Here is a 56,162-nt window from a genome sequence, read left to right as displayed (position 1 = left end):
TGCCGGTGTCGGGCTGGGCCTGGACCTGCAGCGCGCGGATCTGGTCGTAGCGATCGAAGGCGAAGGCCTCGGTGGAGGCGGCGTCGCGCATCACGACCGGGCGCAGGAACATCATCAGGTTGTTCTTCTCGCGCGAGCGGGTCTCGTTCTTGAACAGGTTGCCCACGACCGGGATGTCGCCGGCCAGCGGCACCTTCTCGATCTTGTTGCCGTAGTTGTCGGACAGCAGGCCGCCCAGCATGACGAGGCCGCCGTCTTCCACCAGCACGCTCGATTCGAGCGAGCGCTTGTTGGTGGTGGGGCCGTTCGGGTCGGTCTGGCTGCCGGGCAGCACGGTCGAGATCTCCTGGAAGATCGTCATCTTCACCGTGCCGTTCTCGTTGATGGTCGGGCGCACGCGCAGCGTGAGGCCGACGTCCTTGCGTTCGACGGTGGTGAAGGGGTTGAGGCCGCCGGTGGTGGGGTTCGAGTAGGAACCGGTCGGGAAAGGCACGTTCTGGCCGATCACGATCTTGGCTTCCTCGTTGTCCAGCGTCAGCAGGTTCGGCGTGGACAGCACGTTGGTGTCGTTGTCGCTGGCGAAGAAGTTGGCGATGGCGCCCAGCACGTAGTGGCCGCCGATCTTGCCGCCGATGCCGATGTTGAAGCCCTGCGGCAGCGAGATGCCCTGCGGGTTGCGCGTGGCGATCGCCGTCGTGAGCGCCAGCAGGTTGGTGCCGGTCAGGCTCGAGTTGGTGCCGAGCACCGCGTTGTTGCCGAGCGCGCTCTGCCATTGCACGCCGAACTGCGCGGCCTTGGTCGCGTTCACTTCGACCACCAGCGCCTCGATCATGACCTGGGCACGGCGGCCGTCGAGCTTGTCGATCACGGCGCGCATCTGGCGGTACTGCGGTTCGGGCGCGGTGATGATCAGCGAGTTGGTCGACGGGTCGGCCTGGATCTGGCCGCCGGTGGAGGGCTGGTTGGCGTTGTTCAGCGGCGCGCTCGCCTGCGGGGAACTGCCGCCCTGCGAGTTGCTGTTGCCGAAGTTGACCGGCATCGCCGCCGACAGGTTGGGTTGCGACTGCGCCGCGGCCGCGCCGGCGGCACCACCGGCCGCGCCGGGCTGGCCCTGGTTGTTGGTCTGCGCCGCCGCCATGGCCGCGCGCAGCGTGGCCGCGAGCCGCACCGCGTCGGCGTTCTTCAGGTAGACCACGTAGATGTTGCCGGCCGCGCCATTGCTGCTGTCGATGGCGGGGCGGTCGAGCTTGTCGACCAGCGTGCGCACCAGCGCCGCGCGCGCCGGGTTGGCCGCGCGCAGGATCAGCGCGTTGCTGCGCGGATCGGCCATCAGCGTGGTGCGGAACGAGGCATCGGTGCCGCCGCCGGCCGCGGCCGCGCCGGGCTGGCCGGTGGCGCCGCCGCCGTCGACCAGGCGCTGGATCAGCGGCACCATGTCGGTGGCGATCGAATGCTTGAGCGGGATCACGTCGATGTCGGAGGCGTTGGGCACGTCGAGCGCCGCGATGATGCGCGAAAGGCGGCGCATGTTCTCGGCGTAGTCGGTGATCACGAGCGAGTTGTTGCCCGGGTTCACGTTGATGGTGTTGTTCGGCGGGATCAGCGGGCGCAGCACCGGCAGCAGGTTGTTCGGCGACTCGTAGTTGAGGCGGAAGATCTGCGTGATGATCTGGTTGCCCGCGACCGAGGCGGTGCCGCCCGTGGTGGTGGTGACGGTGCTGGTCTGCAGCTTGGCGTCGGCCTCGGGCACGATCTTGTAGAGGCCGTCGGCCTCGACCACCGCGAAGCCCTGCAGCCGCAGCGCGGAGGCGAACTGGTTGAAGGCGGCCGAGGGCGGGATCGCGCGGTCGGTCACGAGGTTCATCGTGCCCTTCACGCGCGGATCGACCACCACGTCGCGTCCCGTGACCACCGCCATGGTGCGCGCCACGGCCTCGATGTCGGCGTTGGCGAAGTTCAGCGTGATCGGCTCGCCGCGGCGCGGCGCTTCGCCCTGCGCGAAGGCGGGCACGAGCGCGAGCGGCGCGGCCTGCAGAAAGGTGGCGGCGATCAGCAGCCGGACCGCATGCGCGACCAGGCCACGGGAAGCGCGGGGGAAGGAGGACAGGGGCGTCGTCATGGTCAGGTCAACCCAGGGTGATGATCGAGCGCGCGTTGTCGCGCCGCCCGATGATGTTCAACAAGTTGGAGAGAGCGTCTTCGCTGCCCGGCGCGGCACTGGCCTCGCCGTTGAAGCGGAATGCGGTGCCGTTCCAGCTGCCGCTGCCGTTGAGCTCGAGGCTGCCCTGGCGCGTGCTCAGCAGCAGCGAGGGGCGGTTGCCGCCCTCGAGCGCGAGGCGGTAGCTGCCCATCGGCCGCAGGGTCGAGAGGCTGGAGGAAACGTCGGTGGCGTCGAGCGTGGCCTGGCCCGCGATGCGCAGCACCGGGCCGTCGGTGCGCAGCGAGAAGGCGCGCGTCGAGAGGTCGAGCGTGCCTTCGAGCTTGAGCGTGTTCCAGGGCGCGCCGAGGCCGCTGAGCATGGTGGCGGGCCAGCGCGAGCGGCCGTCGCCCCAGTCGATCTGCACGCCGCCGGCGCGCGGGCCGGCGCGCAGCTCGAGCGGCTGGGCGGCGCAGCAGGGCAGGTCGAGCGAGGCCGACACGCCGCCCCAGCTCGGCCGCAGGCGCCAGTTGAGCGTGCCGGGCAGAGAGACGGCTTCGCCGCCGCCCGCGCCGCTCGCGAACACCACGGCCGCGGCGCCGTTCCAGACCGTGCCGCGCGGATTGACCAGCAGCAGGCGGCCGTCGCTCCAGCTCGAGAGGCCGGCCGCGAGCCAGCGCGCGGGCGCGAACAGCACCAGCGCGACCAGCGCGCCGACGACGATGCCGAGCACCGCCCAGCGCCAGCCGCGGCGCGGCTTGGGGGAAGACAGCGGGGCGCGCGTCACCATGGCCGGGTGCACCGGTGGAGGGGGCGGCTCATCGTGCGGCCGGCAGCGTCATGACGAGGGTGCCCTCCCAGCGGATCTGCGGCGCCTCGGGGGCCTTGTCGCGCGCGGCGGCCTGCGCCGCGCCGGTGCCCAGGGTCGGCGGCGGGGTGGCGGCGACCGCGCGTGTGAGGTGCGCTTCGCGCGGCACCGCGTGGGCGTTGCCGCGCGCCTGCGCGAGCCATTGCGCGAGCGCATCGGCGGCGGTGGGGCGCAGCGTGACGGTGGCGACGTCGCCGGAGCCGCCGCCACCGGTCATCAGCTGGCCGCTGGCGCCGATGCCCTGGCGCACCGAGGTCTCGAGCGCGCGCAGCGCGTCGTCGCGCGCCAGCCGCGGTTGCGACTGCAGCGCCTTGGCGCGGTTCTGCAGGGTGGCCATCTGCTGCAGCTGCGCATCGAGCTTCGCGTGCTCGGCCGGCGCGGCCCAGAGGGTGCGCAGCGCGGGCGCGAGCGCGATCCACCACAGCAGGGCCAGCGCCACCAGCGAGACGGCGGCGATCACCATGCGGCGCTCGCGCATCGCGAGGACGGCCCAGCGGGCCTTGAGTTCTTCGGTGAATTTCATCGGGTGGCCTCGGCCTGTACCAGCAGCAGATCGCCTTCGGTGCGCACGCCGTAGCCGCGCGGCGCCATCGCGGACGTGAGCTGCGAGACCTCGGAGGGCTGCAGCCCGAGGCCGCGCAGCCGCAACTGGCCGGCCACGTAGTCGATGGCGCTCGGCACGCGGCCCGGCGGCAGGTTGCCGGCGAGCGCGCCGAGCATGGGTTCAAAGTCGCCGCTGGCCACGTCGCCCACGGCGAGCTGCAGCGCGGCGACTTCGCGCTGCATCTGCAGCGGCGCGTCGACCACCAGCTTGACGGTGGGGAAGGTCTGCGTGAGCACGCCCTTGACGGCCTCGCGCTTGGCCTCGAGCGCGCTGCGCTCCTTCCAGGCCCAGGCGTTGAGGCCGATCAGCTGCGTGAGCACCAGCACCACCGCGCCCCAGCGCGCGGCGCGCCATTCGGGCGCGTAGCGCAGGGTCTGAACCACGGAGGCGAATTTCTTGCCGGCGCGCGCGCGGCCCGTGACCGCGAGGTCGAACTGCGCGAGCTCCCAGCGCGAGCGCGCGGCCTGCAGCCAGCGCTGCGGCGCCTGCACGATCGGCACGCGCTGCTCGAGCAGCCGCTCGGCCGCCGCGGCCACGGCCGGTTCGGCCGAGATCACGGCGGTGTCGGCCGGCAGGCCGGCCGAGAGCGCGAGGCCGGCGCCCGCGAGCGGCAGCGAGACCACGCCGTCGGCGTCGCAGACCGTGAGCTGCGGGGCTTCGGGCTCGCCGGTGATCAGCAACTGCGGCGGGCCGTCGGCCGGCTGGGGCGCGAACTCGGGAACGATGCGGGTGACGCGCCGGCCGCTGGCCTCGAGCGCCTGCACCACCGAGCGCAGCCAGATGCGGTTGCAGGCCGCGACCCACACCGGATCGCCGGCGCGCGCCTCGGGTTCGAGCGCGAAGTGCAGCGCCTCGGGGTCGTCGAGCAGGTGTTCCTCGAGCAGGCCGTCGAGCACGGCGCGCAGCTTGGAGGCGCTGCCCATGCTGCCCTTGGGCAGCGTGACGCGGTGCCACGAGAGCGCGGTCGACGGCACGCCGAGCGTGACCTCGCTGCCCGAGGGCAGCAGCGCGAGCAGTGCGCGGCCATGGTCGCGCAGCACGATGCCGTCGTCGCCGGCCTGGGCCCAGTCGTACTCGCCCGCGGCGTCGGCCGGAGGCAGGGGAGCGATGAGCAGCAGCGGGGTCATGGGGGTGTGGGGAAAAGCCGGTGATTGTAGGTGGGCGTCTTACAAAGGCGCACTACGTTTTTCATAGCGTACCTGACAGATATGACGGGCGTTGGAAGGCTTTTATGCTCGGAAAAATGTAACGGGCCTCAGGGTTTGACCGAGGTGTAGGTGGCGCCGGTGCCACGCGTGCGCCAGATGGTCTTGACGGTGACGCCGTCGCGCTGCAGCAGCGAGCGCTCGTCGACCCAGGTGCGGTCGATGCGCAGGCGGCCGTAGACCTCGAAGAATTGCGTGCCGACGCTGTGCTGCTCGGCGTTGAACAGGATGCCGTCGGGCAGGCCGGCATTGGCGGCCGCGATGTCCTTGAAATACGAGCGCGTGCGCCGCTCCACGAGCTGGCGTGCGTCGGCGATGGTGAGCCGGGGCAGGCTGGCGGCGAGGACTTCGGCACTGGCGGTGTTGACGTTGATCGGCGTGCGGATCGGCAGCACCGTGACGTAGGGCTCGAGCGCCGCCGCGGTCGAGGGCGAGAGGCCGAGCCACACGAGCTGCGACACCTCCTGCGGCATCAGCGGCGCGCTGGCGCCGTCGTCGGCCGGCGCGCCGGCAGAGGCATCGGTGGTGGTGCCCAGCGTGCGCGCCAGCGAGGCGGTCATCGCATTGAGCTCCGCGCCCGGCAGGTTCAGCAGCCCGAACAGCTTGGTGAAGGCGGCGACCGCCGCCGGCACCGGCTTGTTCGCATTCACCAGCGTCAGCACGTTGAGCTTGGACTGCGCATCGACGATGCGGCCCGAGAGGAAGGCATCGGGCAGGCCCTCGAGCTGGTCGCTCGAGACGTTCTTGTCGGCCGCCAGGAAGCTGGTGAGCCGCGCTTCCTCGAGCGGCACGGCCCAGGGCTCGGCCAGGTTGTCGGAGCCGCCGGCGCGGCCGTCCTCGCGCAGGATCAGGCGCGACCAGTCGAGCGCGCCGACCAGCACCCAGGCCGCCTGCACGCGCGCGCGCTCGGCCGATTCGACCTCGGACGCGCGCCACTGCTGCCACAGCGCGGCGGCGGCGAAGGTGGCGACCAGCGTCACGGTGAGCATGGCGGCCAGCAGCGCGGCGCCGGCCTGCCGATGGCGGTGGTGGTGGCGTGGCGTCATGAGCGTTGCGATCCCACGGTGGGCCGCACCCAGTCGCGCGTGAGCGTGCCCGAGAGGCCGTCGCCCGGCGGCAGGGTGAGCACCAGCCGCACGCCGTCGGGCATGCTGACGATCGAGCCGATCGGGGCCTGCGGATTGGCCGGCGCGGCCTGCAACTCACCCGCGGGCACCCAGACGTCGTTGCGGAAGTAGTAGAGCTGCCAGTTCTGCACCGGGATCAGCACCGTGTCGCTGAAGCCGTTGGGGCCGCCGTAGCTGCCCTGCGCACCGCCGTTCTCCTGCGCCCACGAGGCCGCCTGGGTCCAGGCCTGCTGCCAGGCGCCGCGGGTGCTGAAGGGCGGCGATTGCCAGCGGCGCCAGCGCACGCCGTCGGGGCCGGCGCGCAGCGTCCAGGCCACCACCAGCACGCTGGGGTTGGCGGCGTCGCCGCCACTGCGCGTGAGGCGCAGCACGCGGCCGTCCCAGTCGATCGGGCGGGTCTGCGCGAGCGCGACCACCGCGTCGAGGTCGGCGCTCCATTGCGCCAGCGTGGTCTGCAGCGTGAGCACCGCGTCGGCGCGCAGCTGGTTCTGCGTGGTGGCGCGCGACATGCCGTCGAGCCCGCGCCAGCTGACCAGCGCGAGCAGCGCCATCACCGCGAGCGCGACCAGCAGCTCGATCAGCGTGAAGCCGCGCGTGGGCCGGGCGCGGGAGGGCGTGTGGTCCATCAGTAGCGCCCCACCACCGTCGACAGGCGCAGGATCGGCGCATCGACCGTGTCGCGCACCTGCACGTCGATGCGGTTGAAGTTGGGGTTCAGCGTGGCGGAGACGGTGGTCGTCACGTTGAAGCTCGTGCCGGCCTGGGCACAGATGGAGCCCGAGATGCCCACGCCCGGCATCTGGCGCGCGAGCCGGGCCTTGGCCAGTTCGTTCTCGGCGCACAGGTCGGCCAGCAGCAGGTCGGACTGGCGCTGCGCGTTGCGCGTGAGCGCCATCGTCGCTTCAGAGCCCGCGGCCAGCGCGAGCGCGACGATGCCGAGTGCGATCAGCACCTCGATCAGCGTGAAGCCGCGACGGCGCCGCGCGGCGGCCGCGGCGCGGGGGGCGCGCTGCCTCATGGATTGCTGACCGAGAAGGGACGCAGACCGTCGGTCGCGATGCGCAGGGTGCGCGCGGGCGGGCCGTCGGAGGACAGCAGCACCTGCTGGGGCGCGATGATCGGATCGGGGCCGAGCAGCAGCGTGGCGACCGGAATGCCGTTGGCGAAGAAGGCCTGCGCCGTCATGCCCTGCGAGGCCCAGCCATTGGGCAAGGTGCCGGGCGGCAGGCCGTCGAACACGAAGCTGCCGCCCTCGACCAGCCGCCAGCGCACCGCGATGCCGCTGGCGCGCGACTGGGCACGGGCCGATTCGAGCAGCGCGGCGAGGCGGTCGGCTTCGCGGTCGAGCCGGGCCTGGCCGCTGTCGCGCATCGCGAAGCTCACGCCGGCCGTGGCGATCGCGATGATCGCGATCACCACGATCAGCTCGATCAGCGTGAAGCCCGCGGCCCGGCGACCGGCGCGGCGTCTATTGCCAGCTGCCGATGTCGGCATTCTTGCCCTCGCCGCCGGCCTGTCCATCGGCGCCGAGCGAGAGCACGTCGATTTCGCCCTTGATGCCCGGGTTCATGTACTGGTAGGGATGACCCCAGGGGTCGTTCGGGAGCTTCTCGACGTAGGGCTTCCAGTTCGGCGCCGCCGGGCCGGTGGTCGGGCGCACCAGCAGCGCCTGCAGGCCTTGCTCGCCCGTGGGGTAGCGCTGGTTGTCGAGGCGGTAGAGCTTGAGGGCCTGCATCAGGTTGTTGATGTCGGTCTTGGCGGCTGTCACACGGGCGTCATCGGCCCGCTCGATCACGTTCGGCACGATCAGCGCGGCCAGCACGCCGATGATGACGAGCACCACCATCAGCTCGATCAGCGTGAAGCCGCGCTGGGCGGAACGGGTGGCGGCGCGAAGGAGTTTGGTCATGGATTTCGGTGACATGGTTCGGAAAGCGCGCTGCATGATAATCCGCGGCCATGACAAGTCCCTATACCGCCGCGCGCTGGCATGCGCCCCTCGCAACCACAGGCCTGTGGGCGCTCGCGGCCGGCGCGGCCGTGTTCTGGGGGCTGCGGCTGGCTTCGCCGGTGCAGACCGTGGCGGCCGCGGCTGCCGCCGGACGGCCCGCCGCGGCCGCCGACACCGACGCGGTGGCGCGGATCTTCGGCGTGCTGCCGGCCTCGAGCAATGCGCCGGTGGCACCTGAGGCGGCCAGCCGCTTCGCGCTCGCGGGCGTGGTGGCCGACCCCTCGAGCCAGGGCGCGGCGCTGATCGCCGTCGACGGCAAGCCGCCCCGGCCCTTCCGCGTGGGGGGGCGCGTCGGCGAAGGCTATGTGCTGCAGTCGGTCGGGCTGCGCTCGGCGACGCTGGGCACGCGGATGGACGCGCCGGCCGCCTTCACCTTGCAACTGCCGGTGAAGGCGCCGATCAACGTGAGCGTGCCGCCGCCGATCGGTACGGCGCCCGTGATGCAGGCGCCGGCGAATGTGGGGGGCCTGCCCGCGACCATGCCTGCGATGGCGCCCGCCGCCAGCGTGCTGCAGCCGGATGGGGGCGCGCCGATGCCGCAGCCCGGGCAGGGCGGGGCGACCGCGCAGTAGCCTTCGCGCCGTCGCGCGTTCGGCAGGAAGAAAAAAACCGGCATCGCGCCGGTTTTCTTTTTTTTGGGAGGCGCCGCCGTGGCGCCTTCGGGCCTTCGGATCAGGCCTGGAGGAACAGGCGGTACGCGGGGTTCGCGGTTTCTTCCACGTAGGGATAGCCCAGCGTCTCGAGGAAGGCATCGAAGGCCTCGCCGTCGCCGGCGGGCACCTGCAGACCGACCAGGATGCGGCCGTAATCCGCACCCTGGTTGCGGTAGTGGAACAGGCTGATGTTCCAGTTCGGCCGCATCAGGCTCAGGAACTTGAGCAGCGCGCCGGGGCGCTCGGGGAAGATGAAGCGCAGCAGTCGCTCGTCGTGCGCGAGGCCGGTGCGCCCGCCCACCAAGTGGCGCAGATGCTCCTTGGCGAGCTCGTCGTGCGTGAGGTCGAGCGCGTCGAAGCCGTGCTCGCCGAAGGCCTTGGCGATGACCGCCGACTCGCCGCGCGTCGAGGTCGTGAGGCCGACGAAGACATGGGCCTGGGCCGCGTCGCTGATGCGGTAGTTGAACTCGGTCACGTTGCGCAATCCGCCGCCCGGTGCGGCCGCGTTCGTGTCGGCGTCGCCGATCGGCATCTGGCCGACCAGCTCGCACAGGCGCCGGAAACTGCCGCGCTCCTCGGGGATCGTGACCGCGAACAGCGCTTCGCGCTCCTCGCCGACTTCCGCGCGTTCGGCCACGAAGCGCAGGCGGTCGAAGTTCATGTTCGCGCCGCTGAGGATCGCGGCGTAGGTCTCGCCGTGGCGGCCATGCTGCGCGACGTACTGCTTGATCGCCGCCACCGCCAGCGCGCCCGAGGGCTCGACGATGCTGCGCGTGTCGACGAACACGTCCTTGATCGCGGCGCAGACCGCATCGGTGTCGACCAGGACGTAGTCGTCGACGAGGTCGCTCGCGACGCGGAAGGTTTCCTCGCCCACCAGCTTGACCGCGGTGCCGTCGGCGAACAGGCCCACGTCGGTGAGCGTCACGCGCTCGCGCGCCGCGACCGATCGCATCATCGCGTCGGAGTCGTTCATCTGCACGCCGATCACCTTGATCTCGGGACGCACGGCCTTGATGTAGTTGGCCACGCCCGAGATCAGGCCGCCGCCGCCGATCGCGACGAAGACCGCATCGAGCCGGCCCTGGTGCTGCCGCAGGATCTCCATCGCGATCGTGCCCTGGCCCGCGATCACCTCGGGATCGTCGAAGGGATGGACGAAGGTCAGCTTCTGTTCGGCCTGCAGTTCGAGCGCACGCGTGTAGGCATCGGAATAGCTGTCGCCATGCAGCACGACCTCGCCGCCGAAGCCGCGCACCGCATCGATCTTGAGCTTGGGCGTGGTCACCGGCATCACCACCACCGCACGCGCGCCGAGCTTGCGCGCGCCGAGCGCCACGCCTTGCGCATGGTTGCCGGCCGATGCGCAGATCACGCCGTTCGCGAGTTGCTCGGCGCTCAGGTGCGCCATCTTGTTGTACGCCCCGCGCAATTTGAAGCTGAAGACGGGCTGCTGATCTTCGCGCTTGAGCAGCACGGTGTTGCCCAGACGCTCGCTGAGCGCGCGCGCTTTTTCGAGGGCCGATTCGACCGCCACGTCGTACACGCGGGCGTTGAGAATTTTTCGGAGATAGTCAGCAGGTGTCAGTGCCGACGGAGGTGCATGGCGCACGATTGTTCCTGGGGAGAATTTTGTTAACAACGAATGATAAGAGGCATCGGGATTGCATACGGGAGACGACATGGACACAAATGTCATAACTCTCTTTCCCAACGCGCCTGCCGCCAATGATTCCGGTTTTTTTGGACGCACCTATCCCGCAGTCCAACCGGCCGCCGAAAAGTTCAAAGACGGACAGAATCTGTTATCAATTTCTGTCAGTGATCTTTCCGAAAAGTTGATGCACGCCGAGGCGGCGCGCGTTCAACGTGGGGAGATCGGACGGCCCACCTGGCAGGTGATGGGCAACAGATTGCGCGCGCATGTCCTTCCATTGCTGGGGGACTTGCCCGCGCAGGCCTTCACCACGCGCGATGCGCAGCGGCTCATCGATCGGCTCGGCGACGAGGGCTTCACGAGCACGACGATCGCGCAGTACCTCGTGCTGCTGCGCAAGGTCGTGATGCATGGCGTGCACATCGGCGTGCTGCGCGAAGCGCCGCTGTTTCCGAAGGTGAAGGTGCGCAGCCGGCCGCGCGGCAGCTTCAGCGTGGCCGAGTACCGCGCGCTGATCGCCGCGGCGCGCAGGCTGCGTGGACGGTCGCATCCCGTGCTCGATGCACTCGCGCCGGGCGAGCGCTTCTGGATCGCGCGCGAACTGCTGGTGATGCCCGACGAGATGCCGTGGCTGATCCGCTGGATGGTCAACACCTTCGTGCGGCCGAGCGACATCAAGCTCATGAAGCACAAGCACATCGAGGTCGTGCGCGCGAAGCATGTCTACCTGCGCATGAACCTGCCGGAGACGAAGCGCCACAGCCAGCCCATCGTGAGCCTGCAGCCCGCGGTGCGCGTCTACGAACGGCTGGTTGCCCATCGTGCGCGGCACGGCTTCGATGGCGCGGACGACTACATCTTCCTGCCGCAGCTCAAGAACCGCGAGCACGCGCTCGCGGTGCTCAACTTCCTCTTTCACTGGGTGCTCGAGGTCGAGGGCATCGAGAAAGGGCCGCTGGGGCAGGATCGCACGCTCTACTGCCTGCGCCATACCGCCATAACGTTGCGTTTGCTGTATGGCCAGGGCATCGACATGCTGACCCTGGCGCGCAATGCGCGAACGAGCGTCAACATGGTCGAGCGCTTCTATGCGTCGGTGCTCAATGGGGAGATGAATGTGGGGCTGCTGCAAAGCAGGCGGGGGCGAACGGTGTAAGAGGGATGCAATGAACGCGCCGGTCCTCGAGGCTCGAGGCCGGTGCCGCAGGCGCGGGAAGGGCGGGTTCGGGAAAAGGAAGAGCGTCGATGGAACGCTCGGCACATACGACCAAAAAGCCGCCCGGCGCGAACCGGGCGGCTTGGCATGAGAAGGATTCGATCTGGCGAGAGCCAGCATCGGAATCGGCTTCTTTCAGGTCAGCTTAGAACGCGTGGCGGATGCCGATGTCGTAGCCAGTGGCCGTGCGCGGAGCCCAGCCGATGTTCTTGGTGGCATCCAGGTAAGCCGGGGAACCGCCCGCGGTTGCGCCCATCACGCCGGGGTTGTTCTGGCCGTCCTTGATGCGGATGCGAGCCACCGTGGCGTACAGCGCCGTGCGCTTCGACAGGTTGTGCACGTAGCCGATCGCGAGCTTGTTCGCCGAGGCATCGCGGTTGCCGCCGAAGAGCGCTTCCGTGACGCTGAGCGGTGCGCCGTTCTTGAACTTGACGGTCGAGTACGAAGCGCGAATCAGGCCCGGGCCGACCGGCACCGTCACGCCCAGCAGGTAGCCGTTGTACTTGTCGCTCTGCGAGGTGGTGGCGAAGTAGGGGACCGACTGCAGCGTGAGGGGATTCACGAAGCTCGAGCTCGCGCCCGTTTCGTTCTTGTCCTTCACGCGGGACATCTCGCCGAAGAGCTTGACCGGACCGAAGTCGTACGAAGCGCCGAGGTTGAAGGTGCTGATCTTGCGATCCTGCGAGCCGGTGATGAGCGACAGGTTGCTGAGGGTCACGCTGTCGGCCGCGGTGCTCTGCCCGTAGGCGGCAGCCACGTCGATCGGGCCGTTGGCGTAGCCGAAGCGACCACCGACGTAGCGACCCTTGGTCGACGGGCTTTCGGGCAGGCCGCTCGACTTCACGTTCTCGTGCAGCGCGTACTGGACCTGGCCGTAGAAGCCGCCCAGGTTCGGGGGCAGGAAGTAGCCGATGCTGTTGCTGGCGCGGTAGTAGTTGTCGGTCTTGTCCACGGCAGAGCCGGGGCCGGACGAGGTCGACAGGTTGCTGTTGATTGTGGCGATGAGGTTGGTGCCGACGCCATTGGTGCCGAACGGATCGAACACGGTGTCGTTCCAGAACGTCGAGGTGTAGTCGCGACCCAGGCGGACTTCACCGAAGCCACCCGACAGGCTCACGGTCGAGCGGCGGCTGAAGTCGGCGACGCCCTTGGAGCCGTCGTCGTTGCTGATGGGCGCTTCGAGCCAGAAGCTGGCAGCCAGGCCGCCGCCGAGGTCTTCGGTGCCGCGGAAGCCCAGGCGACTGGAGTTGTAGCCCGAACGCGAGAGCGCGGTCTGGCTTTGCTTCACACCGACGGGTGCCACGAGGAAGGGGTTCGCGAGCGGGCTGTAGTAGGTGCTCTTCGTCGAATAGTTGCTGACTGCGGCATCGACCACACCGAACAACGTGACGGAAGACTGGGCCGAGGCAACACCGGCAACAGCCAGGGCAGCCAGAGCAGCTGCCCTTCGAGGCGGTTGGCTAGAGTGGCCCGCGCCTCGGATGACTAGAGTGGGGGAGCCGCCAAGAAAAAAGCCCCAAGCCTTGCGGCTCGGGGCTAAATCCACCAATTGGAAGGGTGGAGGAGACAACTTGCACGCACCGGGGTGCGCAATGAAATAAAGTATATCGGTTGTTTGTTGCGATGCAACAAGCGAGTGATGCTTTTCCCACACAGATAACGATGTCGGGTGTGATTTTTGCCAGACATCCGGAACCGGAGTTCAGAAAAAGATGGAATGCACTGTAAGTTGGACCGGCAATGCGGGTGCGCGCTCGTCCATGGGATTCGTGGCCGAGACGGGCAGCGGCCACGTCCTGATGATGGACGGTGCGCCCGACGCGGCGAAACCCGAGAACGGCGGCCAGAACCTGGCGGCGCGCCCCATGGAAACGGTGCTGGCCGGCACCGGCGGCTGCACGGCCTACGACGTGGTGCTGATCCTCAAGCGCGGCCGCCACCAGGTCGAGCGCTGCAGCGTCAAGCTGACCAGCGAGCGGGCCGAGAAGGATCCCAAGGTGTTCACCAAGATCCATATGCACTTCACGGTGGCCGGCAAGGGAATTCCGGCCTCGGCGGTGGAGCGAGCGATCGCTCTCAGCCACGAGACCTACTGCTCCGCCAGCATCATGCTGGCCAAGACCGCCGAGATCACGACCAGCTTCGACCTGATCGAAGCCTGATCCTTCCCGGGGTCAGATCCGGTGCGCCACGGTCGTCATCACCCGTGAGGCGACGCGCATCAGGGCCTTCGCGGGCGGCGGCAGCTCCGCGGCACCCGCCGCCACGGCATTCTCGGCATGCCGGGCCTCGTCGGCCTTCATCTGTTCGACCACGGCGCGCGAGGCGCTGTCCGCTGCCGGCAGCCGGTCCAGGTGACTTTCGAGGTGTGCTTCGACCTGGCGCTCGGTTTCCGCCACGAAGCCCAGGCTCAGCGGGTCGCCGAGCCGTCCGGCGACCAGTCCCAGGCCGAAGGCACCCGCGTACCAGAGCGGATTGAGTACCGAAGGCCGCGCGCCGAGCGCGTCCAGGCGCTCGCGCGTCCAGGCCAGGTGGTCCGTTTCCTCGTGTGCCGCCTCGAGCAACTGCGCGCGCAGCACGGGGTCGCGCGCCACGGCCGCCTGCGCCGTATAGAGCGCCTGCGCGCAGACTTCCCCGACATGGTTGACGCGCATCAGCGCACCAGCTTCCCGTCGCTCCACGTCGCTCAATTCCCCCGGGGCCTGGCTCGGGACGGGGGTGGCGCGGGTGGCATGCGGACGGGCAAAGAGCGTCCGGAGCGCGGAATCGGCGGCGGTCAGCAGGGGGTCGAGCGAAGTCGTCATGAAGGGATTGGAACGCAACTTGCCAAAGCACCGATCTCGGCAAGTTTGTTTCATATCGTGAGATCAAAAGACCCTAAGCCCTCTGTTGCATCACTGCAACGAAACGCGGCGGGGGTAGGAGATTTCGGCTGAATTGTTTTGCCCTGCCGCAGCGGCTCTGGTGCAATAGCGACAACTTCCCAAAAGGAGGTTGGCCCGGGGTCCGGTGGGAGCACAGAAGTGCCAGTCACGGTGAGCCCTTCGCGCCGGAGCCCTATGTTTAACCTTGGAGAAACTTGCAATGAAAAAATCTCTAGTTGCTCTGGCTGCCCTGGCTGTTGCCGGTGTTGCCTCGGCTCAATCGTCCGTGACGCTGTTCGGCGTGGTTGACGCTGCAGTCAGCGGCTATTCGACCAAGAGCAATCTGATCGTCGCCAACCCGTTCGCGATCCCCCCGTTCGGCGTTCCCGGCTCGCTGAAGCGCAGCCAGACCGCCCTGTCGAACTCGGGCTACAACTCCAGCCGCATCGGCTTCCGTGGTACGGAAGACCTCGGTGGTGGCCTGGCAGCCAGCTTCTGGCTCGAAGCCCCGATCACGAACGACGACGGCAAGGGTGGTATCTCCAACTTCGCTCGCCGCTCGACCGTGAGCCTGTCGGGTGGTTTCGGTGAAATTCGTCTGGGTCGTGACTACACCGCCACGTTCTGGAACGACACCGTGTTCGACCCCTTCGGCACCAACGGCGTGGGCTCCAGCGCGATCTTCCGCGTGAACGGCAACCTGGCTTCGGCTCACGGTGGCGCACCGAACGGTGCAGCTCCGTCGGACAGCTATGTCCGTACCAGCAACGCCATCGCCTACTTCCTGCCTCCGAACCTGGGCGGTTTCTACGGCCAGTTCCAGTACGCTCTGCATGAGAACGTCAAGTCGGACGAGCTGCTGAACAGCCCGAGCAAGCGCGGTCGTTACGTCGGTGGTCGCTTCGGCTACGCCAACGGTCCCCTGGACGTCGCTGCCGCCTACGGCGTCGACACCAAGGACGGCGCTCCGCTGCCTGGCCTGGCTTCGGGCTACTCGAAGGACCAGATCAAGACCTTCAACCTGGGCGCTTCGTACGACTTCGGTCCGGTCAAGCTGTTCGGCGAAATCTCGCAAGTCAAGGATTCGTATGACCGCAACCAGTCGCTGACGCTGCTGGGCCTGCCGTTCATCTACACCCAAGGCCTGTCGGACAAGTACACCGGCGCCCTGATCGGCGCGACGGTTCCCGTCGGTCCTGGCCTGATCCGCGCTTCGTACTCGCAAGTCAAGTTCAAGCCTGACGACGCTCTGGTTCCGTTCAACTTCTACAACGACGGCAACGCTCGCGCCAGCCAGTTCGCTGTCGGCTACGTGCACAACCTGTCGAAGCGTACGGCTCTGTACGCTACGCTGTCGCGCATCAGCATCAAGAACGGCCAGAACAACAGCATCCTGGGCATCACCACCGGTGGCTCGCCTGGCTACGGCACGATCGCTGGCCAAACGTACGCTCCGAAGAGCGCTACCGGCTACGACTTCGGTATCCGTCACGCTTTCTAATTTGACGCTGGCGCAAGCCAGCTTCGAATCGAAAGATCAAGAAGCCGCTCGACGCAAGTCGAGCGGCTTTTTTTCATGGGCTTTCCATCGGCATCGGGCCCGTCGAGTTACCCTCGCGCCGCTCTCGAAAGAGCACACGCACCAAGCGCGTGCACCCCGGGGGAACCCCCGTGCGGGCACGCAGTTTGCACTGCTAGCATGCCTGCTCTTTTTCAGAACTGAATGATTGCCTTCGTACTGCGCCGCCTGATCCAGGCCGTGATCGTGATGGTCGCGGTCGCGTTCATTGCCTTCCTTCTCTTCCAATACGTGGGTGACCCGGTCGTGTTCCTGCTGGGCCAGGACGCCCGGCCCGAGCAGATCCGCGAAATGCGCTCCGCGCTGGGGCTCGACCGTCCCTTCTTTGTGCAGTTCTGGCATTTCCTGGTGAATGCCGCGCAGGGCGAATTCGGCCTGAGCCTGCGCCAGGGCGCCAAGGTCTCGCGCCTGATCGGCGAACGCTTCCCGGCCACGCTCGAACTGGCCCTGGTCGCCGCGCTGCTCGCGCTGCTGGTCGGCATCCCGATGGGCGTGTACACCGCGCTGCGCCGCGGCACCTTCATGAGCCAGGTCTTCATGACCGTCTCGCTGCTCGGCGTGTCGCTGCCCACCTTCCTGATCGGCATCCTGCTGATCCTGGTCTTCGCCGTCACGCTGGGCTGGTTCCCGAGCTTCGGCCGCGGCGACACCGTGCAGCTCGGCTGGTGGTCCACCGGCCTGCTCAAGTCCGACGGCTGGATGCACATCGTGCTGCCGGCGATCACGCTCGCGATCTTCCAGCTCACGCTGATCATGCGGCTGGTGCGCGCCGAGATGCTCGAGGTGCTGCGCACCGACTACATCAAGTTCGCGCGCGCACGTGGCCTGTCGAACCGGGCCATCCATTTCGGCCACGCGCTCAAGAACACGCTGGTGCCCGTGATGACCATCACCGGTCTGCAGCTCGGCGGCCTCATCGCCTTCGCGATCATCACCGAGTCGGTGTTCCAGTGGCCCGGCATGGGCCTGCTGTTCATCCAGGCCGTGACCTTCGCCGACATCCCCGTGATGGCAGCTTACCTGTGCCTGATCGCGCTGATCTTCGTCACCATCAACCTCATCGTGGACCTGCTGTATTTCGTGGTCGATCCGCGGCTGCGCATCGGCAAGGCGGGAGGACACTGACATGAGCGCCACCTCGAAGACGAGCGCAACGCGACCCGCACCCGCGCCGCCTCCCGCACCCGCCGCGCGCCTGCAGGCCAACGGCCGCGCCTTCGCCCACATCGCGAGCTTCTATCCCGAGATCGAGGCCTTCCGGCGCGACCTGCATGCGCATCCCGAACTGGGCTTCGAGGAGGTCTACACCTCGGGCCGCGTGCGCGAGGCGCTGCGTGCCTGCGGCGTCGACGAGATCCACGAGGGCATCGGCAAGACCGGCTTGGTCGGCGTGATCCGCGGCCGCTCCACCGCCAGCGGCCGCATGATCGGCCTGCGCGCCGACATGGATGCGCTGCCGATGCGCGAGGACAACGACTTCGGCTGGCGCTCCGCCACCGAGGGCCTGATGCACGGCTGCGGCCACGACGGCCACACGGCCATGCTCGTGGGCGCGGCACGCTACCTGGCCGAAACGCGCAACTTCGACGGCACCGCGGTGCTGATCTTCCAGCCCGGCGAGGAAGGCTATGCCGGCGCGCGCGTGATGATCGAGGACGGCCTGTTCGACCGCTTCCCGGTGCAGTCGGTCTATGCCATGCACAACTGGCCCGCGATGCCGGCCGGCACCGTCGGCATCAACCGCGGCGCGATGATGGCCGCGGCCGACCGCATCACGATCGAGATCAAGGGCAAGGGCGGCCATGGCGCGCATGCCTACCTCACGGTCGATCCGGTGATCGCCGCCGCCCACATCATCACGGCCGCCCAGACCATCGTGTCGCGCAACGTGCGGCCGATCGACGCCGCCGTCGTCAGCATCTGCGCGATGCAGGCCGGCGACCTCGGCGCGATGAGCGTGGTGCCCGGCGAGGCCACGCTGGTCGGCACCGTGCGCACCTTCAGCGCGCGCGTGCAGGCGCAGGTCGAGCAGCGCCTGGGCGAGCTGTGCACTTCGATCGCCGCGGGCTTCGGTGCCACCGCCAGCATCAAGTACGAGCGCATCTACCCGGCCACCATCAACACCACGCCCGAGGCCATGTTCGCGGCCGACGTGGCCGAGTCGCTGGTCGGCGCCTCCAACGTCGACCGCAACATGGAGCCCAGCATGGGCGCCGAGGACTTCTCCTTCATGCTGCAGAAGAAGGCCGGCGCCTACCTGCGCATCGGCCAGGACGCGCGCCGCGGTGCCTTCCTGCACAACAGCCGCTACGACTTCAACGATGAGATCCTGCCGCTCGGCGCCGCGTTGCACGCCGGACTGATCGAGCAGGGCATGCCGCTCGCCGCGACCCGCGGCGGGCAGCCCGAGAGAGCTGCCGCCACCGCGGCGCCTTGATTGTTTTGATCCCAACCCGAGGAGTGTTTTCCATGAGTCTCAGAAGAAATGTGGCCGCGGCCGCGGTCGTGTGCGCCCTGGGCGCCGTCAGCATGGTCGCCGGCGCGCAGACCATCCGCATCGCCAACCAGGGCGACGCGCTGTCGCTCGATCCGCACTCGCTCAACGAATCGCTGCAGCTCAGCGTGACGGCGAACGTCTACGAAACCCTCGTGGGCCGCAACAAGGACCTGAGCCTCGCGCCGCTTCTGGCCACCAGCTGGAAACAGACCTCGCCCGACGTCTGGCGCTTCGAGCTGCGCAAGGGCGTGGTGTTCCACGACGGCACGCCGTTCACCGCCGACGACGTGGTGTTCAGCTTCGCGCGCGCGCAGGGCGACGGCTCCGACATGAAGGCCACGCTCAGCGAGATCAAGGCCGTGCGCAAGGTCGGCGAGCTCGCCGTCGAGATCGAGACCAACGGCCCGTTCCCGATCCTGCCCGACGTGATCTCGCTGACGATGATCATGAGCAAGAAGTGGTGCGAGGAGAACCAGGCCACCAAGCCGGTCGACCGCCGCAAGGGCATCGAGAACACGGCCTCGTTCAAGGCCAACGGCACCGGCCCGTTCCGCGTGCGCGAACGCCAGCCGAACGTGCGTACCGTGTTCACGCGCAACGGCACCTACTGGGGCAAGATCGAAGGCAACGCGCAGGAGATCGTCTTCACGCCGATCGCCAACCCCGCCACCCGCGTGGCGGCTCTGGTCTCGGGCGAGGTCGACGTGATGGAGCCGGTGCCCGTGCAGGACATCGCGCGCATCAATGCCGCGCCCAACGCGCGCGTGATCACCGGCCCCGAGCTGCGCACCATCTTCCTGGGCATGGACCAGAAGCGCGACGAGCTGCAGTACTCGAACATCAAGGGCAAGAACCCGTTCAAGGACAAGCGCGTTCGCCAGGCCTTCTACCAGGCCATCGACATCGCCGGCATCCAGCGCACCGTGATGCGCGGCGCCTCGCGGCCCACGGGCCTGCTGGTCGGCCCCGGCATCAACGGCTGGACCGCCGAGCAGGACAAGCGCCTGCCCTTCGACGTCGAAGCCGCCAAGAAGCTGCTGACCGAAGCCGGCTATCCGAACGGCTTCGAGGTCTCGCTCAACTGCCCGAACGACCGCTACGTCAACGACGGCCAGATCTGCCAGAGCGTGGCCGCCAATCTCGCGAAGATCGGCGTCAAGATCAACCTCGTGGCCGAGACCAAGGGCACCTACTTCCCGAAGATCCTGCGCCGCGACACCAGCTTCTACATGCTGGGCTGGACCCCGACCACCTACGACTCGCACAACGCACTGAGCTCGCTGACCTCCTGCCCCGACGACAAGGGCACGGGCCAGTTCAACCTGGGCGCCTACTGCAATCCCAAGCTCGACGAGGTCACGAAGAAGATCCAGTCCGAGAGCGACAAGGCCAAGCGCAACGAGCTGATCAAGGAAGCCTTCAAGATCCACGCGGACGACGTCGGCACGCTGCCGCTGCACCAGCAGTCGCTGGCCTGGGGCGTGAGCAAGAAGGTCGAGCTGGTGCAGCTGGCCGACAACTTCATGTATTTCAAGTGGATGAGCGTCAAGCCCTGATGGGGCCCTTCGCTGCTCTTGCGGCCTGACCATGGGCCCGCTTCTTGCGGGCCCATTCCTTTTGCTTCCACGATGAAAAAAACCATAGCCCGCTGGTTCGACAGCGATGTCGGCTACAGCTTCCGCACCTCGCCGGTGGCGATCGTCGCGGCGCTGATCGCGCTGACCTGCCTGTTCTGCGCGGCCTTCGCCGGCTGGGTGTCGCCGCACAACCCCTTCGATCTCGCATCGCTCGAACTCGGCGATGCGCGCCTGCCGCCGGCCTGGACCACCGACGGATCGGCCAAGTACCTCCTGGGCACCGACGACCAGGGCCGCGACATCCTCTCGGCCGTGATCTACGGCGCGCGCATCTCGCTGATCGTCGGCGTGGTGTCGGTGGTGCTGTCGGTCTTCGTCGGCGTCGTGCTGGGCCTCTTGGCCGGCTTCTTCGGCGGCTGGCTCGACACCTTCCTCATGCGCCTGTGCGACGTGATGCTGTCGTTCCCGCCGATCCTGGTCGCGCTGCTGATCGCCGGCGTGGGCCGCGCGCTGTTCCCGCATGCCAACGATTCGCTGGCCTTCGGCGTGCTCATCATCTCCATCTCGCTGACCGGCTGGGTGCAGTACGCGCGCACCGTGCGCGGCTCCACGCTGGTGGAGCGCAGCAAGGAGTACGTGCAGGCCGCGCGCGTCACCGGCGTCGCGCCGATCCGCATCATGCTGCGCCACGTGCTGCCCAACGTGCTCGGGCCGGTGATGGTGCTGGCCACGATCCAGGTCGCGACCGCGATCATCACCGAGGCCACGCTGTCCTTCCTCGGCGTCGGCGTGCCGCCGACCTCGCCCTCGCTGGGCACGCTCATCAGCATCGGCAACCAGTACCTGTTCTCGGGCGAATGGTGGATCACCGTGTTCCCCGGCGCGATGCTGGTGCTGATCGCGCTCAGCGTGAACCTGCTGGGCGACTGGCTGCGCGATGCGCTCAACCCGCGGCTGCGCTGAAGAAGCGGGAGACACGCCATGACACTGCTTCAGGTCAAGAACCTCGTCGTCGAATTTCCGAACCGCCGCGGCACGCTGCGCGCGCTCGACGACATCTCCTTCGACATCGCGCCCGGCGAGATCCTCGGCGTGGTCGGCGAATCGGGTGCCGGCAAGTCGCTCACGGGCGCCTCGATCATCGGCCTGCTCGAGCCGCCGGGCCGCGTGGCCGGCGGCCAGATCCTGCTCGAGGGCCAGCGCATCGACAACCTCGGCTTCGATGCCATGCGGCCGATCCGCGGCCGCAAGATCGGCGCGATCTTCCAGGACCCGCTGACCTCGCTGAACCCGCTCTACACGGTAGGCCGGCAGCTCATCGAGACCATCCGCACCCACCTGCCGGTGACCGAATCGGAAGCGCGCAAGCGCGCCATCGGCCTGCTGCAGGACACCGGCATTCCCGCCGCCGAGCAGCGCATCGACCACTTCCCGCACCAGTTCTCGGGCGGCATGCGCCAGCGCGTGGTGATCGCGCTCGCGCTCGCGGCCGAGCCCAAGCTGATCGTGGCCGACGAGCCGACCACCGCGCTCGACGTGTCGATCCAGGCGCAGATCATCCAGTTGCTCAAGCGCATCTGCAAGGACCGCGGCGCGGCCGTGATGCTGATCACGCACGACATGGGCGTGATCGCCGAGACCTGCGACCGCGTGGCCGTGATGTATGCGGGCCGCATCGCCGAGATCGGCCCGGTGCACGAGGTCATCCACCAGGCGGCGCATCCCTACACCGCGGGCCTGATGGCTTCCATTCCCGACATGGCGAGCGACCGCGAGCGCCTGAACCAGATCGACGGTGCGATGCCGCGGCTCAATGCCATCCCCAAGGGCTGCGCCTACAACCCGCGCTGCCCGCGCACCTTCGCGCGCTGCCTCGAGGAGCGGCCCGAGCTGATGCACGCGGGCGCCACGCGTGCCGCCTGCTGGCTGCACGACGCGACCGATCCGCACACCGGCCAGGCCGAGATCGCGGCGAAGCATCACGACGCGCTCGCGGCCGGCGAACGCGCCACGCCCGAGGCGGCCGAACCGATCGTGGAGGTGACGCGATGAGCGCCGTGATCGAACCCGGCAAGGCCACCGGCGGCGAGCCGCTCGTGGTGGCCCACGACCTCGCGCGCACCTTCGACGTCTCGCCGCCCTGGCTCAACCGCGTGCTCGAGCGCAAGCCGCGCGTGCTGCTGCATGCGGTGGACGGCGTGAGCTTCTCGATCGAGCGCGGCAAGACGCTCGCGCTGGTCGGCGAATCGGGCTGCGGCAAGAGCACGGTCGCGCGCCTGCTCGTGGGCCTGTACGCGCCCACGCGCGGCGGGTTGCAGTTCGACGGCCAGGACGCGCACGCGGCCTTCAAGACCGCCGAGGGCCGCAAGCTGCGCCGCCGCATCCAGATGATCTTCCAGGACCCCTACGCGAGCCTCAACCCGCGCTGGATCGTCGAGGACATCATCGGCGAGCCGCTGCGCGAGCACGGCATCCTCAGCGACAAGGCCCAGTTGCGCGAGCGCGTGGGCCAGCTGCTGCAGTCGGTGGGCCTGTCGCCGCTGGACATGAGCAAGTACCCGCACCAGTTCTCGGGCGGCCAGCGCCAGCGCATCTCGATCGCGCGCGCGCTGGCCACGCAGCCCGAGTTCCTGGTCTGCGACGAGCCCACCTCGGCGCTCGACGTGAGCGTGCAGGCGCAGGTGCTCAACATCATGAAGGACCTGCAGCGCGAGCAGGGCCTGACCTACCTGTTCATCTCGCACAACCTCGCGGTGGTGCGCCACGTGGCCGACCAGGTGGGCGTGATGTACCTGGGGCGGCTGGTGGAGGTGGCGGACAAGCAGAAGCTGTTCGCGACGCCGCAGCATCCGTACACGCGCATGCTGCTCGACGCGATTCCGCAGATGAAGCACACGGGGCGCGCGCGCACGCCGGTGCAGGGCGAGGTGCCGAACCCGCTCAATCCGCCCGCGGGCTGCGCCTTCCATCCGCGCTGCCCGCACGCGAATGCGCGCTGCTCGGCCGAGCGGCCGAAGCTCCAGAGCATCCGCGGCGTGCAGGTGGCCTGCCATGCGGCGGAGGAAGGGCGGATCTGAAGATCGGGTCGGGCGCACGAAGATGTGCGCAAAGGCACAGCCCGGCGCGCCGCATCGCGGCACAGTGGCGCGGCCTCTTTTGCACCGCGCCATGCCCCTTCCGATGACCTCTCTTCCTTCCGACGCCGGCGCGCTGAGCGCGCTCGGCCGCCGCGGTTTCCTCATGGGCTCGGCGCTCGGCGCGACCGCCGTGCTGGGCGCGCTGGCCTCGATCTCGCAGTCGGCGTCGGCCGCCGGCGAGGCGCCCGCGCGTCGCATGCCGGTGATCTTCATCGGCCACGGCTCGCCGATGAATGCGCTGGCCGACAACGGCTTCACGCGCCGGCTCGCCGCCTGGGGCCGCGAACTGCCGCGGCCCACGGCCATCCTCAGCGTCTCGGCGCACTGGCTCAGCAGCGGCGCGACCGGCGTCGGCGTGCAGGCCCGGCCCCGGACCATCCACGACTTCGGCGGCTTTCCGCAGGCGCTGCACGACATCGACTATCCGGCACCCGGTCATCCCGCGCTCGCACGCGAGGCGGCCGCGGCGGTGAAGCAGTCACCGGTGGTCGCCACCGAGCAATGGGGCCTGGACCACGGCACCTGGACCGTGCTGCGGCATCTCTATCCGAAGGCCGACGTGCCGGTGTTCCAGCTCAGCATCGACTACGACAAGCCCGCGGCCTTCCACTACGCGGTGGGGCGGGATCTCGCCGCGCTGCGCGACAAGGGCGTGCTGGTGATGGGCAGCGGCAACGTGGTGCACAACCTGCGCGCCACCGACCGCGGCACGCCCGACGGCCTGGCGGCGAGCCGGCCCTGGGCCCAGTCCTTCGACGATGCGGTGAAGGCCGCGCTGGCCGGGCGCGACGATCGCGCGCTGATCGGCTACGAGCGGCTCGCGGGCGCGTCGACCGCGGTGGCCATGCCCGATCACTACTTTCCGTTTCTCTATGCGCTCGGCGCCGCGGGAGCGGGCGAGCGCGCGAAGACGGTCTACGAAGGCTTCCAGTCGGGCACGCTCGGCATGCGCTGCGTGCAGTTCGGCTGAGCTACTGCTCCTCGCCCCACGAGAACCCGTCGCGCGCGATCATCGCGCTCGATGCGCTCGGGCCCCAGGTGCCGGCCGCATAGGGGCGCGGTCCGCCGTCGCTGGCCCAGCTGTCGATCAGCGGCTCGACCCAGCGCCATGCCTCTTCCTGCTCGTCGCTGCGCACGAACAGGTTGAGCCGGCCGTCGATCACGTCGAGCAGCAGCCGTTCGTAGGCACCCACGCGCTCGGAGCCGAAGCGCTTGTCGAAGTCGAGGTCGAGCTGCACCGGCGCGAGCTGCGGCGCGCTGTCCTGGCGGCCGTTGCTGCGGCGGTTGTCCTGCGCCTGCGCGAGCATGTGCAGCTCGAGCCCGTCCTTGGGCTGCAGGTTGATCACGAACTTGTTCGCGCTGCCGGACGGTGCGCGGAAGATCGCGTGCGGCGTGGGGCGGAAGTTGACCTCGATGCGCGCGTCGCGCGAGGCCAGCCGCTTGCCGGTGCGGATGTAGAAGGGCACGCCGGCCCAGCGCCAGTTGGCGATCTCGGTGCGCAGCGCGACGAAGGTCTCGGTGCGGCTCTCGCGGTCGACGCCGGGTTCGTCGCGGTAGCCCGGCACGCGCTCGCCGTAGGCCGTGCCGGCCGTGTACTGGCCGCGCACCGTGTGCAGGCCCAGCGTCTCGGGCGTCCAGGGCTTGAGGGCGCGCAGCACCTTCAACTTCTCGTCGCGGATCGCGTCGGCATGCGAGTTGATCGGCGGTTCCATGCCGATGGCGCACAGCAGCTGCAGTGCATGGTTCTGCACCATGTCGCGCAGTGCGCCGGTCTGGTCGTAGAAGGCGCCGCGCTTTTCCACCCCCAGGTCTTCGGCGATGGTGATCTGGATGTTGGCGATGTGCTCGCGGCGCCAGATGGGCTCGAACAGCGCGTTGCCGAAGCGCATCGCGAACAGGTTCTGCACCGAGGGCTTGCCGAGGTAGTGGTCGATGCGGAAGACCTGCTTCTCCTCGAGCACCTTGCCCACCGCGGCGTTGATCGCGCGGTTGGAGGCCAGGTCGTGGCCCAGCGGCTTCTCGAGCACGATGCGGGTGCGCGCGCCGTTGAGGCCGGCGGCCGCGATCTGCTCGACCACCTGCGTGAACAGGCCCGGCGCGGTGGCGACATACATCACGACCGTGTCGGCATCGCGCTGCTTGAGCAGGTCGGACAGGCGCGCATAGTCGTCGGGCTTCGACAGGTCCATGCGCAGGTAGTGCAGCATCGAGGCGAACTTCTCGAACTCCTCGGGCGAGGGTCGCTTGGCACCTTCGACGGCATTGAAGCGCGACTGGATCAGCTCGCGGTACTGGTCGTCCGACAGGTTGTCCCGCGCCACGCCGACGATGCGCCCGTCCTTCGGCAGGCTCCCGTGCCGGAAGGCCTGGAACAGAGCGGGCATCAGCTTGCGCCATGCGAGATCGCCGGTGCCGCCGAACAGAACGAGATCGAAGCTCATGGGGAACACTTTCCTTGGGTCTGGGGCGAGCAGGCAATGTGCCGGCCCGCCAATCGCGATGGTACTTGTACCAATTCCTCGCACTTGTACTAAAGCTACGCTGAACCCATGGCCGGGAGGCCTTTTTTTATTGAACGAAGCGGAGAACTCCATGAAGAAGCTTTTTGTTGCGGCAGCGCTGCTGGGTGGATCGGCCATGGCATCGGCCCAGGGCACGGTCAACGTGATCTGCTCGGTGCAGGCCGAGTGGTGCAGCGTGATCTCGACCGTGTATGCGCGCACCACCGGCACCCGCATCAACATGGCGCTCAAGGGCTCGGGCGAGGCGCTGGCCCAGCTCATCGCCGAGAAGGACAACCCCAAGACCGACGTCTGGTTCGGCGGCACCGGCGACCCGCACCTGCAGGCGGCCGAGCAGGGCCTGACGCTCGAGTACAAGTCGCCCTCGCTGTCGCAGCTGCATGGCTGGGCCCAGCAGCAGGCGAAGCAGTCGGGCTACAGGACCGTGGGCATCTACTCGGGCCCGCTGGGCTTCGGCTACAACCCCGAGCTGCTGGCCAAGAAGAAGCTGCCCGTGCCCAGGACCTGGGCCGACCTGCTCAAGCCCGAGTACAAGGGCGACATCCAGGTGGCCAACCCCGCCTCGAGCGGCACGGCCTACACCATGATCGCCACGCTGGTGCAGCTCATGGGCGAGGACAAGGCCTTCGACTACCTCAAGGCGCTGCACAGGAACGTCGGCCAGTACACGCGCTCGGGCACCGGCCCGATCAAGGCCGTGGCGCGCGGCGAGACCGCGGTGTCGATCAGCTTCGTGCACGACGGCCCGGGCGAGAAGATGCAGGGCTTCCCGGTCGAGACCATCACGCCGAGCGACGGCACCGGTGCCGAGATCGGCTCCATGAGCATCATCAAGGGCGCGCGCAACCTCGAAGCGGCCAAGAAGTTCTACGAATGGGCGCTCACGCCGGCCGCGCAGGAGCTCGGCGCCGCCAACAAGCAGTTCCAGCTGCCGAGCAATGCCGCCGCCAAGCTCGATCCGCGCATCCCCGACTTCAAGAAGATCAAGTTCATCGACTACGACTACGCCAAGTACGGTGCCAGCGCCGAGCGCCGCCGCCTGATCGCGCGCTGGGAGAAGGACGTCAACTCGCTGCCGCGTTAAGTGGAAGCGCGTTCCATCGGGGCCTTGCCCCGCGCGGCGGTCCCGCGCAATCCGGCGTCGGAGGCCGCGGCACGGCGCACCCAGCGCTGGATCCGCGCCTGGGTCTTGCTGGGCCTCGCGGCCTACCTGCTGCTGCCCTGGTATGCGATCCAGGATGCGACCTGGTACGAGGCCGTTCCGCAGGTCTTCGGCAACGCCGAGGGCGCCAATGGCCTGATGCAGGCCGCCACGCAGGGGCGCGTCTGGCTGTTCGTCGGGTTGGCGGGCCTGCTGGTCTGCGCCGTCGGCGCCTGGCTGCCGCCGGGCCGCGCGCAGGGCCGCTGGCTGCTGGCCGGCGGCGCGGGCGGTGCCCTCGGGCTCGCGCTCGCGGGCTTCGCGATCGGCGCGCGCGGCTGGGCCTTCGCGGCGCTCGAGGCGCGCTTCGGCGAGCTCGGGGTCAACCAGTTCGGCATCGGCGCCGGCGGCTTCGTGGCGCTCTGTGCGCTGGTGCTGCTCGCGGCCTTTGGCATCGCGCGGCTCGGCCGCTTCAAGGGCGACCTGTTCGTGGCCGCCTCGGTGCTCGGCTGCGGCGTGCTGATGGCGCTGTTCATTGCCTACCCCGTGAGCCGCGCGCTGTCGGGTGCCTTCCTCGACGAGGACGGCCGCGTGTCGATCGCCGCCTTCCTCGCGCGCGTCTTCACCGAACGCATCTGGGGCCTGGGCTGCCTCGCGGGCGGGGTGCGCTGCGGCGTGGCCTGGAACACGCTGGTGCTGGCGCTGCTGACGGCCGCGGGCACCACCTTCCTCGGCACGCTGATGGCGCTGATGGCCGAGCGCGGCAGCCGGCGCGGGCAGGGCGCGCTGCGGGTGCTGGCGCTGCTGCCGATCATCACACCGCCCTTCGTGGTGGGCCTCGGCCTGATCCTGCTGTTCGGCCGCGCGGGCATAGTCAACCAAGTGCTCGAGAACCTGTTCGGCATCGAGCCCACGCGCTGGTTCTACGGCATGCCCGGCGTGCTGGTGGCGCAGCTGTTCGCCTTCACGCCGATCGCCTTCATGATCATGCGCGGCGTGGTGCAGGGCATCGCGCCCAGCCTCGAGGAGGCCGCGCAGATGCTGCGCGCCGACCGGCGCCGCGCCTTCTTCACCATCACGCTGCCGCTGCTCAAGCCCGGGCTGGCCAATGCCTTCCTGGTGGGCTTCATCGAGAGCATCGCCGACTTCGGCAACCCGGTGGTGGTGGGCGGCCAGTTCTCGGTGCTGTCGACCGACATCTTCTTCGCCATCGTCGGCGCGCAGTACGACCAGGGCCGCGCGGCCTCGCTGGCCTGGGTGCTCACCCTGTTCGCGCTCGGCGTGTTCGCGCTGCAGCGCGGACTGCTCGGCAGGCAGAACTACACCACCGTCAGCGGCAAGGGCGACGCCGGCATCCCGATGGCGTTGCCCGACGGCGTGCGCCGCACCATCCACTGCATCGCGCTGCCGTGGATCGCCTTCACGGCCGTGGTCTACCTGTTCGCCTTCGCGGGCGGCTTCGTGCAGACCTGGGGGCGCGACTACAGCTTCACCTTGCAGCATTTCAAGACCGCGTTCGCGCTCGAGTGGGGCCAGTTCGGGCTGGTGTGGGCCGGCACCGCGTGGAACTCGCTGCTCACCACGCTCAAGCTCGCGGGCATCTCGGCGCCGATCACCGCGGCGCTGGGCCTGCTGATCGCGTGGCTGCTGGCGCGCAACGAGTTCAAGGGGCAGGGCGCCTTCGAGTTCGGCGCGCTGCTGGCCTTCGCGATCCCGGGCACGGTGCTCGGCGTGAGCTACATCCTGGCCTTCAACGTGCCGCCGTTCGAGCTCACGGGCACCGGGCTCATCATCGTGCTGTGCTTCATGTTCCGCAACCTGCCGGTGGGCGTGCGCGCGGGCACCGCGGCCTTCAAGCAGCTCGACCGCTCGCTCGACGAGGCCTCGCTGATGCTGCGCGCCTCGACCTCGCAGACGCTGTTCAAGGTGGTGCTGCCGCTGCTCAAGCCGGCGCTGGTGGCGGCGCTGGTCTACAGCTTCGTGCGCGCGATGACGACCGTGAGCGCGGTGATCTTCCTGGTCACGGCCGAGAACGAACTGGCCACCACCTACATCATCGGCCGCGTCGGCAACGGCGACTACGGCATCGCGCTGGCCTACTGCACGGTGCTGATGATCCTGATGTCGCTCGCGATCGCGCTGGTGCAATGGGTGGTGGGCGAACGCAGGCTGGGACGGCGCGGCACGGCGCCCGGGCACCAGGGGCATCACAAGATGGAGGAGCTGGCATGAACACGGGCATCGAGTTTCGCGACGTCACCAAGCGCTATGGCGCCGACCGCAGCGCGCCGCTGGCGGTCAAGGGCATCAGCTTCGAGGTGCCCGAGGGCACGCTGACCACCATCCTCGGCCCCTCGGGCTGCGGCAAGACCACCACCCTGCGCATGATCGCGGGGCTCGAGTCGCCGACCTCGGGCGCGATCTTCATGGGCGGGCGCGACGTCACCACGCTCGGGCCGGCCGAGCGCAACGTCAGCATGATGTTCCAGAGCTATGCGCTGTTCCCGCACATGGACGTGATCGGCAACGTGGGCTACGGCCTGCGCATGAGCGGCGTGAAGAAGGACGAGGCCACGGCGCGTGCGCGCGAGGCACTGCGCGGCGTGGGCCTGGTGGGCTTCGACCAGCGGCTGCCGAGCGAGCTCTCGGGCGGCCAGCAGCAGCGCGTGGCGCTGGCGCGCGCGCTGGTGCTCGAGCCCGCGGTGCTGCTGTTCGACGAGCCGCTGTCGAACCTCGACGCGCGGCTGCGGCGCGAGATGCGCGAGGAGATCCGCTCGCTGCAGCAGCGGCTCAAGCTCACGGTGGCCTACGTCACGCACGACCAGAGCGAGGCGCTGGCCGTGAGCGACCAGATCATCGTGATGGACCACGGCGTGATCGCCCAGCGCGGCACGCCCGAGCAGCTCTACGGCCGGCCCGAGAGCGAGTTCGTCGCGGGCTTCATGGGCGAGGCGATGGTGTTCCCGGGCGTGGCCGGCGCCGATGGCGACGTCACGCTCGGGCCGCTGCGGCTGCGGCCGCGCCATGCGGTGGCGCCGGGCGCGGTCAAGGTGGCGGTGCGGCCCGAGGCCTGGCGCATCGGCGAGGCCTCGACGGCCGACACCGGCCTGCCGGCCACACTGCGGAAAGTGGCCTACCTCGGCAGCTTCTACGAGTACGGCTTCGACACGCCGCTGGGCGCGGTCTTCGTGGTCTCGACCGACCTGTCGAACCCGCTGGCCGCGGGCGCGCAGACCCGGCTCTCCCTGGGGACGCACGGCGTCAGCGTGGTGTAGCGCGCGCATGGAACAATGGCGCCATGAACGTGGTTTTCGATCTTGGCGCCGTGCTCTTCACCTGGGAGCCCACACGGCTGGTCCAGGCCCATCTGGCGGAGCATGCGCCCACTGAATCCGCCGCCGCGGCCCTGGGCCGCGCGCTTTTCCATCATGACGACTGGACCAGCTTCGACTGCGGCACCCGCACGCTCGAGGAATCCGTCGCGCGCATGGCGGCGCGGCTCTCGCTGCCGGCCGACCGCCTGCTGGCCATGCTCGACGGACTCGGCGAACGGCTGGCGCCGATCGATGTCACGGTGGCGCTGCTCGAGGATCTGTTCGAGCGCCGCGAGGCCGGCGAGCCGCTGAAGCTCTACTACCTCTCGAACATGCCCGCGCCCTATGCGCGCGCGATCATGGCGCGCCATGGCTTCATGCGGCGTTTCGATGGTGGCGTGTTCTCGGGCGACGTGAAGTTCCTGAAGCCCCATCGCGAGATCTACGAACTGCTCGCGGTGCGCCATGCACTGGCGGCGGAACAGACGGTGTTCATCGACGATTCGGCCCCCAACGTGGAAGCCGCGCGCGCCTTCGGCTGGCACGCGATCCACTGCACCGCGCCGGCCACGCTCGCGACCCAGCTCTCGCGCTACCTGCCGGTGCGCTCGACCTTGTCGATGTCGAAGCCCAGGCTGCCCGCGTAGTCGAGCTCGGCTTGCAGGGTCGCGTCGTCCAGGCAGGGCGAGCGCGACAGCACCCACAGGTACTCGCGGTTCGGCGTGCCGACCAGTGCCACCTGGTAGTCGCGGTCCAGCTTCAGGATCCAGTAGTCGCCCCACACCACCGGCAGCCAGGCCAGCCACGAGGGCGCGAAGCGCACCTCGAGCCGGCCCGCGCCGGGCTGGCCCGCCACCGGCACCACGCGCGCGGTGCCCAGCGATTCCTCGAAATTGCCGTCGGCGCGTTCGCAGCGGTTGAGCACCTCGATCGTGCCGTCGGGCCGCGGCGTGTAGTTGGCCGTGACCGGGCCGGCGCAGGATTTCTGGAAGCGGTTGGGCAGCCGCGCCTGTTCGTGCCAGAGGCCGGCATAGCGGTGCAGGTCCACCGGCGCCACCACCTGCAGCGGCGCGCGCATCAGCGGGGCGCCGTCGGCCGGGCCGGCCAACTTGACGCGCGAGCGGCGCGCGGCATCCAGCGCGAGCCAGGCCGCCGCGCCGCCGATCACGAAGGCCGTGGCCAGCGTGCCGATGGCGGCACTGGTGCGGCGGTCGTCGAAGGAGGCGGGGTCGGTGGAGGCTGCGGGAGGAAGTCTGCGCTGCATGTAGGGGGCTCCTGGGGTCGGGACGGCGAATCCGGCGATTCGCGAAGGAAAGGATTCTTCAGCCTAGACGCGCTCGCGGACCGGCGCCGTCAGCCGTGGACCACAGCGCCTGTAGGGCGGCATGGGGCCGAAACCCTGCTGGCCGCATGTTGTTCGCGCCGTCATGGAACAGGGTGCCAAGCCGTGCTACGGTGCGCATGAAAGCATCGGCCCGCATGCAACAGCGTGCAGGCCCCGTCGCCATCACCGCAACATAATCATTGCCATGAACCAACTCGATGCACTCCGTCAATGGACCACCGTGGTCGCCGACACCGGCGACTTCAAGCAGCTCAGCGCCTCCAAGCCGCAGGACGCGACCACCAATCCGTCGCTGATCCTCAAGGCGGTGCAGAAGCCCGAGTACCGTCCGCTGCTCGACGAGGGCGTGAAGAAGCATGCGGGCAAGCCGCTTGACGAGGTCATCGACCGCCTGCTGGTGCGCTTCGGCACCGAGATCCTCTCGATCATCCCGGGCCGCGTCTCGACCGAGGTCGATGCGCGCCTGTCCTTCGACACCGCCGCCACCGTGGCGCGCGGCGAGCGCATCACGGCGCTCTACAAGGCCGAGGGCATCGACACCGAGAAGCGCCTGCTGATCAAGGTCGCCTCCACCTGGGAAGGCATCGAGGCCGCGCGCCAGCTCGAGCAGAAAGGCATCCGCACCAACCTCACGCTGCTGTTCTCGTTCGCGCAGGCCGTGGCTTGCGGCGCGGCCGGCGTGCAGCTGATCTCGCCCTTCGTCGGTCGCATCTACGACTGGTACAAGAAGTCCGCGGGTGCCAAGTGGGACGAGGCCGCCAACGCCGGCGCCAACGACCCGGGCGTGAAGTCGGTGCGCCAGATCTTCGAGTACTACAAGGCCAACGGCATCAAGACCGAGGTGATGGGCGCGAGCTTCCGCAACGTGGGCCAGATCCAGGCGCTCGCCGGCTGCGACCTGCTGACCATCAGCCCCGAGCTGCTGGCCGAACTGGCCGCGAGCAACGAGCCGCTCGAGCACGCGCTCGATGCCAAGGCCGCCGCCCAGGGTAAGGCCGAGAAGGTCGCCTACGACGAGGCCGGCTTCCGCTTCGCGCTCAACGAGGACGCGATGGCCACCGAGAAGCTCGCCGAGGGCATCCGCGCCTTCGCGGCCGATGCGATCAAGCTCGAGAAGCTGATGCAGGAAAGCGGTCGCTGATCATGGCGACCCCGCTTCGCTGCGACCGCGCACCGGCCTGGGCGCAGCTGCAGTCGTACTTCGAGACCGCGGGCCGCCAGTTCGACCTGCGCCATGCCTTCGTCGACGACGCCGGCCGCTTCGCGCACTTCAGCCAGGAGGCGCCGTACCTGTTCGCCGACCTGTCGAAGAACCTGATCGATGCGCGCGTGGAAGCGCTGCTGTTCGCGCTCGCGCGCGAGTGCGGCCTCGAGGCGCACCGCGACGCGATGTTCGCGGGCGAGCACATCAACAACACCGAAGACCGCGCGGTGCTGCACACGCTGCTGCGCGCGCCGGCCGATGCCAAGGTCGGCAAGACCGCGCCGCAATTGCGCGAGGTGCACGAAACGCTCGACGCCATGCTCGCCTACGCCGAGAAGGTGCGCGGCGACCACACCATCACCGACGTGGTCAACATCGGCATCGGCGGCTCCGACCTCGGCCCGCAGATGGCGGTGCTCGCGCTCGCGGAATTCGCGGCGCCGGGCAAGCACTTCCACTTCGTCTCGAACGTCGACGGCCACGAGCTCGACGGCGTGCTCGAGGGCCTCGCGCCCGAGCACACGCTGTTCCTGATCGCCTCGAAGACCTTCACCACGGCCGAGACGATGACCAACGCGCAGTCCGCCAAGCGCTGGTACGAGCAGTCGGGCGGCAACGACATCGCGGGCCACTTCGCGGCGCTCACCACCAACGTGGAAGCCGCCAACAAGTTCGGCATCGAGACCACCTTCGGCTTCTGGGACTGGGTGGGCGGGCGCTATTCGCTGTGGTCGGCCATCGGCCTGCCGATCGCGCTGGCCATCGGCGCCGAGGGCTTCCGCCGGCTGCTGGCGGGCGCGCATGCGATGGACGAGCACTTCCGCACCGCGCCGCTGGCGCAGAACCTGCCGATCCGCCTCGGCCTGCTCGACGTCTGGTATCGCAACTTCCACCGCTTCACCAGCCGCAGCATCGCGCCCTATCACAGCGCATTGAAGCGGCTGCCGGCCTATCTGCAGCAGCTCGAGATGGAAAGCAACGGCAAGCAGGTCGACGCGACCGGTGCCGCGCTGCCGCCGGGCCTGGGCACCTCGCCCGTGCTGTGGGGCGAGCCGGGCACCAACGGCCAGCATGCCTACTTCCAGATGCTGCACCAGGGCACCGACGTGATCCCGCTGGAATTCCTCGCGGTGCGCGATGCCTCGCACGACCTCGAGGGCCATCACCCGAAGCTGCTGGCCAACGCGCTCGCGCAGGCGCAGGCGCTGATGGTGGGCAAGCTCGACGCGGGCGGGCACAAGAACTTCCCGGGCAACCGGCCCAGCAGCTTCTTCGTGTTCGAGAAGCTCACGCCCGAGGCGCTCGGCGCCTTCATCGCGCTGTACGAACACCGCGTGTTCACCAGCGGCGCGCTGTGGGGCATCAACAGCTTCGATCAGTGGGGCGTGGAGCTCGGCAAGGTGCTCGCGCGGGACATCGAGCCGCGGCTCGCCTCGGGCGACGTCACGGGCCTCGATGCCTCGACCGCGGGCCTGCTGCAGCGGCTGAGCCCGCCCGCGCAGTGAGCGCTTGGCCATTCGAAGTACGCCATTCGTTGCCATTGCCGTTGAAGAAGGCGCCGATATGATGGCCCCGGGAAATTTCCCGGGGACCTCAAGAGGAGCCGATCAAATGGATTTTCAAACAGCGGTCAAGACCTGCTTTCAGAAGTACACGGATTTCAGTGGGCGCGCCTCGCGCTCCGAGTTCTGGTGGTTCATATTGGCCGAAGTGGTCGTTCTGATCGTCGCCAGCTTCATCCACCAGATCGTCTACCTGGTCGCCGCGCTGGGCTTCCTGCTGCCCGTGCTGGCCGTGGGCTCGCGCCGCCTGCATGACATCGGCAAGAGCGGCTGGTTCCAGCTGCTGATGATCATTCCGCTGATCAACCTGGTGCTGATCTATTTCTTCGTCCAGCCCAGCCAGCCCGAGTCCAACGCCTACGGCCAGCCGCAAGGCGCCTGAAGACCACGGACACCCGCAGAACAACGATTCGACAGGGCCGCGCATGCGGCCCTTTTTTCTGGCCGCCGCCGATTCAGGCCTCGGCCGTCGCGGCCGCGCGCACCGGCGCACCGCTGGCCATGCGCAGGCACAGGTCGAAGGCCTGCTGCAGGCCCTCGATCTGCGCGATGCCCTGGCCCGCGATGTCGAAGGCGCTGCCGCTGGCCGAGGTGGCCACCGGCACGGGCAGGCCGCCGTGCAGGGTCACGCCCTGCTCGAAGCCCATGAGCTTCATCGCGATCTGGCCCTGGTCGTGGTACATCGAGACCACCGCGTCGACGTCGCCGCGCCGCGCGCCGATGAACACCGTGTCGGGCGAGAACGGGCCGCGCGCGTCGTAGCCCTCGGCGCGCAGCTTCTCGATGGCCGGGCCGATGATCTCGATCTCCTCCATGCCGATCGAGCCGCCGTCGCCGGCATGCGGGTTGAGCCCCGAGACCGCGATGCGCGGCTGCGCCACGCCCGACTGGCGCAGTGCCGCGGCGATGATCTTCACCGCGTCGCGCACGCCTTCGCCCGTGATGTGGCTCGCCACGTCCTTGAGCGGAATGTGCGAGGTCACGCGCGAGGTCCACAGCGCGCCCGTGAGGTTGAACTCGCAGACGAAGCCCGGCACCGCGAAGCGCGCCTGCATGTAGCGCAGCTCGTCCTCGTGCACCAGGCCGCCCAGGCGCAGCGAATGCTTGTTGAGCGGCGCGAACAGGATGGCGTCGACCTGGCCGCGGCGCACGGCCGCGGTCGCGAGCTCGAGCGCCTCGAAGGAGGCGCGGCCCGAGGCCTCGTTCGATTCGCCGAGCACCGGCTCGGCACCGTCCATCCAGTCGCAGGCCAGCAGCGAGGGCCGGCCGTCCTCGAAGCGCAGCGTGTCGAGGCTCTGGGCCGCGAGCGGATCGAGCTTCGCGCCGGCGATGCGCTCGCCCGCGGCCAGCACCACCGGGTCGGCGATCAGCAGCACGCGCGCGGCATCGAGGTTGCGCTGGCGCGCGAGCAGCTTGACCGCCATCTCGGGGCCGACCCCGCTGGGGTCGCCGAGCAGCACGGCGATGCGGGGCTTGGCGGAGGTCACGGTCGGAATCTTCGAAGGAGTGGACATGGCGATCGTCGGTGGAGAAAAAGCGGGGGACGGCCTCATTCGGCCTTGATGTTGGCGGCGCGCACGAGCTGGCCGTAGTGCTCGAACTCCTGCCGGTTCATGGCCGCGAAGGGCTCGCCGATCAGGCTGCCGGGCTCGCCGCCCAGGGCCTTGATGCGGGCCTGCACGTCGGGCAGCTGCAGGCTGCGCGCGAGCTCGGCGCTCAGGCGCTCGACGGCCGGGCGCGGCGTGCCGGCGGTCACGTAGAGGCCGTACCAGGTCGAGACGTCGGCGCCCTTGACGCCCTGTTCGGCCAGCGTGGGCACGTCGGGCAGTTCGGGCGAGCGCTGCGGCGCGCTCACGGCCAGCGCGCGGAACTTGCCGGCCTTGATCTGGCCCATGGCCGAGGAGGTGCTGTCGAACATCATCTCGACCTCGCCCGAGATGATGTCGATGTGCGCCTGCGAGCTGCCCTTGTAGGGCACGTGCACCGACTTCATGCCGGTGGCCAGGTTGAAGGCCTCGCCGCCCACGTGCTGCGTGCTGCCGATGCCCGAGGAGGCGTACTTGAAGCCGCCGGGTTTGGCCGCCATCGCGGCCAGCAGGTCCTTCACCGACTTGTAGGGCGAGCTGGCCGACACCACCAGCACGTTGGGCATCACGGCCACCAGGCCCAGCGGCTGCAGGTCCTTGAGCGGGTCGTACTTGAGCTTGAGGATGTGCGGCGCCACCGCCTGCGCGGTGTTGGTGGCCAGGAGCAGCGTGGCGCCGTCGGCCGGCGCGCGCGCCGTGAGCTCGCCCGCGATGGTGTTGGAGGCGCCGGGCCGGTTCTCGACCACCACCGGCTGCTTGAGCGCGGGCGAGAGCTTGTCGGCCAGCACGCGCGCCAGGATGTCGGTGCCGCCGCCCGGCGAGGCGCCGACCATGATGCGCAGCGGCTTGTCGGGGTAGGCGGGCGCGGTCTGGGCTGAGGCGAGGCCGGTGGCCAGCGCGAGCGCGGCACCTAGCGAAGTCGCGAAGAAGGCGGCGCGTCGGTGCCGGAAGGCCAGGGAAAAAGGGCGCATCGGGGTTGTCTCCTGCTTGTTGGTCTTGAGCGCCATTGCTTTCCATGCATGGCGAAGCCGCAGGGTAGGCCGTTCGCTCCTTGCGATCCAATCGAAATTGCCGTGGGCTTCATATACTTTTGGTGATGACCGTCCAGAAAACCTCGCCCGATGCCTCGCTGATGCTGCAGGTGCGACCGCGCCAGCTGCTGCTGCTGGTGCGCCTCGACGCCCACCGCCACCTGGGCCGCGCGGCCGAGGCCATGAACATCAGCCAGCCCGCGGCCACCAAGCTGTTGCAGCAGCTCGAGGATTCGCTCGGCGAGAAGCTGTTCGAGCGGCTGGCGCGCGGCATGGAGCCCACCGCCTACGGCGAGATCCTGGTGCGCTACGCCCACCGCGTGGTCAGCGACTTCGGCAGCGCGCGCGAGGAGATGCTGGCGCTGCGCTCCGGCCTCAGCGGCGCGCTGCGCGTGGGCAGCGTGCCCGGCGCCGTGCCCGAGCTGCTGGCGCCGGCGCTGGTCGAGTACCGCCGGCGCCATCCGCAGGTGGCGGTGTCGGTGGTGGTCGAGACCAGCGACGTGATGCAGGCCCAGCTCGAGCAGGGCGACGTCGACCTGGTGCTGGGCCGGCTCACCGACGGGCACGACGAATCGCGCTACGCCAGCGTGCCGCTGCTCGGCGAATCGCAGGTGGTGGTGGTGCGCAGCGGCCATCCGGCCTTCGAGCGTGAGGGCCTCACGCTGGCCGACCTGGCGGCCTGGCAATGGGTGCTGCAGCCGCCGGGGTCACCGCAGCGCGGGCGCTTCGAGGCCGCCATGCGCGAGGCCGGCGTGCAGGCGCGGCTCGACATCCTCGAGACCGCCTCGCCGATCGCCATCACCGCGCTGCTCGAGAGCTCCGACATGGCGGCCGTCATGCCCGCCTCGCAGGCCCGGCACTACGCGCGGCTGGGCCTGCTGCGGGTGGTGCCGATCGAGCTGCCGGTGCGCGTGCCGCCGATCTGCCTGGTCACGCGCGAGGGGCGGGCGCTCTCGCCCGCGGCGGCCCAGTTCCGCCGGCAGCTGCTGGGCGCCGGCTGAACGCTTTGGATTGCCTGTGGCACATGCTGTATTGCGTTGATTAGGGAATTCACTAGCCAATCGGTGCATGAAAGTACCGTCGTTGACATTCGAAGTACCAAAACCGCAAGCATGTTTATCCAGAATCCGGGCACGGCGACCCGAGGGGGCGTCGCTCACCCTCTAGGAGACAACATGCAGCGTTTTCTGAAAGCGGGCCTCGTCCTCGCACTCGCCGGCACTGGGCTCGTCGCCCAGGCTGCCACCGAACTCGTGATCGCGACCGTCAACAACGGCCACATGATCGAGATGCAGAAGCTCACGCCCTTCTTCGAGAAGGCCAATCCCGACATCAAGCTCAAGTGGGTCACCCTGGAAGAGGGCACGCTGCGCCAGCGCGTGACCACCGACATTGCCACCAAGGGCGGCCAGTTCGACGTGATGACCATCGGCCTCTACGAAGCGCCGATCTGGTCGAAGAAGGGCTGGCTGCAGCCGATCGCCACCGACGCCGCCTACGACGCCGACGACCTGCTGCCCGCGATCCGCGACGGCCTGTCGTACCAGGGCAAGCTCTACGCCGCGCCGTTCTACGGCGAGAGCTCGATGCTCATGTACCGCAAGGACCTGGCCGACAAGGTCGGCTTCCAGATGCCCGAGCAGCCGACCTGGAACCAGGTGAAGGAGCTGGCCGGCAAGATCCACGACCCGAAGGCCGGCGTCTACGGCATGTGCCTGCGCGGCAAGCCGGGCTGGGGCGACAACATGGCCTTCCTGACCACGCTGGTCAACACCAACGGCGGCCAGTGGTTCGACATGCAGTGGAAGCCGCAGATCGACACCAAGCCCTGGAAGGACGCGATCAGCTTCTACGTCGACCTGATGAAGGCCTACGGCCCGCCGGGCGCTTCGGCCAACAGCTTCAACGAGAACCTCGCGCTGTTCAACGAAGGCAAGTGCGGCATGTGGGTCGACGCGACCATCGCGGCCTCGTTCATCAGCGATCCCAAGCAGTCGAAGGTGGCCGACAAGGTGGCTTTCGCGCAGGCACCGGTGGCCGTCACGCCCAAGGGCGCCAACTGGCTGTGGACCTGGAACCTGGCGATCCCCGCCAGCTCGACCAAGGCCGCCGCCGCCCAGACCTTCGTGAAGTGGGCCACCTCGAAGGACTACGTCAACCTCGTCGCCAAGGAGCACGGCTGGGGCGCGGTGCCCACTGGCACGCGCAAGTCGACCTACGCGAACCCCGAGTTCCAGAAGGTCGCGAAGTTCGCCGCCGCCGAGAAGAAGGCCATCGACGGCGCCAACCTCAGCGACAGCACGTTGCCGAAGTCGCCCTACGTCGGCGTGCAGTACGCAGCCATCCCCGAGTTCCAGGCCATCGGCGTGGCGGTGGGCCAGCAGATGAGCGCGGCACTCGCGGGCAAGGTCACGGTCGACCAGGCGCTGAAGACTTCGCAGACCACGGCCGAGCGTGAGATGAAGAAGGCCGGCTACTACAAGTAAGCCTCGTGGCTTGCTCCCTCCCCTCCGGGGGAGGGCCGGGGTGGGGGCACGCACGGCGCGTCGTCCGTTGCCGCGCTTGATCGCGGCAGCCCCCATCCCCACCTTCCCTCGAGGGGGAAGGAGCCAGACAGAAGAGAGAAGGGACCCCCCATGAAAAGACTCCTGCCCCGCGCACTCATGGCGCCGGCCGTGCTCACGCTCTTCCTCTGGATGATCGTGCCGCTCGCGATGACGTTGTACTTCTCGTTCGTGAACTACAACCTCATGCAGCCCGGCGACCATCCCTTCGCGGGCCTCGCCAACTTCGAGTACTTCGTCACCGACCCGGACTTCTGGCCCGCGACCTGGAACACGCTGCTGCTGATCGGCAGCGTGATCGGCATCACCGTGGTGCTCGGCGTGCTGCTCGCGCTGCTGGTCAACGAACCCTTCCCGGGCCGCGGCATCGTGCGCGTGCTGCTGATCTCGCCCTTCTTCGTCATGCCCGCGGTCAACGCGCTGCTGTGGAAGCACATGATGATGAACCCGATCTACGGCATCCTGGCCGACGTGTGGCGCGCCTTCGGCGCCCAGCCGATCGACTGGCTCACCGACGTGCCCCTGCTGTCGGTGATCATCATGGTGGCCTGGCAATGGCTGCCGTTCGCCTGCCTGATCTTCATCACCTCGCTGCAGTCGCTCGACCGCGAGCAGATGGAGGCCGCGCGCATGGACGGCGCGAGCGCGTTCCAGCGCTTCTTCTATCTCACCGTGCCGCACCTCGCGCGCCCGATGGCGGTGGTGATCATGATCGAGATGATCTTCCTGCTCAGCGTGTTCGCCGAGATCGCCATCACCACCAACGGCGGCCCGGGCAACGAGAGCACGAACATGACCTACATGATCTTCAAGCAGTCGCTCATGAACTTCGACGTGGGCGTGGCCTCCGCCGGCGCGCTGTTCGCGGTGGTGCTGGCCAACATCGTGGCCGTGTTCCTGATCCGCATCATCGGCAAGAACCTGGATTAGTCATGTTGCACACCCCCAGTCTTCGCGCACTTCGTGTCGCTTCGCCAACCCCCTTGCAGGGGGCAACACCAACGGCCCGGCAAAGCCGGTTCCGTGGTGTTCCTGGAATGGGCCGTGTCTTGCCCACCGCACGATGGAGTAGCTGAACCATGCAACAACAAGCTCCCAGCAACTTCCTGCCGCAACTGCTGCGCACCGTCGGTGCCTGGGCCGTCGCGCTGCTGCTGTTCTTCCCGCTCGGCTGGCTGTTTCTCACGGCCTTCAAGACCGAGCTGCAGGCGATCCACGTGCCACCGCTGTTCATCTTCGAGCCCACGCTCGACAACTTCGGCGAGGTGCAGCGGCGCAGCGACTACCTGCTGTACGCGCGCAACTCGCTGATCACCAGCCTGGGCTCGACCATCCTCGGCCTGTTGATCGCGGCGCCGGCCGCGTACTCCATGGCCTTCTTCCGCACGAAGAAGACGCGCGACATCCTGATGTGGATGCTCTCGACCAAGATGATGCCGGCCGTGGGCGCGCTGGTGCCGATCTACGTGCTCGCGCAGACCGCGGGCCTGCTGGATTCGCTGAGCGCGCTGACCATCGTGTTCACGCTGTCGAACCTGCCGATCATGGTGTGGATGCTCTACAGCGCCTACAAGGACATCCCGAACGAGATCCTCGAGGCCGCGCGCATGGACGGCGCGAGCCTGTGGACCGAGTTCCGCCATGTCGTGCTGCCGCTGTCGGTCGGCGGCCTCGCCTCCACCGGCCTGCTGTGCCTGGTGCTGAGCTGGAACGAGGCCTTCTGGGCGCTCAACCTCACCTCCGCCAAGGCCGGCACGCTGGCCACGCTGATCGCCTCGTACTCGAGCCCCGAGGGCCTGTTCTGGGCCAAGTTGTCGGCGGCCTCGCTGATGGCCATCGCGCCCATCGTCGTGTTCGGCTGGTTCAGCCAGAAGCAACTGGTGCAAGGCCTGACCTTCGGCGCCGTCAAGTAAAGAAAGGGAGACACCCCATGGCCTACCTCCAACTGAAGAACATCAAGAAGAGCTTCGGCGAAGTCGACATCATCAAGGGCGTCGACCTCGAGATCCAGAAAGGCGAGTTCATCGTCTTCGTCGGTCCTTCGGGCTGCGGCAAGTCGACCCTGCTGCGGCTGATCGCGGGGCTCGAGCCGATCAGCAGCGGCAACCTGCTGCTCGACGGCAAGGACATCACCTGGGCGCCCTCGGGCAAGCGCGACCTCGCGATGGTGTTCCAGAGCTATGCGCTCTATCCGCACATGAGCGTGTACGACAACATGTCCTTCGCGCTCAAGCTCGCGGGCACGAGCAAGTCCGAGATCAAGACCAAGGTCGAGTACGCGGCGAAGACGCTGAACCTCACGCAGTACCTCGACCGCCTGCCCAAGGACCTCTCGGGCGGCCAGCGCCAGCGCGTGGCCATCGGCCGCGCCATCGTGCGCGCGCCCAAGGTGTTCCTGTTCGACGAGCCGTTGTCCAACCTCGACGCCGCGCTGCGCGGCAACACGCGGGTGGAGATCCACAAGCTGCACCGCGCGCTCGGCGCGACCACCATCTACGTCACGCACGACCAGGTCGAGGCCATGACCCTGGCCGACCGCGTGGTGGTGCTCAAGGACGGGCTGATCGAGCAGGTCGGCACGCCGCTTGAGCTCTACGACCGCCCGGCCAACCAGTTCGTCGCGCAGTTCATCGGCATGCCCTCGATGAACATGGTGGCGGCCAGCGCCATCCCGAGCTTCTCGGCCGCCACCGGCGGCCGGCTGCCGAGCGACGGCTTCCTCGGCGTGCGGCCCGAGGGCCTGCGCGTGCATGCGAAGGCCGGCGCACCGGTGTCCGATGTGCAGGGCCGCGTCGAGCTGATCGAGGCGCTGGGTGCCGACACGCTGATCCACGTCGACGTGGGCGGCGTGCCGCTGGTGGCGCGCCAGAACGATCGCACGCCGCTGCAGGCCGGCGACGACGTGGCGGTCGAGCTCGATCCCTCGGTGCTGCATCTGTTCACGCGCGACGGTCGCGCGGTCGCGGCCTGAACCTCTTCTCTCGTTTCATTCCTCTTCCGGGACATTCTTCGTGACTCTCGCAGCAGCGCCCCTTCCACCCGCTCCCTCGGAGTTCACGGTGCTCCACCTCGGCCTCGGGTCCTTCCACCGGGCGCACCAGGCGGTCTACCTGCAGCGGCTGATCGACGCGGGCGACACGCGCTGGTCGATCTCGGGCGCCAACATCCGGCCCGACATGGCCGAGGTCGTCGAGGCGCTGCGCGCCCAGGGCGGCCGCTACACGCTCGAGACCGTCTCGCCCGCGGGCGAATACCGCTACGAGCAGATCGAGGCCATCCGCGAGGTGCTGCCCTACGAGCCCTCGCTCGCCGGCCCGATCGCGCGCGGCGCCGCGTCGTCGACGCGCATCGTCTCCTTCACCGTCACCGAGGCCGGCTACTACCTCGACACCAAGGGCCGGCTCGACCTGTCCTTCGCCGACCTCGCCACTGACATCGCGCGTGCCGCGAAGGGCGAGGCCGGCGGCGAGGGCGTGACCATCTACGGTGCCGTCTGCGCGATCCTGCGCGCGCGCAAGGCCGCCGACGCAGGGCCGCTCACGCTGCTGAACTGCGACAACCTGCGCCACAACGGCGAGCGCTTCCGCGCCGGCCTGCTCGAGTTCATCGAGCGCGCGGGCGATGCCGAGCTGCTGGCCTGGACGCAGGCGAACACGCGCTGCCCCAATGCCATGGTCGACCGCATCACGCCGCGCCCGCCGCCCGAGCTGCGCGCGCGCGTGCAGGCCGCCACCGGCCGCGACGACGCGGCCGCGATCACCGGCGAGAGCTTCATCCAGTGGGTCATCGAGGACGACTTCGCGGCCGGCCGCCCCGACTGGGCGCGCGTGGGCGTCGAACTGGTCGACTCGGTGCAGCCCTACGAGGAAGCCAAGATCCGCATCCTCAACGCCACCCACAGCTGCATCGCCTGGGCCGGCACGCTGGTGGGCCTCGGCTTCATCCACGAGGGCACGCACGACGCCGCCATCCGCAAGATGGCCTTCGACTACGTGAGCGACGACGTCATTCCCTGCCTGAGCCCGAGCCCGATCGACCTCGCGGCCTACCGCGACGTGGTGCTCGACCGCTTCGGCAACCCCGCCATCCGCGACACCAACCAGCGCGTGGCCGCCGACGGCTTCTCGAAGATCCCGGGCTTCATCGCGCCGACCGTGCGCGAGCGGCTGGCCGCGGGCCAGCCCATCGACAGCGTGGCGATGCTGCCCGCGCTGTTCCTGGCCTTCCTGCAGCGCTGGCACCGCGGCACCTTGCCCTATGCCTACCAGGACCAGGGCATGGACGAAGCCGTGGCGCATGCCATCTGCGACGCGGCCGACCCGGTCGCCGCGCTGTGCGCGGACGCGGGCCTGTGGGGCCCGATCGCGGGCGATGCGCGGCTGGTCGATGCGGTGCGCCGCGCGAGCGGGCGTGTCGCGAGTTTCATCGGCGACAAGGCATGAGCACCCGGCTGCAGGACCGCCATGTGCTGCTGACCGGCGCGGGCGGCGGCATCGGCCTGGCGGTCGCCGAGGCCTGCATCGCCGAGGGCGCGCGCTGCAGCGTGGTCGATCGCGCTGTGGCCCCTTCCGAGGCGGTGCGCGCACTGCAGCAGCGCCATCCCGACCGCCTGGCCTACATCGCGGCCGACGTGACCGACATGCAGGCCATCGCGCGCCTGCTGGTCGAGGCGCAGGTGGCCTTCGGGCCGATCCACGTGCTGTTCAACAATGCCGCCGTGTTCGATCTCGCGCCGCTGCTCGACAGCGACGAGGCCTCGTTCGACCGCCTGTTCGCGGTCAACGTGAAGGGCATGTTCTTCGTCATGCAGGCCGTGCTGCGCCACATGGTCGAAGCCGGCACCCGCGGCGCCTCGGTCATCAACATGGCCTCGCAGGCGGGGCGGCGCGGCGAGGCGCTGGTGTCGCACTACTGCGCCACCAAGGCGGCCGTGATCAGCTACACCCAGAGCGCGGCGCTCGCGATGGCACCGCACGGCATCCGCGTCAACGGCATCGCGCCCGGCGTGGTCGACACGCCGATGTGGGACCAGGTCGACAGCCTGTTCGCCAGGGCCGAGGGGCTGGCCCTCGGCGAGAAGAAGCGGCGCGTGGGGCTCGAGGTGCCACTGGGCCGCATGGGCCTGCCGGGCGACATCGCGGGCGCGGCCGTGTTCCTGGCCAGCGACGAGGCGCGCTACATCACGGCGCAGACCTTGAACGTCGATGGCGGCAACGTCATGGGCTGAGATGGCGATGCATGCTGCAGTGAAGTCAGGAAAGTATCGGAGCGCTTGCCTTCACTGCGGTGAAGCGCGGGCCGCCCGGTGAGAAGATAGCCGACCTCCGCCGCACGCGATCCATGAACGACGATTTCCATCTCTACCTCGACAGCGCCGACCTCGCGGCGCTGCGGGCCTGCCTGCCGCACCCGGTCGTCCATGGCGTGACGACCAACCCGACCTTGCTCAGGCGCGCCGGTGTCGGCCGCGCCGAAGTGCCGGGCCTGCTGCAGCGCTGCATCGAACTGGGCGCGCGCCAGGTGCAGGCGCAGGTGTATTCGAGCGAGGCCGACGGCATGCTCGAGGACGCGCAGGCGCTGCTGCCGAAGTTCGACGCCGGCCAGCTCGTCATCAAGATTCCCGCCACGCGCCAGGGCCTGGTGGCCGGCGCGCGGCTGATCGCGCAGGGCGTGCCCGTGACCTGGACCGCCGTCTACGCGCCCGAGCAGGCGCACTTCGCGGCGCAATTGGGCGCGGCCTATGCGGCGCCTTACCTCGGGCGGCTCGAGGATGCCGGCCAGGACGGGCTCGCGCTGATCGCGCGCATGCAGTCGCTGGTCGCGCGGCGGCCCGCGGCGGGCACGCGGCTGCTGGTGGCGAGCATCCGCTCGCGCGAGGCCTACCTGTCGCTGCTCGCGCTGGGCGTCGGCGCCATCACGATCCCGCCGCGCCTGTTCGCCGAACTGCTCGACCATCCCGCCACCTTGGCCGCCGAACGCGGCTTCCTGGACGACGCCGGCGCCTTGAACTGACCGAAGAAAATCCTGTCCTCACCATGCGCATTGCACTCACGGGCGAAGCCCTGATCGATTTCACCGCCAGCGAGGCCGGCGCGCTGGCCTTCCTCGGCCACGAGGGCGGCTCGCCGCTCAACACGGCCGTGGCCTGCGCGCGGCTGGGCCAGCACACCGGCTTCTTCACGCAGCTGTCGACCGACCTGTTCGGCGAGCGGCTGATGGGCTTCCTCGAACGCAACGGCGTCGACACCGGCTTCATCCTGCGCAGCAGCGCGCCCTCGACCCTGGCCTTCGTCGAGCGCACGCCGCAGACCAACCGCTATGCCTTCTACACGCACGGCAGCGCCGACGCGACCTGGGCGCCCGAGCCGCTGCCGCAGCTGCCGGCCGACTGCCGCTTCCTGCACTTCGGTTCGATCTCGCTGCTGCAGGAGCCGGCCGCGACGCGCATCGCCGACCTGGTGAGCGCCAACGCGGGCCGCTGCGTGATCGTGTTCGATCCCAATGTGCGGCCCAGCCTGATCCCCGACCTCGCGGCCTACCGCCTGCGTGTCGCCAACTGGTTCGCGATGGCCGACCTGGTGAAGCTCAGCGACGAGGATGCCGCGCTTTTGGCGCCGGACCGCCCGGTCGATGCGCTGGCGGCCGAGATCCTGGCCGCGGGCGCGCGCGCCGTCATCGTCACGCGCGGCGGCGAGGGCGCCACGCTCTGGCGCGCGGACCGCGCGCCGCTGTCGGTGGCCGCGCCGCGCGTGCAGGTGGTCGACACCATCGGCGCCGGCGACACCTTCACGGCCGGCCTGTCGGTCGCGCTGCTCGAGCAGGGCGTCGAGCATCGCGACCAGCTCGCGGCGCTTGGCGACGACGGCTGGCGCGCGGTGATGCGCTTCGCCGCCACCGCCGCGGCCCTGAATTGCACCCGCGAGGGTGCCGATCCACCGGTGCTGGCGGCCGTGCAGGCGGCGCTGGCGCAGGGAGACAATCGCTAGTCGTTCTGGCAGCGGGCGCGGCCCGCGAGCGAGCATGCAGCCATGACCACCACCACCCGCAAGCGTTCGATTCCCCGCCAGCGCCAGCCCGAGCTGGAGCGCGACTTCGCGCGCTCGCCCTCGCTGGGCTACGAGGCGCCCGAGGAGACCGGCCTGGTGCGATGCCTGGCGCACGGCTTCCCGAGCCCGCTGGTGCGCTGGCACTTCCACGAGGACTACGAACTGCACCTGATCACCGAGACCTCGGGCAAGGCCTTCATCGGCGACTGGATCGGGCCGTTCCAGCCCGGCCACCTGGTGCTGTGCGGCCCGCGGCTGCCGCACAACTGGATCTCGCTCGACGTGCCCGAGGGCGGCGCCGCCGGGCGCGACCGCGTGATCCAGTTCCGTCACGAGCCGATCGAGCAGGCCGCAGCGCAGATCCCCGAGCTGCGCGAGGTCATGCAGCTGCTCGAGCGCGCGCGTCACGGCATCGAGTTCTTCGGCCTCTCGCAGCAGGCGCAGCGGCACTGGGACGACATCAAGGCCGCGCGCGGCGTGCGCCGGCTCGGGCTGTTCCTGGGCTTCCTGGCCGACCTCGCGCAGTGCACCGACTACCGGCTGCTGTCGAGCGTGCAGATGCAGGGCGCGCAGGGCGCCGACGGCGATGCGCAGGTCGACCAGATCAACGGCATCGTCAACCGCATCACCAACAACATGACCGAGCAGCTCTCGATGGCCGACCTGGCCGCCGAGCTCGGCATGAGCGAGAGCCGGTTCAGCCGCTTCTTCCGGCGCTCCACCGGCAACAGCTTCACCGACTTCGTCAACCGCGTGCGCATCAACAGCGCCTGCCACCTGCTGATGCAGACCGACCACTACGTGACCGACATCTGCTACCAGGTCGGCTTCAACAACGTGGCGAATTTCAACCGGCGCTTTCTCGAGATCAAGGGCATGACGCCCAGCGAGTTCAGGCGCCAGGCCGACACCCGCTTCGGCAACGGCATGGCCTGAACGCCGCCTTTCATCCAAACCCACCGGGAGCTTCTCTTGTATCTGGGACTCGACCTCGGCACGTCCGAGCTCAAGGCGCTGCTGCTCGCCGACGATCACCGCATCGTCGGCGTGGCGCGCGCATCGCTGACCGTGGACCGGCCGCATCCGCTGTGGTCCGAACAATCGCCCGCGCAATGGTGGCAGGCGCTCGAGCAGGTGATGGCGCAGCTGCGCGCCGACCAGCCGGTGGCGCTCGCGCAGGTACGCGCCATCGGGCTGTCGGGCCAGATGCACGGCGCCACCTTGCTCGACGCGGCCGGCGAGGTGCTGCGCCCGGCCATCCTCTGGAACGACGGGCGCAGCGGCGCGCAGTGCGAGGCGCTGACGCGCGCGGTGCCGCGCCTGGGCGAGATCGCGGGCAACCTCGCGATGCCGGGCTTCACGGCGCCCAAGCTGCTGTGGGTGCGCGAGCACGAGCCCGAGCTCTTCGCGCGCGTGGCGCGCGTGCTGCTGCCCAAGGACTGGCTGCGCTTCATGCTGAGCGGCGAGGCGGTCGGCGAGATGTCCGACGCGGCGGGCACGCTGTGGCTCGACGTCGGGGCGCGCGACTGGTCCGACGAACTGCTCGCGGCCACCGGCCTCACGCGTGCGCAGATGCCGCGGCTGGTGGAAGGCAGCGAGGTCTCGGCCATGCTGAAGCCCGAACTCGCCGAACGCTGGGGCCTGGGCGCGGACGTGAAGATCGCCGGCGGCGCGGGCGACAACGCTGCCAGCGCGGTCGGCATGGGCATCGTGGAGCCGGGGCAGGGCTTCGTCTCGCTCGGCACCTCGGGCGTGATCTTCGTCGCCTCGAGCCGCTTCGAACCGAATCCCGCGCAGGCGGTGCATGCCTTCTGCCATGCGTTGCCGGGCCGCTGGCACCAGATGTCGGTGATGCTCTCGGCCGCGAGCGCCGTGAGCTGGGCGTCGCGGCACCTGGGCTTCGGCGACGAGGCCACGCTGCTGGCGGCGGCCGCGCGGCTCGACGACGCGGCGCGCGCGCGCGCGCCGATCTTCCTGCCCTACCTGTCGGGCGAACGCTCGCCGCACAACAACGCGAACGCGCAGGGCGTGCTGTTCGGACTCACGCAGGCGCATGGCGCCGACGACATCGCCTATGCGGTGGTCGAGGGCGTGAGCTTCGGCCTGCGCGACGGGCTCGACACGCTGACGCGGCCCGCGGGCGCGCTGGCGCTGGTGGGCGGTGGTGCGCGCAGTACCTGGTGGGCGCAGCTGCTGGCCGACATCCTCGAAGTGCCGCTGACGCTGGCCGAGGGCGGCGAGGCCGGTGGCGCGCTCGGCGCCGCGCGGCTGGCCTGGCTGGTCGATGGCGGCGCGATCGCCGCGGTGTGCACCGCGCCCGCGGTGCGGCAGCGCTTCGATCCGAAGGCCGAGGCCGCGGCGGGGCATCGCGCGCGGCATGCGCGCTTTCGCAAGCTCTATCCGCTGCTGCGCGCGTCGTTCGAGGCCTGACCCTTCCCATGGGGGAGAGGGGCTGGCGCCTCAGTGCGCCGCGACGATCGCGATGCCCTTGATCTGCCCCGCGGCCTTGGTCGAGGCCGGCGCCGGATAGCGCTGCGGCCGCAGCCGGTGCAGCAGTTCGGCTTCGCGCGCACGCGCCAGTGCGAGGTTGCCGATCTTCACGTGGCCGTAGCCGCGAATCGTCATCGGCAGCGCGGCGATGTCGGCCAGCAGCTTCTGGTCGGCGGCCGCCATGTCCTGCGCCAGTTCGTCGAGCCGGGCCTCGAAGTGGGCGATCAGCTCGCGCTCCAGCCGCCGCTCCTGCGTACGGCCGAAGGGGTCGAAGGGCGTGTGGCGCAGCGCCTTGCCGTGCGCGAGCACGCGCATCGCCGGCAGCATCCAGGCGCCGAAGCGGATCTTGCGCGGGGCCTGGCCGTTCTTCGGCGGTGCGAGGAAGGGCGGAGCCATGTGGAACTCGAGCTTGATCTTCTCGCCCTCGAACTGCTCCATCAGGCTGCGCTGGAAACTGCCGTCGGTGTACAGGCGCGCCACCTCGTACTCGTCCTTGTAGCTCATGAGCTTGAGCAGGCTGCGCGCCGCGTTGCGCGCGAAGGGCAGCGAGGCATCGCCGCCGAGCGCCGACTCGCGCTGCTGCAGCGCGCGGATGCGGGTCTCGAAGCGCCGCGCCCAGGCGGCGTTCTGGTAGCCCGAGAGATGGGCCACGCCACGCGCGACGATGGCCTCGAGGTCGTTGCCGTCGGCCGCGTTCGCGAGGTCCATCGCCGACGCAGGCTGCAGCGTGTCGCCCAGGCGCTTGAGCCCCTCGGGATCGGCCGCGGCCATGCGACCCAGCGCGAAGGCCAGGCGATTGGCGGCGACCGCCACGCCGTTGAGTTCGATGGCGCGCATCAGCGCCTCGAAGCCCAGCGGCACCAGGCCGAGCTGCCATGCGTAGCCCACGGCGAGGATGTTGGCGGCCAGCGTGTCGCCGATGAACTCCTCGGCCAGCGCCTGCGCGTCGAAGGTCTTCACTTGCTCCTCGCCGGCCGCGAACTGCAGCTTCTCGAGCAGCAGGTCGATGTGCAGCTCGGCGTCGGGATTGCGCAGCGACTCGGCGACCGGGATCTCGTGCAGGTTCGCGAGGATGCGCGTGCGGCCGTGGCGCACCGCCTGCAGCGCCTCGGGCGAGGCACCGACGACGAGGTCGCAGGCCAGCACGGCATCGGCCTGCTGGGTGTCGATGCGGGCCTGGTTCAGGCGCTCGGGATGGCTCGCCATGCGCACGAAGCTCAGCACCGAGCCGCCCTTCTGCGCGAAGCCCATGAAGTCGAGCACGCTCGCGGCCTTGCCCTCGAGGTGCGCGGCCATCGCGACCAGCGCGCCCATGGTCACCACGCCGGTGCCGCCGACGCCGGTGACCAGCAGGTCGTAGGGCGCGTTGTCCCAGTCGTGGCCCGGGGGCTGCGGCAGCGCGGCGGCGCGCGCCAGCACGGCGTCCTTCTCGCGCTGCAGCGCGCCGGCCTTGCGGCGCAGCGAGGCGCCGGTCACGCCCACGAAGCTCGGGCAGAAGCCCTGGGCGCACGAATAGTCCTTGTTGCAGTGGGTCTGGTCGATCTGGCGCTTGCGGCCCAGCGGCGTCTCGTGCGGCACCACGGCCACGCAGTTGCTCTGCACCGTGCAATCGCCGCAGCCTTCGCACACCGCCTGGTTGATGAACAGGCGCTTGGGCGGATCGGCGAGCTCGCCCTTCTTGCGCCGGCGGCGCTTCTCGGCGGCGCAGGTCTGCTCGTAGATCAGCACGGTGACGCCCGCCACTTCGCGCAGTTCGCGCTGCACCGTGTCGAGCAGGCTCCGGTCGTGGAAGCCGGTGCCGGCCGGGAAGCGGTCCTTCTGGCCGTCGTACTTGCGGATGTCGTCGCTGACCACCACCACGCGCGCCACGCCTTCCGATTCGACCTGGCGCGCGATCGCGTCGACGGAGATCACGCCGTCCACCGGCTGGCCGCCGGTCATCGCGACCGCGTCGTTGAACAGGATCTTGTAGGTCATGGTGGCCTTGGCCGCCACTGCCTGCCGGATCGCCAGGTAGCCCGAGTGGTAGTAGGTGCCGTCGCCGAGGTTCTGGAACACGTGCGGCACGCGCGTGAACTTGGAATGCGAGATCCAGTCCACGCCTTCGCCGCCCATCTGCACCAGGCCCGCGGTGCCGCGCTCCATCCAGCTGGCCATGAAGTGGCAGCCGATGCCGGCGCGCGCGGTCGAGCCCTCGGGCACCTTGGTGCTGGTGTTGTGCGGGCAGCCGGCGCAGAAGTAGGGCAGGCGCTTGACCGCATCGCTGGCGTTGGCCAGCAGGTCGGGCGGCGTGAAGTCGCGCACGCGCTCGGTCGGGCGGTCGATGCCGTCGGCGCCGCCGACGTGACGCTCGAGCCATTCGGCCACGCGCTCGATCAGCCGCGAGGGCCGCAGCTCGCCGAGCGCCGAGATGAAGGGGCGGCCATCGCGGTCGTGCTTGCCGACCAGCGCCGGGCGCGCGTCGGCCGGCGCGTTGTAGAACATGTCGCGCAGCTGGCTCTCGACGAAGGCGCCTTTCTCCTCGATCACCAGCACCTCGGCCAGGCCCGCGGTGAAGGCGCGCATGCGCGTCTGCTCGAGCGGGAAGCTCAGGCCCACCTTGTAGATGCGCACGCCGGCCGCGGCCAGGCGCTCGGTCGAGATCTCGAGCCGGCGCAGCACTTCCATCAGGTCGTAGTGGGCCTTGCCGCAGGTCACGATGCCGACCCGGGCCTCGGGGCTCTCGACCGCCACGCGGTCGATGCTGTTGACGCGCGCGAACGCGGCCACCGCCTCGTGCTTGTCGGCCAGCCGCGACTCGATGCGCAGCGAGGGCAGGTCGGGCCAGCGGTAGTGCAGGCCGTCGGCCGGCGCGCGGTGGCCGGTGGCCTCGCGCACGCCGTCGGCATCGAGCCAGGCGGCGCTGCGCGCGAGGATCAGGTCGAGGTCGACCGTGCTCGAGCTCTCGACCACCTCCGACAGCGCCGGCATGCCGACCCAGGTGCCCGAGTAGCGCGAGAGCGCATAGCCGTAGAGCCCGAACTCCACCAGCTCGGCCACGTTGGCCGGCTGCACCACCGGCATGCCCCAGGCCGCGAAGGCCTGGTCGGACTGGTGCGGCATCGACGAGGACACGCAGCCGTGGTCGTCGCCCGCCACCACCAGCACGCCGCCGTTGGGCGAGGCGCCGTAGGCATTGCCGTGCTTGATCGCGTCGCCCGCGCGGTCCACGCCCGGGCCCTTGCCGTACCACATGCCGAACACGGCCTCGACCTCGCGCTCGGGGTCGGACTCCACGCGCTGGGTGCCGAGCACCTGGGTGGCGGCCAGCTCCTCGTTGATGGCGGGCACGAAGCGCACGCCTTCCTGCTCGAAGCGGCTGCCGGCCTTCCAGATCGCCTGGTCGACCATGCCGAGCGGCGAGCCGCGGTAGCCGCTGACGAAGCCGCGGCTGTCGAGGCCGCGCGCGGCATCGCGCTGGCGCTGCATGCACAAGAGGCGCACCAGCGCCTGCGTGCCGGTGAGGAAGACCACGCCCGAGCTCGCCCAGAGGTTGTCGGCGAGCTGGTAGCCCGGACGGGCGAGGGTGGTCGTGGCGGCGGTTTCGGCGGCGCGGGTGGGGGCTGCGGCCGAAGAGAGGTCATTCGAATTCATTGCGAGATTGTTGTTCTCGCTCAGGAGGAATATTCTCTTGAATCACTACAGGGTGACCCTCAAATCAGGAATATCCATCTCAAAAATCGCCATGAACGACGAATTCATTCCTCTCGACCATCATTCGCTGCGCATCCTCGACGAACTGCAGCGCGACGCGCGCCAGACCGTGCAGCAGATCGCCGACGCGGTGGGGCTGTCGCCCACGCCGTGCTGGCGCCGCATCAAGGACATGGAGGCCAGCGGCGTGATCCGCGGCTACACGGTGATCGTCGACCGCGAGAAGGTGGGGCTGAACCTCGCGGCCGTGACCGAGGTGAACCTCGACCGCCACAGCGAGGCCAAGGTGCGCGACTTCGAACGTGCCGTGGCCGCGAGTCCGCAGGTGGTGCGCTGTGCCTCGGCCACCGGGCCGGCCGACTACATCCTCACGGTGCTGGTGCCCGACATCAAGCACTACGAGCAGTTCCTGCACACCACGCTGTTCGAGCAGGCCGGCGTGACGCACGTGCGCTCGGCGATCGTGCTGCGCGAGGTCAAGGCCGACGCGCCGCTGCCGATCGACATGGCGTCGACCGCGGCGGGGCCGCGGCGCAGGGCGCGCGGCTGAAGCGGCGCGCCCAAAGAAAAAGGCCGGGGCGAACCCCGGCCTTTTTTGTGTCTGAACGACCCGCCCGCCGAACGCCGAAGCGCTCGCCGGGCGAGAGGCAATTACATGCCCATGCCGCCCATGCCACCCATGCCGCCCATGTCGGGCATGCCGCCGCCGGCAGGAGCGTCGTCCTTCGGAGCGTCAGCCACCATGGCTTCGGTCGTCAGCAGCAGCGAGGCCACCGAAGCGGCGTTCTGCAGCGCGGTGCGGGTCACCTTGGTCGGGTCCAGGATGCCCAGCTCGAGCATGTCGCCGTACGAGTCGTTGGCGGCATTGAAGCCGTAGTTGCCCTTGCCGGCCAGCACCGCGTTCACCACCACCGAGGCTTCGCCGCCGGCGTTGTTCACGATTTCGCGCAGGGGGGCTTCGATGGCCTTCAGGACCAGCTTGATGCCGGCGTCCTGATCGGCGTTGTCGCCCTTCACGCGGTCGCCCACGGCTTGCTTGGCGCGCAGCAGGGCCACGCCACCACCGGCAACCACGCCTTCTTCCACTGCAGCGCGGGTGGCGTGCAGGGCGTCTTCGACGCGAGCCTTCTTTTCCTTCATTTCGACTTCGGTGGCAGCGCCGACCTTGATCACTGCAACGCCGCCGGCCAGCTTGGCCACGCGCTCTTGCAGCTTTTCACGGTCGTAGTCGCTGGTCGCTTCCTCGATCTGCACGCGCACTTGCTTCACGCGGGCTTCGATGTCGGCAGCAGCGCCCGAACCGTCGATGATGATGGTGTTTTCCTTGCCCACTTCGATGCGCTTGGCTTGACCCAGGTCGGCCAGCGTCACCTTCTCGAGGGTCAGGCCGACTTCTTCGGCGATGACCTTGCCGCCCGTCAGGATGGCGATGTCTTCGAGCATGGCCTTGCGGCGGTCGCCGAAGCCAGGCGCCTTGACGGCCACGACCTTCAGGATGCCGCGGATCGTGTTCACGACCAGCGTCGCCAGGGCTTCGCCCTCGACTTCTTCGGCAATGATCAGCAGCGGACGACCGGCCTTGGCGACTTGTTCCAGCGTGGGGAGCAGGTCACGGATGTTGCTGATCTTCTTGTCGAACAGCAGCACGAAGGGGTTGTCGAGCAGCGCCGATTGCTTCTCGGGGTTGTTGATGAAGTAGGGCGACAGGTAGCCGCGGTCGAATTGCATGCCTTCGACGACGTCCAGTTCGCTGTCCAGCGACTTGCCGTCTTCGACGGTGATCACGCCTTCCTTGCCGACCTTGTCCATCGCGTCGGCGATGAGCTTGCCGATGGTTTCGTCGCTGTTGGCCGAGATCGAGCCGACTTGAGCGATTTCCTTCGACGTGGTGGTGGGCTTCGAAGCCTTCTTCAGCTCTTCGACCAGGGCCGTCACGGCCTTGTCGATGCCGCGCTTCAGGTCCATCGGGTTGATGCCGGCGGCCACGTACTTGAAGCCTTCGCGAACGATGGCTTGTGCCAGCACGGTCGCGGTGGTGGTGCCGTCACCGGCGTTGTCCGAAGTCTTGGAAGCCACTTCCTTCACGAGCTGGGCGCCCATGTTCTGCAGCTTGTCCTTGAGTTCGATTTCCTTGGCGACCGACACACCGTCCTTGGTCACGGTGGGGGCGCCGAACGAGCGCTCGAGCACCACGTTGCGGCCCTTGGGGCCCAGGGTCACTTTGACCGCGTTGGCCAGGATGTTCACACCCTCGACCATGCGTGCGCGGGCTTCTCCGCCGAAGACGACGTCTTTTGCTGCCATGTTTGTTTACTCCGAATGGGATGGGTGGATTACTTCTCGACGACCGCGAACAGGTCGTCTTCCTTCATGACGAGCAGCTCGTCGCCATCGACCTTGACGGTCTGGCCGCTGTACTTGCCGAACAGGACGCGGTCGCCGACCTTCACGGTCAGGGCCGACAGGTCGCCCTTGTCATTGCGCTTGCCCGGGCCCACGGCCAGGACTTCACCCTGATCGGGCTTCTCGGCGGCGGCGTCGGGGATGACGATGCCCGAGGCAGTCTTGGTTTCGCTGTCGATACGCTTGACGATCACGCGATCGGCCAAAGGACGAAGTTTCATTGCATCTCCTGGATAAGAAACTGGGTGGTGGTTTTTTGGGCGCCCATCCGGCAGGACCGGTTGCCCGTCGACTGGAGGCGAGGCTTGTTAGCACTCAACCACAGCGAGTGCTAATCATAAGGGCAATCGCCGGGGTTTCAAGCGCCGGGGCGGGTTGCGCGGGAAGTCGGTTGCCACGATTCAATATTTCAACGATGATTGAAATATGGAAGAAGAAGCCGTCATCCGTTCCCTCATGGCCCTCGCGCAGAGCGTGCGCCTGCGTGTGTTTCGCGCGCTGGTCGTGGCCGGCCCGCAGGGCATGACGCCCGGCGCGCTGACCGAAACGCTGGGCGTTCCGGCCACGGGCCTGTCGTTCCATCTCAAGGAGCTGGGCCGCGCGGGCCTGGTGTCGCAGGAGCGGCAGGGGCGCCACCTGATCTACCGCGCCTCGTTCGACCAGATGAACGGGCTGCTGGCCTATCTGAGCGAGAACTGCTGCCAGGGGCAGCCCTGCGAAGTCGATGCGCAAGGCGCGTCCTGCGACTGCTGACGGTCGGCGCCGCAGCGTTTCCTCGCCCCATGCTCACCGCCGTTCTCATTTTTCTCGCGACCCTGGTGCTCGTCATCTGGCAGCCGCGCGGCCTCGGCATCGGATGGAGCGCCGCGCTGGGCGCGCTGGTGGCGCTGGCCCTCGGCGTGGTGCATCTGCCCGACGTCGTGCGGGTCTGGCAGATCGTCTGGAATGCCACCGGGACCTTCATCGCCGTGATCGTCATCAGCCTGCTGCTCGACGAGGCCGGCTTCTTCGAATGGGCCGCGCTGCACGTCGCGCGCTGGGGCGGCGGCAGCGGCGGCCGGCTGTTCGCCTTCATCGTGCTGCTCGGTGCGGCCGTCTCGGCGCTGTTCGCCAACGACGGCGCCGCGCTGAT

The 56,162-nt window shown here is 69.0% G+C and carries 51 protein-coding genes (2 of these 51 running past the window's edge); 32 read left to right on the top strand and 19 right to left on the bottom strand.

Annotated elements, in window-relative coordinates; translation table 11 throughout:
* From gspD to gspG, 9 genes are all read right to left on the bottom strand, one after another.
* A protein-coding gene (gspD, locus tag AC07RM_RS25695; RefSeq protein WP_296780675.1) for a type II secretion system secretin GspD crosses the window boundary here: on the bottom strand, positions 1–2,119 show its 5' portion. It extends 215 nt beyond the left edge of the window; 2,119 of the gene's 2,334 nt are visible here — the first part of the coding sequence; it begins with the start codon at positions 2,117–2,119; its stop codon lies off the left edge, out of view.
* Positions 2,120–2,126: 7 nt separating this feature from the next.
* Positions 2,127–2,927, bottom strand: a complete 801-nt coding sequence (gspN, locus tag AC07RM_RS25690; protein WP_398498723.1) for a type II secretion system protein N — start codon at positions 2,925–2,927, stop codon at positions 2,127–2,129.
* Positions 2,928–2,955: 28 nt separating this feature from the next.
* Positions 2,956–3,528: a type II secretion system protein M gene (locus tag AC07RM_RS25685; protein ID WP_495336360.1), complete on the bottom strand. Its 573-nt coding sequence runs from the start codon at positions 3,526–3,528 to the stop codon at positions 2,956–2,958.
* Complete coding sequence (gene gspL, locus AC07RM_RS25680) at positions 3,525–4,736, bottom strand: type II secretion system protein GspL (RefSeq protein ID WP_296780684.1); 1,212 nt, start codon at positions 4,734–4,736, stop codon at positions 3,525–3,527. Before gspL ends, AC07RM_RS25685 begins: the two co-directional genes overlap by 4 nt.
* 128 nt (positions 4,737–4,864) lie before the next feature.
* The gene (gene gspK / locus AC07RM_RS25675; RefSeq protein WP_495336359.1) at positions 4,865–5,860 is read right to left on the bottom strand and encodes a type II secretion system minor pseudopilin GspK; all 996 of its coding nucleotides are present in this window, start codon (positions 5,858–5,860) and stop codon (positions 4,865–4,867) included.
* Positions 5,857–6,567 carry a PulJ/GspJ family protein gene (locus AC07RM_RS25670; protein ID WP_495336358.1) on the bottom strand — a complete coding sequence of 237 codons (711 nt, stop codon included), beginning with the start codon at positions 6,565–6,567 and terminating at the stop codon, positions 5,857–5,859. The genes gspK and AC07RM_RS25670 overlap by 4 nt, the downstream gene beginning before the upstream one ends.
* Positions 6,567–6,959 carry a type II secretion system minor pseudopilin GspI gene (gene gspI / locus AC07RM_RS25665; protein WP_495321684.1) on the bottom strand — a complete coding sequence of 131 codons (393 nt, stop codon included), beginning with the start codon at positions 6,957–6,959 and terminating at the stop codon, positions 6,567–6,569. The genes AC07RM_RS25670 and gspI overlap by 1 nt, the downstream gene beginning before the upstream one ends.
* Positions 6,956–7,435, bottom strand: coding sequence for a prepilin-type N-terminal cleavage/methylation domain-containing protein (locus AC07RM_RS25660; protein WP_495336357.1), 480 nt, complete (start codon positions 7,433–7,435; stop codon positions 6,956–6,958). The genes gspI and AC07RM_RS25660 overlap by 4 nt, the downstream gene beginning before the upstream one ends.
* Positions 7,410–7,850 (bottom strand): type II secretion system major pseudopilin GspG, encoded by a 441-nt coding sequence (gene gspG / locus AC07RM_RS25655; RefSeq protein WP_093355462.1) that lies wholly within the window; start codon positions 7,848–7,850, stop codon positions 7,410–7,412. Before gspG ends, AC07RM_RS25660 begins: the two co-directional genes overlap by 26 nt.
* 50 nt (positions 7,851–7,900) lie before the next feature.
* Between gspG and AC07RM_RS25650 the strand changes: the two genes are divergently transcribed.
* The gene (locus AC07RM_RS25650; RefSeq protein WP_495336356.1) at positions 7,901–8,524 is read left to right on the top strand and encodes a type II secretion system protein N; all 624 of its coding nucleotides are present in this window, start codon (positions 7,901–7,903) and stop codon (positions 8,522–8,524) included.
* 100 nt (positions 8,525–8,624) lie between these two features.
* Here AC07RM_RS25650 and ilvA read toward each other — a convergent pair whose 3' ends face one another.
* The gene (gene ilvA, locus AC07RM_RS25645; protein WP_495336355.1) at positions 8,625–10,217 is read right to left on the bottom strand and encodes a threonine ammonia-lyase, biosynthetic; all 1,593 of its coding nucleotides are present in this window, start codon (positions 10,215–10,217) and stop codon (positions 8,625–8,627) included.
* 70 nt (positions 10,218–10,287) lie between these two features.
* On the opposite strand from ilvA, the gene AC07RM_RS25640 reads away from it, so the two are divergent.
* The gene (locus AC07RM_RS25640) at positions 10,288–11,418 is read left to right on the top strand and encodes a site-specific integrase (protein ID WP_495336354.1); all 1,131 of its coding nucleotides are present in this window, start codon (positions 10,288–10,290) and stop codon (positions 11,416–11,418) included.
* A 205-nt stretch (positions 11,419–11,623) separates the two neighbouring features.
* Here the strand turns inward: AC07RM_RS25640 and AC07RM_RS25635 are convergent, their stop codons facing one another.
* Complete coding sequence (locus AC07RM_RS25635; protein WP_495336402.1) at positions 11,624–12,961, bottom strand: porin; 1,338 nt, start codon at positions 12,959–12,961, stop codon at positions 11,624–11,626.
* Between the two features lie 229 nt (positions 12,962–13,190).
* On the opposite strand from AC07RM_RS25635, the gene AC07RM_RS25630 reads away from it, so the two are divergent.
* Positions 13,191–13,640 (top strand): OsmC family protein, encoded by a 450-nt coding sequence (locus AC07RM_RS25630; protein ID WP_057594099.1) that lies wholly within the window; start codon positions 13,191–13,193, stop codon positions 13,638–13,640.
* A gap of 12 nt (positions 13,641–13,652) precedes the next feature.
* Here the strand turns inward: AC07RM_RS25630 and coq7 are convergent, their stop codons facing one another.
* Positions 13,653–14,282, bottom strand: coding sequence for a 2-polyprenyl-3-methyl-6-methoxy-1,4-benzoquinone monooxygenase (gene coq7, locus AC07RM_RS25625; protein WP_495336353.1), 630 nt, complete (start codon positions 14,280–14,282; stop codon positions 13,653–13,655).
* Positions 14,283–14,562: 280 nt separating this feature from the next.
* Here coq7 and AC07RM_RS25620 point away from each other — a divergent pair, with 280 nt between their 5' ends.
* The 8 genes from AC07RM_RS25620 to ygiD all read left to right on the top strand — a co-directional run bounded on the left by AC07RM_RS25620 (position 14,563) and on the right by ygiD (position 24,102).
* Positions 14,563–15,843 carry a porin gene (locus AC07RM_RS25620; RefSeq protein ID WP_495336352.1) on the top strand — a complete coding sequence of 427 codons (1,281 nt, stop codon included), beginning with the start codon at positions 14,563–14,565 and terminating at the stop codon, positions 15,841–15,843.
* A 222-nt stretch (positions 15,844–16,065) separates the two neighbouring features.
* Positions 16,066–17,046, top strand: coding sequence for an ABC transporter permease (locus AC07RM_RS25615; RefSeq protein ID WP_093355481.1), 981 nt, complete (start codon positions 16,066–16,068; stop codon positions 17,044–17,046).
* 1 nt (position 17,047) lies between these two features.
* Positions 17,048–18,358, top strand: coding sequence for a M20 aminoacylase family protein (locus AC07RM_RS25610; protein ID WP_256223084.1), 1,311 nt, complete (start codon positions 17,048–17,050; stop codon positions 18,356–18,358).
* A 32-nt stretch (positions 18,359–18,390) separates the two neighbouring features.
* Positions 18,391–19,974 (top strand): ABC transporter substrate-binding protein, encoded by a 1,584-nt coding sequence (locus AC07RM_RS25605; RefSeq protein ID WP_093355484.1) that lies wholly within the window; start codon positions 18,391–18,393, stop codon positions 19,972–19,974.
* A gap of 72 nt (positions 19,975–20,046) precedes the next feature.
* Positions 20,047–20,958: an ABC transporter permease gene (locus AC07RM_RS25600; protein WP_093355487.1), complete on the top strand. Its 912-nt coding sequence runs from the start codon at positions 20,047–20,049 to the stop codon at positions 20,956–20,958.
* An 18-nt stretch (positions 20,959–20,976) separates the two neighbouring features.
* Entirely contained in the window at positions 20,977–22,047 is a 1,071-nt protein-coding gene (locus AC07RM_RS25595) for an ABC transporter ATP-binding protein (protein ID WP_093355490.1), read from the top strand.
* Positions 22,044–23,072 (top strand): ABC transporter ATP-binding protein, encoded by a 1,029-nt coding sequence (locus AC07RM_RS25590; RefSeq protein ID WP_281077226.1) that lies wholly within the window; start codon positions 22,044–22,046, stop codon positions 23,070–23,072. The genes AC07RM_RS25595 and AC07RM_RS25590 overlap by 4 nt, the downstream gene beginning before the upstream one ends.
* Before the next feature lie 103 nt (positions 23,073–23,175).
* The gene (gene ygiD / locus AC07RM_RS25585) at positions 23,176–24,102 is read left to right on the top strand and encodes a 4,5-DOPA-extradiol-dioxygenase (protein ID WP_495336351.1); all 927 of its coding nucleotides are present in this window, start codon (positions 23,176–23,178) and stop codon (positions 24,100–24,102) included.
* 1 nt (position 24,103) lies between these two features.
* On the opposite strand, the gene zwf is transcribed toward ygiD, so the two are convergent.
* Entirely contained in the window at positions 24,104–25,573 is a 1,470-nt protein-coding gene (gene zwf / locus AC07RM_RS25580) for a glucose-6-phosphate dehydrogenase (RefSeq protein ID WP_296783216.1), read from the bottom strand.
* A gap of 151 nt (positions 25,574–25,724) precedes the next feature.
* Here zwf and AC07RM_RS25575 point away from each other — a divergent pair, with 151 nt between their 5' ends.
* The 4 genes from AC07RM_RS25575 to AC07RM_RS25560 are packed head-to-tail and all read left to right on the top strand — an operon-like array spanning position 25,725 to position 30,753.
* Positions 25,725–26,738 (top strand): ABC transporter substrate-binding protein, encoded by a 1,014-nt coding sequence (locus tag AC07RM_RS25575; protein ID WP_495336350.1) that lies wholly within the window; start codon positions 25,725–25,727, stop codon positions 26,736–26,738.
* The gene (locus AC07RM_RS25570) at positions 26,739–29,024 is read left to right on the top strand and encodes an ABC transporter permease (protein WP_495336349.1); all 2,286 of its coding nucleotides are present in this window, start codon (positions 26,739–26,741) and stop codon (positions 29,022–29,024) included.
* Positions 29,021–30,067, top strand: coding sequence for an ABC transporter ATP-binding protein (locus tag AC07RM_RS25565; RefSeq protein ID WP_495336348.1), 1,047 nt, complete (start codon positions 29,021–29,023; stop codon positions 30,065–30,067). Before AC07RM_RS25570 ends, AC07RM_RS25565 begins: the two co-directional genes overlap by 4 nt.
* Before the next feature lie 23 nt (positions 30,068–30,090).
* Positions 30,091–30,753 (top strand): HAD family hydrolase, encoded by a 663-nt coding sequence (locus AC07RM_RS25560; RefSeq protein ID WP_495336347.1) that lies wholly within the window; start codon positions 30,091–30,093, stop codon positions 30,751–30,753.
* On the opposite strand, the gene AC07RM_RS25555 is transcribed toward AC07RM_RS25560, so the two are convergent.
* On the bottom strand, positions 30,699–31,370 hold the full coding sequence (locus tag AC07RM_RS25555; RefSeq protein WP_495336346.1) for a lipocalin family protein: 672 nt from the start codon (positions 31,368–31,370) through the stop codon (positions 30,699–30,701). The genes AC07RM_RS25560 and AC07RM_RS25555 overlap by 55 nt on opposite strands.
* Positions 31,371–31,635: 265 nt before the next feature.
* On the opposite strand from AC07RM_RS25555, the gene tal reads away from it, so the two are divergent.
* From tal to AC07RM_RS25540, 3 genes are all read left to right on the top strand, one after another.
* Positions 31,636–32,592: a transaldolase gene (gene tal / locus AC07RM_RS25550; RefSeq protein ID WP_093352159.1), complete on the top strand. Its 957-nt coding sequence runs from the start codon at positions 31,636–31,638 to the stop codon at positions 32,590–32,592.
* Positions 32,593–32,594: 2 nt separating this feature from the next.
* Positions 32,595–34,160 carry a glucose-6-phosphate isomerase gene (gene pgi / locus AC07RM_RS25545; protein WP_495336345.1) on the top strand — a complete coding sequence of 522 codons (1,566 nt, stop codon included), beginning with the start codon at positions 32,595–32,597 and terminating at the stop codon, positions 34,158–34,160.
* A gap of 106 nt (positions 34,161–34,266) precedes the next feature.
* The gene (locus AC07RM_RS25540; protein ID WP_093352153.1) at positions 34,267–34,599 is read left to right on the top strand and encodes a DUF805 domain-containing protein; all 333 of its coding nucleotides are present in this window, start codon (positions 34,267–34,269) and stop codon (positions 34,597–34,599) included.
* Positions 34,600–34,672: 73 nt separating this feature from the next.
* On the opposite strand, the gene AC07RM_RS25535 is transcribed toward AC07RM_RS25540, so the two are convergent.
* Both AC07RM_RS25535 and AC07RM_RS25530 read right to left on the bottom strand, forming a co-directional pair.
* Positions 34,673–35,731, bottom strand: a complete 1,059-nt coding sequence (locus tag AC07RM_RS25535; protein ID WP_495336344.1) for a 4-hydroxythreonine-4-phosphate dehydrogenase PdxA — start codon at positions 35,729–35,731, stop codon at positions 34,673–34,675.
* 35 nt (positions 35,732–35,766) lie between these two features.
* Positions 35,767–36,774: a Bug family tripartite tricarboxylate transporter substrate binding protein gene (locus tag AC07RM_RS25530; protein WP_495336343.1), complete on the bottom strand. Its 1,008-nt coding sequence runs from the start codon at positions 36,772–36,774 to the stop codon at positions 35,767–35,769.
* Positions 36,775–36,899: 125 nt separating this feature from the next.
* Between AC07RM_RS25530 and AC07RM_RS25525 the strand changes: the two genes are divergently transcribed.
* The 11 genes from AC07RM_RS25525 (at position 36,900) to xylB (ending at position 48,874) form a co-directional block, all read left to right on the top strand.
* Complete coding sequence (locus tag AC07RM_RS25525; RefSeq protein ID WP_281077681.1) at positions 36,900–37,835, top strand: LysR family transcriptional regulator; 936 nt, start codon at positions 36,900–36,902, stop codon at positions 37,833–37,835.
* A gap of 174 nt (positions 37,836–38,009) precedes the next feature.
* Positions 38,010–39,320, top strand: coding sequence for an ABC transporter substrate-binding protein (locus AC07RM_RS25520; RefSeq protein ID WP_495336342.1), 1,311 nt, complete (start codon positions 38,010–38,012; stop codon positions 39,318–39,320).
* Positions 39,321–39,470: 150 nt separating this feature from the next.
* Positions 39,471–40,328 carry a carbohydrate ABC transporter permease gene (locus tag AC07RM_RS25515; protein ID WP_093352146.1) on the top strand — a complete coding sequence of 286 codons (858 nt, stop codon included), beginning with the start codon at positions 39,471–39,473 and terminating at the stop codon, positions 40,326–40,328.
* A gap of 149 nt (positions 40,329–40,477) precedes the next feature.
* Positions 40,478–41,311 (top strand): carbohydrate ABC transporter permease, encoded by an 834-nt coding sequence (locus AC07RM_RS25510; protein ID WP_093352143.1) that lies wholly within the window; start codon positions 40,478–40,480, stop codon positions 41,309–41,311.
* A gap of 17 nt (positions 41,312–41,328) precedes the next feature.
* Positions 41,329–42,369: an ABC transporter ATP-binding protein gene (locus AC07RM_RS25505; RefSeq protein ID WP_208509899.1), complete on the top strand. Its 1,041-nt coding sequence runs from the start codon at positions 41,329–41,331 to the stop codon at positions 42,367–42,369.
* 88 nt (positions 42,370–42,457) lie between these two features.
* Entirely contained in the window at positions 42,458–43,840 is a 1,383-nt protein-coding gene (gene dalD / locus AC07RM_RS25500) for a D-arabinitol 4-dehydrogenase (RefSeq protein ID WP_495336401.1), read from the top strand.
* Positions 43,837–44,625: an L-iditol 2-dehydrogenase gene (locus AC07RM_RS25495; protein WP_495336341.1), complete on the top strand. Its 789-nt coding sequence runs from the start codon at positions 43,837–43,839 to the stop codon at positions 44,623–44,625. The genes dalD and AC07RM_RS25495 overlap by 4 nt, the downstream gene beginning before the upstream one ends.
* A gap of 113 nt (positions 44,626–44,738) precedes the next feature.
* Positions 44,739–45,410 carry a transaldolase family protein gene (locus tag AC07RM_RS25490; protein ID WP_495336340.1) on the top strand — a complete coding sequence of 224 codons (672 nt, stop codon included), beginning with the start codon at positions 44,739–44,741 and terminating at the stop codon, positions 45,408–45,410.
* A 23-nt stretch (positions 45,411–45,433) separates the two neighbouring features.
* Positions 45,434–46,384 carry a carbohydrate kinase family protein gene (locus AC07RM_RS25485; protein WP_495336339.1) on the top strand — a complete coding sequence of 317 codons (951 nt, stop codon included), beginning with the start codon at positions 45,434–45,436 and terminating at the stop codon, positions 46,382–46,384.
* Positions 46,385–46,426: 42 nt separating this feature from the next.
* Positions 46,427–47,380, top strand: a complete 954-nt coding sequence (locus AC07RM_RS25480) for an AraC family transcriptional regulator (protein WP_261209677.1) — start codon at positions 46,427–46,429, stop codon at positions 47,378–47,380.
* A 36-nt stretch (positions 47,381–47,416) separates the two neighbouring features.
* Positions 47,417–48,874, top strand: a complete 1,458-nt coding sequence (gene xylB, locus AC07RM_RS25475) for a xylulokinase (protein WP_495336338.1) — start codon at positions 47,417–47,419, stop codon at positions 48,872–48,874.
* Positions 48,875–48,904: 30 nt separating this feature from the next.
* Here the strand turns inward: xylB and AC07RM_RS25470 are convergent, their stop codons facing one another.
* A complete protein-coding gene (locus AC07RM_RS25470; protein WP_495336337.1) occupies positions 48,905–52,567 on the bottom strand; it encodes an indolepyruvate ferredoxin oxidoreductase family protein in 3,663 nt (1,220 codons plus the stop codon).
* A 91-nt stretch (positions 52,568–52,658) separates the two neighbouring features.
* Here AC07RM_RS25470 and AC07RM_RS25465 point away from each other — a divergent pair, with 91 nt between their 5' ends.
* Positions 52,659–53,177: an Lrp/AsnC family transcriptional regulator gene (locus tag AC07RM_RS25465; RefSeq protein ID WP_057597712.1), complete on the top strand. Its 519-nt coding sequence runs from the start codon at positions 52,659–52,661 to the stop codon at positions 53,175–53,177.
* Between the two features lie 101 nt (positions 53,178–53,278).
* Here AC07RM_RS25465 and groL read toward each other — a convergent pair whose 3' ends face one another.
* Positions 53,279–54,931: a chaperonin GroEL gene (gene groL / locus AC07RM_RS25460; protein ID WP_057597713.1), complete on the bottom strand. Its 1,653-nt coding sequence runs from the start codon at positions 54,929–54,931 to the stop codon at positions 53,279–53,281.
* A gap of 29 nt (positions 54,932–54,960) precedes the next feature.
* Positions 54,961–55,251 (bottom strand): co-chaperone GroES, encoded by a 291-nt coding sequence (locus AC07RM_RS25455; protein WP_057597714.1) that lies wholly within the window; start codon positions 55,249–55,251, stop codon positions 54,961–54,963.
* A 205-nt stretch (positions 55,252–55,456) separates the two neighbouring features.
* Between AC07RM_RS25455 and AC07RM_RS25450 the strand changes: the two genes are divergently transcribed.
* Together AC07RM_RS25450 and AC07RM_RS25445 are read left to right on the top strand one after the other, a co-directional pair.
* Complete coding sequence (locus AC07RM_RS25450; protein ID WP_057596048.1) at positions 55,457–55,783, top strand: ArsR/SmtB family transcription factor; 327 nt, start codon at positions 55,457–55,459, stop codon at positions 55,781–55,783.
* A gap of 29 nt (positions 55,784–55,812) precedes the next feature.
* Positions 55,813–56,162 carry the start of an arsenic transporter gene (locus AC07RM_RS25445; protein WP_495336336.1) on the top strand. Its footprint extends 937 nt past the window's final position, so 350 of the gene's 1,287 nt are visible here — the first part of the coding sequence; its start codon is at positions 55,813–55,815; its stop codon lies beyond the right edge, outside the window.

The sequence above is a fragment of the Variovorax sp. GW821-FHT09B05 genome, assembly GCF_059418265.1.
The sequence above is the reverse complement of the archived record's forward strand: the minus strand, read 5'-3'. Positions and strand labels throughout refer to the sequence as shown.

Excerpts from the sequence above, each read along its gene's own strand:
- AC07RM_RS25525 (WP_281077681.1), top strand. The coding sequence starts at position 36,900 with ATGACCGTCCAGAAAACCTCGCCCGATGCCTCGCTGATGCTGCAGGTG.
- gspL (WP_296780684.1), bottom strand. The coding sequence starts at position 4,736 with ATGACCCCGCTGCTGCTCATCGCTCCCCTGCCTCCGGCCGACGCCGCG.
- AC07RM_RS25555 (WP_495336346.1), bottom strand. The coding sequence starts at position 31,370 with ATGCAGCGCAGACTTCCTCCCGCAGCCTCCACCGACCCCGCCTCCTTC.
- AC07RM_RS25590 (WP_281077226.1), top strand. The coding sequence starts at position 22,044 with ATGAGCGCCGTGATCGAACCCGGCAAGGCCACCGGCGGCGAGCCGCTC.
- AC07RM_RS25685 (WP_495336360.1), bottom strand. The coding sequence starts at position 3,528 with ATGAAATTCACCGAAGAACTCAAGGCCCGCTGGGCCGTCCTCGCGATG.
- AC07RM_RS25615 (WP_093355481.1), top strand. The coding sequence starts at position 16,066 with ATGATTGCCTTCGTACTGCGCCGCCTGATCCAGGCCGTGATCGTGATG.
- AC07RM_RS25540 (WP_093352153.1), top strand. The coding sequence starts at position 34,267 with ATGGATTTTCAAACAGCGGTCAAGACCTGCTTTCAGAAGTACACGGAT.
- gspK (WP_495336359.1), bottom strand. The coding sequence starts at position 5,860 with ATGACGCCACGCCACCACCACCGCCATCGGCAGGCCGGCGCCGCGCTG.
- zwf (WP_296783216.1), bottom strand. The coding sequence starts at position 25,573 with ATGAGCTTCGATCTCGTTCTGTTCGGCGGCACCGGCGATCTCGCATGG.
- AC07RM_RS25650 (WP_495336356.1), top strand. The coding sequence starts at position 7,901 with ATGACAAGTCCCTATACCGCCGCGCGCTGGCATGCGCCCCTCGCAACC.
- AC07RM_RS25530 (WP_495336343.1), bottom strand. The coding sequence starts at position 36,774 with ATGCGCCCTTTTTCCCTGGCCTTCCGGCACCGACGCGCCGCCTTCTTC.
- AC07RM_RS25600 (WP_093355487.1), top strand. The coding sequence starts at position 20,047 with ATGAAAAAAACCATAGCCCGCTGGTTCGACAGCGATGTCGGCTACAGC.
- groL (WP_057597713.1), bottom strand. The coding sequence starts at position 54,931 with ATGGCAGCAAAAGACGTCGTCTTCGGCGGAGAAGCCCGCGCACGCATG.
- AC07RM_RS25490 (WP_495336340.1), top strand. The coding sequence starts at position 44,739 with ATGAACGACGATTTCCATCTCTACCTCGACAGCGCCGACCTCGCGGCG.
- AC07RM_RS25560 (WP_495336347.1), top strand. The coding sequence starts at position 30,091 with ATGAACGTGGTTTTCGATCTTGGCGCCGTGCTCTTCACCTGGGAGCCC.
- AC07RM_RS25505 (WP_208509899.1), top strand. The coding sequence starts at position 41,329 with ATGGCCTACCTCCAACTGAAGAACATCAAGAAGAGCTTCGGCGAAGTC.
- pgi (WP_495336345.1), top strand. The coding sequence starts at position 32,595 with ATGGCGACCCCGCTTCGCTGCGACCGCGCACCGGCCTGGGCGCAGCTG.
- AC07RM_RS25565 (WP_495336348.1), top strand. The coding sequence starts at position 29,021 with ATGAACACGGGCATCGAGTTTCGCGACGTCACCAAGCGCTATGGCGCC.
- AC07RM_RS25465 (WP_057597712.1), top strand. The coding sequence starts at position 52,659 with ATGAACGACGAATTCATTCCTCTCGACCATCATTCGCTGCGCATCCTC.
- AC07RM_RS25455 (WP_057597714.1), bottom strand. The coding sequence starts at position 55,251 with ATGAAACTTCGTCCTTTGGCCGATCGCGTGATCGTCAAGCGTATCGAC.
- AC07RM_RS25515 (WP_093352146.1), top strand. The coding sequence starts at position 39,471 with ATGAAAAGACTCCTGCCCCGCGCACTCATGGCGCCGGCCGTGCTCACG.
- AC07RM_RS25660 (WP_495336357.1), bottom strand. The coding sequence starts at position 7,435 with ATGCCGACATCGGCAGCTGGCAATAGACGCCGCGCCGGTCGCCGGGCC.
- AC07RM_RS25605 (WP_093355484.1), top strand. The coding sequence starts at position 18,391 with ATGAGTCTCAGAAGAAATGTGGCCGCGGCCGCGGTCGTGTGCGCCCTG.
- AC07RM_RS25610 (WP_256223084.1), top strand. The coding sequence starts at position 17,048 with ATGAGCGCCACCTCGAAGACGAGCGCAACGCGACCCGCACCCGCGCCG.
- AC07RM_RS25595 (WP_093355490.1), top strand. The coding sequence starts at position 20,977 with ATGACACTGCTTCAGGTCAAGAACCTCGTCGTCGAATTTCCGAACCGC.
- AC07RM_RS25535 (WP_495336344.1), bottom strand. The coding sequence starts at position 35,731 with ATGTCCACTCCTTCGAAGATTCCGACCGTGACCTCCGCCAAGCCCCGC.
- AC07RM_RS25640 (WP_495336354.1), top strand. The coding sequence starts at position 10,288 with ATGGACACAAATGTCATAACTCTCTTTCCCAACGCGCCTGCCGCCAAT.
- AC07RM_RS25670 (WP_495336358.1), bottom strand. The coding sequence starts at position 6,567 with ATGGACCACACGCCCTCCCGCGCCCGGCCCACGCGCGGCTTCACGCTG.
- AC07RM_RS25485 (WP_495336339.1), top strand. The coding sequence starts at position 45,434 with ATGCGCATTGCACTCACGGGCGAAGCCCTGATCGATTTCACCGCCAGC.
- AC07RM_RS25480 (WP_261209677.1), top strand. The coding sequence starts at position 46,427 with ATGACCACCACCACCCGCAAGCGTTCGATTCCCCGCCAGCGCCAGCCC.
- AC07RM_RS25450 (WP_057596048.1), top strand. The coding sequence starts at position 55,457 with ATGGAAGAAGAAGCCGTCATCCGTTCCCTCATGGCCCTCGCGCAGAGC.
- ygiD (WP_495336351.1), top strand. The coding sequence starts at position 23,176 with ATGACCTCTCTTCCTTCCGACGCCGGCGCGCTGAGCGCGCTCGGCCGC.
- gspG (WP_093355462.1), bottom strand. The coding sequence starts at position 7,850 with ATGACCAAACTCCTTCGCGCCGCCACCCGTTCCGCCCAGCGCGGCTTC.
- coq7 (WP_495336353.1), bottom strand. The coding sequence starts at position 14,282 with ATGACGACTTCGCTCGACCCCCTGCTGACCGCCGCCGATTCCGCGCTC.
- gspI (WP_495321684.1), bottom strand. The coding sequence starts at position 6,959 with ATGAGGCAGCGCGCCCCCCGCGCCGCGGCCGCCGCGCGGCGCCGTCGC.
- AC07RM_RS25495 (WP_495336341.1), top strand. The coding sequence starts at position 43,837 with ATGAGCACCCGGCTGCAGGACCGCCATGTGCTGCTGACCGGCGCGGGC.
- AC07RM_RS25510 (WP_093352143.1), top strand. The coding sequence starts at position 40,478 with ATGCAACAACAAGCTCCCAGCAACTTCCTGCCGCAACTGCTGCGCACC.
- gspN (WP_398498723.1), bottom strand. The coding sequence starts at position 2,927 with ATGGTGACGCGCGCCCCGCTGTCTTCCCCCAAGCCGCGCCGCGGCTGG.
- tal (WP_093352159.1), top strand. The coding sequence starts at position 31,636 with ATGAACCAACTCGATGCACTCCGTCAATGGACCACCGTGGTCGCCGAC.
- AC07RM_RS25575 (WP_495336350.1), top strand. The coding sequence starts at position 25,725 with ATGAAGAAGCTTTTTGTTGCGGCAGCGCTGCTGGGTGGATCGGCCATG.
- AC07RM_RS25630 (WP_057594099.1), top strand. The coding sequence starts at position 13,191 with ATGGAATGCACTGTAAGTTGGACCGGCAATGCGGGTGCGCGCTCGTCC.
- AC07RM_RS25620 (WP_495336352.1), top strand. The coding sequence starts at position 14,563 with ATGAAAAAATCTCTAGTTGCTCTGGCTGCCCTGGCTGTTGCCGGTGTT.
- AC07RM_RS25470 (WP_495336337.1), bottom strand. The coding sequence starts at position 52,567 with ATGAATTCGAATGACCTCTCTTCGGCCGCAGCCCCCACCCGCGCCGCC.
- AC07RM_RS25520 (WP_495336342.1), top strand. The coding sequence starts at position 38,010 with ATGCAGCGTTTTCTGAAAGCGGGCCTCGTCCTCGCACTCGCCGGCACT.